This is a genomic window from Paraburkholderia unamae, assembly GCF_003268775.1.
In the GTDB taxonomy this organism is placed as follows: Bacteria; Pseudomonadota; Gammaproteobacteria; order Burkholderiales; family Burkholderiaceae; genus Paraburkholderia; species Paraburkholderia unamae.
The window spans coordinates 343,731-400,113 of sequence record NZ_QLSU01000006.1; the positions used below are offsets into that span (position 1 = coordinate 343,731).

The following is a 56,383-nucleotide window of genomic DNA, read 5'->3' on the forward strand; positions in this document are numbered from 1 at the left end:
ACCGCACGACGCTTATGGGCGACGTGCCCGTCGGCCCCGATGGCAAGCCCTCGGTTGCGATCCAGGGCTCGCCCGTGGGCGCGGCCGCCGCTATTGCGCTCAACTGAGCGGGGCAACGCGCAAACCCGATGACGATTAAAGATCGGGCAACGCCGCTGCGTTGCCCGACTGCGCAAGCTCGGCCTCTTCGCTCGGAGAGCGCCCGAAATGCCTGCGATATTCGCGGCTGAACTGCGACGCACTGTCGTAACCCACGTCGATCCCCACTTCACCTACGCGCGCCGCGCCCGCGAGAATGCGCCGCCGCGCTTCTTCCAGTCTGATTTCGCGCCGGTATTCGAGCGGCGTCATCGCCGTGATCGCCTTGAAATGGCGATGCAGCGAGGTCGCGCTCATGCCGACGCGCGACGCCAGGTCATCGATACGAAACGGCAGGTGGTAATGGTCGCGAAGCCAACGGGTTGCGCGGTCGATCTGCGTCAGGTTGGGATCGCTGGCGAGACCGGCGAGGACAGGACCGAACGCGCCTTGCAGGAGGCGGTAAATGATCTCGCGCTCGATCATGGGCGCGAGCACGGTAGCGTCCTGCGGCCGGTCGAGTATGCCCAGCAAGCGGGTGATCGGGTCGATGAGGTCTTGCTCCAGCGCACCGGTGACGAGCCCGCATGCGCCGCCTTGTGGCGCGGGCCGCGCGGGCATGGTCGACCAGACCTCGGCCACGCGCAGGCGTTCGAGCGTCAACGTCACCGCAAGGTGCGGTTTGTCGGGGCGCGCTTCGGTCACACTGGCCGTGACGGGCAGATCGGCTGTGGCGACGAGGCACTGCGACGGCCCCGCGTCGTGAACCGTGCGCCCGAGCATCACGCGCTTGCGCCCCTGAAGCACCACGCAAAGGCGGGGCTCGTAGAGGCTGCGCACGGGCTTCGTGGGCTGCGCGCAGTTAAAGAGGGTGACGTTGGGTAGCGACGTCGCCTTGCGCGGCTGATGGCAGTGCCGCAGCACTAGCCGCTGAAGCGCCGATTGCGGGTTGGCTGGCATGGCGTATCGGCCTCGAAGTGGGGTTGCGCGCGCGGCGTGCAGCCAGGCGCGTTGGCAGGATCGTGCAAGACATGGATCGTAACGGACTAACGCGCCATCGCGCCGCCGCGCCATCATTGCACCCACATTCTGTGCAAAACGAGGACGCAACGATGGCAGCATTACCTGAAGATTCCGTATGGTTCGTGACCGGCAGTTCATCGGGCCTGGGCCGCGAGATAGCCGCATTGGCGCTCGCGCGCGGCTGGCGCGTTGTGCTGGCGGCACGCAATCCCGAAGATATGGCGAGCCTCGCCGGCGAGTATCCCGATACCGCCATGACGACTCGCCTGGACGTGACCGATGCGGCGTCGATCGCCGAGGCGGTGAGCGCCGCGCAGGCAAGATTCGGCCGCCTGGACGTGCTGGTGAACGCGGCGGGCTATGGCTATCTCGCGGCCATCGAGGAAGGCGAGGAGCATGACATACGCGCGCAGTTCGAAACCAACGTGTTCGGCCTGCTGGCCGTCACACGGGCCGTGCTGCCCGGCATGCGGGCGCGGCGTCGCGGGCATGTCGTGAACTTTTCTTCGCTCGGCGGTATCGTCGCATTCGCGGCCACGGGCTACTATCACGCGACGAAATTCGCCGTCGAAGCGCTGTCCGAATCGCTGGCGCACGAAGTGGGGCCGCTTGGCATCGGCGTCACGATTGTCGAGCCGGGCGCGTTTCGCACGCAATGGGCGGGTCGTTCGATGATCGCCTCCAGAACGGTGATCGACGATTACGCGCCCACGGCCGGCAAGCGCCGCGAGGCGACAAGAGCGGTCTCGGGCCAGCAGCCGGGCGATCCGGCCAGGGCGGCCGCAGCGGTGATCGCCGCGCTGGAATCGGATGCGCCGCCGCTGCGGCTCCTGCTCGGCAAATCGGCGCTCGACGTCGCGCTCAAGCGCCTCGACTCCCTGCGTGCGAATTTCGAGGCGTGGCGCGAACTCACGGAAGGGACCGACTTTCCAGCCGCTTGATTTGGCCACTGAATGGGCCTCTGATTGGGCCTCTGAAGCGCGGGTGTTCACGTCGCCTTGGCCACCCGGCGCGCCGCCGCATCGCGCCGGGGCGGTGCGCTGAATAATCGTCCGTACTCCCGACTGAATTGCGAAGGGCTCTCGTAGCCGACACGAAAGCCCGCTTCGGCCGCGCCGAGTCCTTCGGCCAGCATCAGGCGGCGCGCTTCCTGCAAGCGGATCTGCGTGCGAAAGCGCAGCGGGCTCATGTGCGTCGCCGCCTTGAACTGCGCGTGAAACGTCGAGACGCTCATGTCGGCGATGCCGGCCAGATCGTCGATGGCGAAATCTTCCCGGTAATGGCGCCGGATATAGGCCACGGCTTTCTGTATCCGCCTGATGCGCCCTGTCTGGTACACGATCTGGCGCAGCATGCCGGCTTGCGGCCCGCGCAGCAAACGGTAAAGAATTTCGCGTTCGATCAGTGGCGCGAGCGCGCGCACGTCCTCGGGCGTATCGAGCAGATGGAGGAGGCGCGCGGCCGCGTCGATGAGTGGCGGCGTGGCCGTTCCCACCGCGATGGCGGGCGAAGCGCGCCCGGCGTCGTGCGGCGCGTGCGGCTCGTTGTGAATGAGCACGTCGGCGAGCGTTTCGCGGTTCAGCGGCAAGCGCACGCTGAGATACGGCGCGCCCGCGCTCGCCTCGACCACGGCGCCGATCACCGGCAGGTCGAGCCCGACGACCAGATAGTGCGCGGGATCGTATTGATACTCGCGGCCGCCGACGCTCGCGCGCTTGCGTCCTTGCGCAACGATGCAGCACGAGGGTTCGTAAAGCGTATGAACCGGCTCGGTTGCCGCCGACGCGCGCAACAGGCCCACGCCCTCGATGGCGGTGTCGAGCGAGCCGTCCACGGGGGCATGGCGCGCGATCAGGTTCGCGAGATCGTCGATATTTTCCATGGGGCGAGTGTCGCATGGCAAGGCGCGTTGCGCATGAGTGCTCGCGCGGTTTCAGAGAATCGTGCAAGAAACTCGGAGGACCAGGCTAACGGTCGGACGTGCGCTCGCGCGATCCTGTCGGCTCATCCAGAACGAATCGGGAACCTGAAATGAATAGCGAGAACATCGAATCAAAAGTGGTGCTGATTACCGGCGCGAGCAGCGGCATTGGCGCCGAAACGGCGCGCTATCTGGGCGCGCGCGGCGCGCGGCTGCTGCTGGGCGCTCGCCGCACGCAGCGGCTTGCCGCGCTCTGCGAAGAGATTCGTTCGAGCGGCGGTGCGGCGGCCTGGCGCGCGCTCGACGTGACGCGCCGCGAGGACAACGTCGCGTTCGTGGAAGCGGCGCTGGCGGAGTATGGGCAAGTGGACGTGATCGTCAACAATGCGGGCGTCATGCCGCTTTCGCCCATGAATGCGCTCAAGGTCGACGAGTGGGACCGCATGGTCGACGTCAACATCAAGGGCGTGCTGTACGGCGTGGCGGCGGTGTTGCCGGTGATGAACCGTCAGGGCTTCGGGCAGATCGTGAATGTGTCGTCCATCGGCGGGCTGCGGGTGTCGCCCACGGCGGCCGTCTACTGTGCGACGAAATACGCGGTGCGGGCGATCTCCGACGGTCTGCGCCAGGAGAACGACAAGCTGCGCGTGACGAGCATTTGCCCCGGCGTGGTCACATCCGAGCTTGCCGACACCATCACGGACCCGGCCACCGCCGCGGCGATGGCCGCGTACCGCAGTATCGCGCTGGACCCGCAGGCCATCGCGGCGGCCATCGCCTATGCCATTTCGCAACCGGCCGACGTCGATGTGAACGAGATCGTGGTGCGCCCCACCGCGACGGTGGGCGGCTGAAGCGAGGGGGGGCTGCCGCGGCCTGATCAGTTTCGGTACGACGAATCTCGTCGGTCAAGAAAGCGAAGCATGGCGGGCCACTCCATTTCTCCGTACGGGCGTCGTGTGGATGGCTTGTACAAGTAGTTGGTCTTCTCGATGACCTCGTCGGTTGGAAGATGCAGCTCGGCCTGGCAGGACATGGCGTCGACTTGCGCGCGGCACGCATTCTCGAACCAGTAAGCGGCATTGAACGCCTGAGGAATGGATGCGCTGGCAACGAGCAGTCCGTGGTTGCGCAGCAACATCACTTCGGCGTTGCCGAGGTCCCGGGCAAGCGATTCGCGTTCCTCAAGATCGACAGCGACGCCTTGATAGTCGTGATAGGCAACGGTGCCGAATCGCATGGCCGTTTGCGTGAGAGGCAGCAGGCCGCATTTGAGCGCGCCAATGGCCATGCTCGCGCGGCTATGCGTGTGGATGACACACGTCACGTCCGGCCGGGCCGCGTGCACGGCGCTATGAATGACGTATCCGGCCCGGTTCGCACCATACGTGCCTTCCAGAGGATTGAGCAGCTCGTTGCCTTCCAGGTCGATCGCGATCAGGCTCGATGCCGTGATTTCTTCATACAGGTAGCCATATGGATTGATGAGGAGGCGTTCCTCCTCGCCGGGTACGCGAGCGGTAATGTGGTTGTAGATCAGGTCGCTCAAGCCGAAATGCGGCATCAACCGATAGCATGCGGCAAGGTTCACGCGCGTGGTCCACTCTTCGTCGGATACGAGGTCGCGGACTTTCGAAAGTTTGTCTGTCTTGGTCAACATGGGGGCGTTCCTGAAGCGAAAGAGAAGAATCGGATCTCAAGAAAACTGGTAGAGCTGGGCAGGGTTATCCACCAGCACCTTCTGCTGGATCGCGGGATCGGGCGCCCAGCGCATGAAGGCATCGAGCAATTCGCCGTCGTCGGGAATCGTGCCCTCGAATGAGGGATGCGGCCAGTCCGTGCCCCAGACGCACCGCTGCGGCGCGTACGCGATCAGGTTGGCTGCGATGTCGTCGACGTCTTCGAAGGGATACCCGGCGGCGGACGAACGGTACGCGCATACCTTGAGCCACACGCGGCCGCTGTCCAGGAGGGAGCGCAACGCGTCGTAAGCGGGGTGCTTCACGCCCCAGGTGCAAGGAACGTGGCCGAGGTGGTCGATCACGACTTCGGTTGGAAGTGCCTGGAGCGTCGGCGCGATCTCGGGCAATGCCGCGCCGTTGAGGAACACTTGCGTGTGCCATCCGAGCGGCGCGATCCGTTTGGCGAGCGCACTCAAATGCGCGGCCGGCGGCCCGCCCGGCGTGACCAGGTTGACGCGGACGCCGCGCACGCCCGCGTCGTGCATCCTCTTCAACTCGGCGTCGCTGATCGACGGATCGACGACCGCGACGCCACGGGCCCGCTTTTGCCCGAAGTGTTCGAGCGCGGCAAGCGTGCAGCGGTTGTCCGTGCCATAAACGCTTGCCTGCACGATGACGACCCGCCCTGTACCGAGAATGTCCTGCACGGCCTCGTATTGCGCGATCGACGCTTCGGGCGGCGTATAGGCTCGGCTCGGGCTCAGCGGAAACCGGGCGTGGGGGCCAATGATGTGAATGTGACAGTCGCAGGCGTTCGCGGGTGCCTTTTTCAGCGGATGGCGGATCGACTGCCTTGCGGGCTGGCAGAGTGGTGGAGCAGTTGTTGCGGCATGCATCGCGATAGAACTCCTTGCAATGTGCGAAGGGTGGGCGGAGCACGATCAGGCCGTGTACCCTCTCGTGGCGTCGTTGTCCGTCTCGGGGGAACCGGCGGCTTCGTCCTCGGGCAAACTGCGGCCCAGTGTTTCCGGCAGCGTGAGGATGGCGAGAACCATGACCGCGTAAGCGCCGACGCCAAATATGGCGATGGCGTTCGCCAGCCCGACCTCGCTCGTGAGTTTGCCGACCAGCGCCGGGAATAGCGCGCCGATACCGCGGCCGAAGTTGTAGCAAAACCCTTGCCCCGTGGCGCGGACACGCGTGGGGAAGAGTTCGGTCATGAACGGCCCCATCGGCGAGAACATCATGAAAGCACACAGTCCGAGCGGGAACCCCAGAAACAGCATGGTTTCGTTGCCGAAGGGCACCAGCATGTAGAGGGCGAGCAGAATCGCGGCGCCCACCGCGCTGACGAAGAAGGTCTTCTTGCGGCCAATGAGGTCGGCGAGATAGGCGCCCAGCACAAACCCGACGAATGCGCCGGCGATCATGACGAAGGTATAGCCAGTAGTGCCAATGACCGAGAGGCCGCGCGTTGTTTTAAGGTAAGTCGGCAGCCAGATCAGGAATGTGTACGACCCGCCGATCGAACCTGTTGCCAGCGCCGACACGCGCAACGTGGTTGTCAGGTACTCGGGACGGAAGATCGCGAGCAGACCCGACGATTCAGCATGTTCTTTCCGGTTGCGCTGCTGCCCGAGATAAAGATGCGACTCGGGAACGTGACGCCGAACCCAAAAGACCAGCAAAGCAGGCGCGAGGCCGATCCAGAACAGCGCGCGCCACGCGATCGCTTCGGGCATGATCGAGAAGAACAAGCCGAACAGCAGCGCCGCGAGCCCCCAGCCTACCGCCCAGCCGCTCTGCACGATGCCCACGCTGCGGCCGCGATACTCCTTTCGAACGACTTCGCCAATCAGGACCGCGCCGGTCGCCCATTCGCCGCCAAATCCAAAACCCTGTAGCGCGCGACAGATGAAGAGTTGCTCGTAGTTCTGGGCAAAGCCGCTCAGAAACGTGAACAACGCGTACCAGAAAATCGTCACCTGCAATACGCGGACTCTTCCGAATCGATCAGCGGCGAAGCCCGAAAGCCATCCTCCCACCGCGGAGAGCAGCAGCGTGACGGTACCCAGCACGCCCGCCTGTGACGTATTGATATGCCACGTCAGCATGAGGGTCGGTATGACGAAACTGAAGATCTGGACGTCCAGCGCATCCAGCGTCCAGCCAAGGAAGCAGCCCGTCATCGTGCTTCGCTCAGTCTTGTTGAGATGCTTTATCCACATGCCTGTCTCCATTGCCGTGCGCTTTTGGCAGCGCTTTTTTTAAGGAACCTGGCGCGAACGCGATCAGGCGCGCGCAGGCCGCGCGTACCAGGTGGAGGAAGCTCCGGGTGCAGTCGATTCGTCAGTACACGCTAAATTGATGATACGGATTTTCCTCGGCCGCAACTTTCGCCGCCGAGGAATAGTTCACGGGTTGAAATTCGTTGCCTTACGCCGGCGTTTCGCCGTGGGTGTGCATTGCGCTGCACGATGGGCGATGGCGTGCGGGGGCGATGCGGCGCGTTGAGGTAGCGAGCGTTCTGGCGAGAAGGATTGCTGCGATGCGATCAGCAGGCGCAGTTTCTGCGCCGTGCTTTCATGTTTCGAGAACCGCCGATTCAATCTCCAGCGCGTCGGCGACGCGGCGCAGCTTCAAGCGGAGTTCGTCAACGCTCGACTCCGGAAACTGCTCCGGCTTGCCCGTGATGACGAATGCCGCAAATGTCTCGCCTGCACGATTGCGCACGGGCAGCGCATACGCGAATGAATGGGGCACGAGGTCGCCGAGATTGAGGCCCATGCCATATTGAGCGGAGCGCTCTCTCATTCGCTTGAGGCCGTTGAGCCGGCCGTGGCCATGCCGCTTGATTTCCTGCTCGGTGTTTTCAGCGACGATTCGGCTGGCTTCGCGCTCCGGCAACGTCAGCAGGATGGCAAGGCCGCCGGCCGAGGTGATCAATGGCCTGCGGGTGCCCGGATGCATCATGGTTCCCGTATGAAGCGCGCTGCCCTCGCGCACGGCGCACACGAAATCGTCCCCGCTTCTCAGGAGCAGCATGGCAACGCAATTCATTTCGTGTGCGAACACGCGAAGTATGGTTTCCGCGCTGCGCTGAAACTGGGCGTGCTCGGGCAGGGCGAGTCCGAGTTCGAACAGCAATGGGCCCGGCAAATAGTGACGGTCATCATGGCGCTGCCGCACCAGCCGCTCGTCGACGAGGCGTGTCAATACGCGGTGCACGGTGGCCCGGTCCTCCTCGCATGCGTGGGCCAGGTCGCTGAGGCGCCATCCGATGCCTGGCCGGCTGGCGACCATGCGCATCACCTTGATGCTGCGCGAAAGACTGCGTGTGCCCGGCCGTTCCTGGGGCGCGCGAACCTGCTGCGCTTCGTTAGAGGGCGAGCCGCGAGACTCGGTCACCGCGCTGGCCACGCCGGTGGTGTGTGGATTCGCGACCTCGCGCATGACAGGACTCCAGGTTGGGGCGGGCTGTTGCTCCCCATGGCGCGGAGCGGTACAGCGTTTTATACGGGCTTGCCGGGCTTGTTGATCCGTATATGTATACGAGTCGTGGAAAGTACCAGGAGCGATGTGCGCCCGGAAAGCCCTGTTCCACGCCCTGGCGGGACGTTATTTCGTTCACCCCGATCTTAGGGTTTCCATCAGGTCCCGCACGCAGCCAGGCATGCCATCGAGTTCGCGCACGAGCAGGCTGCGCTCGCGTATCGCCCACGGCTCTTCGAGCGGTACGGTAACGAGCCGCATCGTTTTGCGGTGCCGCACAGCGGCGGACTCCGGAATAATGCCGATGCCGACACCCGATTCGATCATCCGGCAGATTGCCTCATAGCTGGCAAGCTGAATACGCATGGGCAATGTCCGGCCGAGGTTCTCCACGTGTGACGCGACAAGATCGAACAGCGTGCTGCCTTCACGATAGGTGATGTGAGGATAGTCGAGGGTCTCGGCGAGCGTGACGGAGGGCTTTGCCGCGAGCTTGTGGCCCTCGGGCAAGGCCAGCAGAAGCCGGTCGGTGCTGTGGTGAATGACTTCGAGCCCCTGAGCTTCCACTGGACCTGCGATCAGGCCGATGTCCGCCGAGCCATCGAGCACGCCTCTGACGATTTCGCGCGACAGCCGCTCCTGAAGATCCACGGTGACCGCGGGGCGGGTGGCCAGGAATTGCGCCAGCACCTCCGGCAGATGCTCCGTTACCGCGGTGGTGTTGGCAAAGATGCGAACGTGGCCAAAGAAGCCGCTCCCATACTCCGCGAATTCGCTCTTCACATAGTCGACCTGACGCAGGATCACTCTCGCGTGCGTCAAGAGTTTCTCGCCGGCGGGCGTGAGTGTCACGCCCCGGCTGTCGCGATAGAGCAGCCGGGCGCCAAGCTGGTTCTCCAGCGCCTTGATGCGCGCGCTGGTCGCGGCCGGCGACAGGTTGGCGCGCCGGGCGCCCTGGGTGACGCTCGACGACTCCGCTACGTGAATGAATACACGGATATCCGCGAGATCAAAGTGCATGCCGGGTTGTTCCTGTTGCACGACGAGGGGCGCCCGACGGGCCGCTGCCTCGCGCGTCTGTGTCGGGCGGCGAGAGCTTGAGCGACGGCGGCGGTTCGCGAGCGTTCGGCTCAGCCGAATCCGGGTCCCCAAAAAGCAAGATTCGCCGAACGCGCGGCCAATAGTAGCATCATCGAACGCTCAACAACAACGCGATAAACGACAACGGCGGCGGCCAGGGCGTGGGTTGGAGCGGGTATCGCGAGGGACCGGGAGAAGGTGCCGGAACCACCCATCATTACTTCACAGTACTAATGAGTTTGAAACGATCAATGGTGAATTCACGCATGAAAATCATCGATTCGGATGTTCACCCGTGGGTGCCGGGCGATATCGACGGCCTCAAACCTTATATGAGCAAGCACTGGCAGATGAAGTTCGAAGGCAAGCGCGCGACGCTGCCCGACCATCCGCTTCGTCCGCCGCTGGCGGGCGCGACCTCGATCCGCCGTGACGCCACGACACCGGCTGGCGGCATCGGCGGCTCCGACCCGCACTTCCTGCGCGAGGACCACCTGGACAAGCTCGACATCGAATATGCCGTGCTGTCGTCGATCCAGGCGGGCAAGCTCGTCTCGCTGCCGAACGCGGGTGAAGCCGTTGTCCTCGCGCGCGCCTTCAACGATTACTTCATCGACAAATGGCTGGACGTGGACAGCCGCTACCGCCTTGCCATGTGCGTGGCGGCGCATGACCCGCACGAGGCCGCGAAGGAGATTCGCCGCATTGGCGGCAGGGAAGAGATCGTGGCGGTGTACCTGCCGCTTGTGAATATCCTGATGGGCAACACGCACTATTTCCCCATCTACGAGGCCGCCGAAGAACTGGGCCTGCCGATCTTTCTCCACCCCACGGGTACGGAAGGCGCGTTTCAGACCAGCGTGGCGTTCGCGGGCGGCGTGCCCAGCACCTATATCGAGCGGCATTCCTGTTTCCCGCAAATCGCAATGGGAAACATCGCCAGCCTCTTGTTTGAAGGCGTATTCGTGCGCTTTCCAAAGCTGATGATCCTCGCTGCCGAATTCGGCTTCGGATGGGTGCCGCATATGCTTTGGCGCTTCGATCAGAACTGGCGCCAGTTCCGCCGCGAAGTGCCCTGGCTCGAAAAGGAACCGAGTTCTTACGTGCTGGACCACGTTCGCTTCACCAGCCAGCCGCTGGAGGAGCCCGAAAAAGACGAGTACCTGACGCAGATTCTCGAAATGGTGCATGCCGAGCGCACGATCCTCTTCAGCACCGACTACCCGCACTGGGACACGGACTATCCGCAGACCACCTTCCAGCGTTTGCCCGCGACCATGAAGCAGCGCATTTTCCATGACAACGCGGCCGAGTTGTTCAACCTGAAATCGCACTGCGCATTGGGAGCCACACATGGAGCATAACGTCGGCCGTCTGGACGAACTGCCGGAAAACGACGCGTTGACGCTCGACGTGGACGGCAGACCCGTGGGTGTATTCAAGGTCGGTCACAAGGTGTACGCCGTGAGGAACCTGTGCCCGCACAAGCGGGCGCCGCTGGCGCGAGGCACCGTTGAAGGCACGATGCTGCCCACCGCGTGCGCAGGCGAATACCGCTTTGGCATGGAAGGCCAGGTGCTCAAGTGCCCGTGGCATGGCTGGGAATTCGACATCGAAACGGGCCAGTGCCTGTTTGGCGTGAGCGACAGCCGCGTCAAGACCTACCCGGTCTCCGTGCGGGACGGGGACGTGTACGTGGACATTTGAAGTGCCCCTGCAAACCGCTCGAAACCACTGGGAAGCGACATGAACGAAGCAAAGCGAAGCGAGAAATTCGAACGAGGACTGGCAACGCGGCGTGCGGTGCTCGGCGACGAATACGTGGCGAAGGCGCTTGACAGCGCGACGGAATACAACTGGCCGATGCAACAACTCGTCACCGAGTATTGCTGGGACGAAATCTGGAATCGCCCCGGGCTGAGCCGCCGGGATCGTTCGCTGCTCAATCTCGGCATGATCTCGGCGCTCGGCCGCATGACCGAACTGAAGGCGCATGTGCGAGGCGCGATCAATAACGGGTGGACCCGCGAAGAACTGCGAGAGGTGTTCATGCAGGTCATGGTGTATTGCGGTGTGCCGGCGGCGGTCGACAGCTTTCGGATAGTGCAGGAGGTGATCGCAGACATGGAAAGCGCCGGGAAATCATGAGGAACCCGAACGGAGGTGTCGTCATCGTCGGGGCGGGGCAGGCGGGTGTATCTTGTGCGTTCAAGCTGCGGGCGCTTGGCTACGCTGGCGAGATCACCATAGCCGGTGGCGAACCGCATTTGCCCTATCACCGCCCGCCGTTGTCGAAGAAATATCTGAACGGTGACGGGGACGCCGCGCGCCTGCTGATCAAAAGCCGTGACCTTTACGAGAGCGAGCGCATACGGTTGCGGGTGGATTGCCCCGTCGTCGCGATCCACCGCGAGGAGAAACACGTCGAGTTGGCCGACGGCGGGGTGCTCGGCTATGACCATCTGATACTCGCAACGGGTGCGCGCCCTCGGTGCTTGCCCGTGGTTCATGGCGCGAGGGCGCCGAAAGTCCACCTGTTTCGCACGCTTGCCGATGCAGAGGCACTGCGCGAGAGCCTGGTGCGAGACCGGCACCTGCTCGTGGTGGGCGGCGGCTTTATCGGGCTCGAAACGGCGGCGGTGGCGAGGAATCTCGGCATGCGGGTCACCGTCATCGAGCGCGACCAGCGAATTCTCTCGCGCGTGGCTTGCGCGGAAACCGCCGCATATTTCAGGGCGCTGCATGAGGCCAATGGTGTGCGTATGCACGAAGGCGTGGCGTTGACGCGGCTGGAGCAGGGCGAGAACGGGATGATTGCCGCGCGCCTGTCCAATGGCGTTTCGATCGAGCCGGACGTCGTGGTGGCGGGCATCGGCGTGGTGCCCGAAACGGGTCTCGCCGGGCAGGCGCACTTGCTGGTGGACAACGGCATCGTGGTTGACGGATCGGGACGCACGATCGACCCCTTCATCTATGCGGCTGGCGACTGCGCGCGCTTTCCGTATCGGGGCCAGCGGGTACGGCTCGAGTCCGTTCAAAACGCGGTTGATATGGCCGAAGCCGTGGCGCGTGCGATCGTTGGCGAGAGCGTCGAATATCGGCCGGTTCCGTGGTTCTGGTCCGATCAGTATTCGACCCGGCTGCAAATCGCCGGCCTGAATCTCGGCTACACGCACGTTGCCGTGCGCAAGGCACAGGGGGCGGCGCGCTCCGTCTGGTACTACGAGGGCCCTCGCTTGCTGGCGGTGGACGCCATCAACGACACGAAAGCCTTCATGAGCGCAAAGCGGTGGCTGGAAGCCGGGTGTAGCCCCGTTGCGCACGAAATCGAAAATCCGAACGTGGCGTTGGCCGATGTTTCGTTGTCGGGACAAAGCGCATTGATCAATTGAAGCGGGAGCACCGTGATGCCCACCATCATTTTTATCGAGCCAGGCGGCAAGCAACGCGAAGTGAGCGCGGAGGCGGGCCAATCCGTCATGGAGGCCGCGGTCCAGAACGGCGTGAGAGGCATAGACGCGGATTGCGGCGGCGCATGCACTTGCGCCACCTGCCACGGGTATGTCGACGAAGCGTGGCGTGATCGGATCGCGCCTGCCGAAGCAGTCGAAGTCGACCTGCTCGACTTCGCGTACATGCGCGCCGAGGGATCGCGGCTCACCTGTCAACTCAAGGTCTGCGACGGCATGGACGGTCTGTTGATCCGGCTGCCGGAATCGCAGGGCTGAAAAGCGGATTCATACAACGTGTCAGGGGCAATCATGAAACAGCGTATTGCAGTTGTGGGGCTGGGGCAAATGGGCGGGCGCATCGCCGGAAGGCTGCTGGATACGGGCCACCGTATCGGCGTTTTCGACACCGATGGGAGCCGGGCACAAGCGCTGGCGGCACGCGGCGCGACGCCCTACGCCAACCTTCGAAGTCTCGGTTCGGAACATGACGTCGTCCTCACTGTTCTTCCCGATGCCGACATCGTCAGGCGTGTCGTGCTGGACGAAGGCGGGCTGGCCAGTGGCATGACCCGCAGCAGCCTCCTGATCGACGTGACGACTTCGGTGCCGTCGGTCACGAAAGAGATCGCCGGTGCGCTCGGGCAGCGCGGCATCCTGATGCTCGATGCGCCGGTGAGCGGCGGCGTGCAAAAGGCCGAGACCGGCGCCCTCACGATCATGGCCGGAGGCGACGCGGCAGTGCTGCGGCAGGCCATGCCGGTCTTGCAGGCGATTGGCGCGCAGGTGTTTCACATGGGCGCCATTGGGGCGGGCCACACCGCCAAGGCGCTGAATAATCTCATCACGGCGACGACGCTCGCCATCACGTCCGAGGCGATGGCGCTGGGCGTGAAGCTGGGCGTAGACGCGCAAACGCTGCTCGATGTCATTAACGCAGGTAGCGGGCGCAGCGCCGCGAGCGAAACCAAGTTCCCCCAGCAGATTCTTTCCAGAAAGTTCGAACCAGGCTTTTCGATGGCGCTCATGCTCAAGGACGTGGGCATCGCGCTTGCCATGGCGCGCGACGCGCACGCGCCCGCGCATGTCGGGGCGGCCGTTCATGCGCTTTGGAAGCACGGGGTCGATCAAGGTCGTGGCGGAATGGATCATTCAGCGATCGCCCTGGTCGTCGAAGAGATGGCCGGCGTGCAGATCGGCGCCGATTCGGCTCGCGCAAGCGCATGAGCAACCGGTCACTGCCTTTGGAGGGCGCGGACGCTGCTGTACGTGCGCCGTGCAACAACGCTCGCGCCAGCGCGTGGCTACGCCGCTCGCTACGCGCGCGCACGCGCTGGTTCTCCTTGCGCGGCGCGGGCGCCCTGGTCGCGGTTGGCTATATGGACCCCGGGAACTGGGCCACGGCGCTGGGAGGCGGGGCGAAATACGGTTATCAATTGCTGAGCGTCGTATTCGCGTCGAGTTTGATGGGCCTGCTGCTGCAATGGCTGGCTTCGAAAGTCGGCGTGGTAACCGGGAAAGATCTCGCGCAGTTGTGCCGCGAGCGCTACAGTCCGCGCTTAACGATCATGCTTTGGCTCGGCTGCGAGATTGCGATCATCGCGTGCGACGTTGCGGAGGTCGTCGGCAGCGCGGTCGCGTTGCAGCTATTGCTGGGCGTATCGCTTTCGGCTGGCGTAATGCTTTCCGCCATCGGGACCTTTGCGATGCTCTCACTTCAGCGTCGTGGCCGCGCGCCATTGCAAACCGCCGTCACCGCGCTGATTTTCTTTGTGGCGTGCTGCTTCGTGATCGAACTGGCGCTGGCGAGCCCGTCATGGCATCGCGCGGTGGCCGGGCTCGTGCCGCCGGCCGCGCTGCTGCGCGACCCCGGCATGCTGTGGCTGGCCGCCGGCATGTTGGGCGCGACGGTGATGCCGCACAACCTCTACCTCCACTCCGCGCTCGTGAAAAATCACGCCCTCGGGCGCGATGACCGCTTGGTCTCGAAGGCCATCAAAGCCGTCAATGCCGACACGCTGATTTCCCTCAGCCTCGCCTTTCTCGTGAATGCCGCGCTGTTGATCGTGGCCGCGGCCGTGTTCCACGCGAGCGGCCATGACGAAGTCAGCGACCTGGCCGAGGCCCATCGCCTGATTGCGCCGCTTGTCGGCAGCCACTGGGCAAGCCTTGTTTTCGCGGCCGCGCTGCTGGCGTGCGGACTGAACGCGACGGTCACCGGCACGCTGGCCGGACAGGCGGTGATGGAAGGCTTCCTGCAATTGAGAAGCGCGCCGTGGGCGCGTGCGCTGCTGACCCGAACGCTCGCGATCGGTCCCGCACTGCTCGCCGTGAGCGCGTTTGGCGAGCACGGGTCGAATCAACTGCTCATTGCCAGTCAGGTCGTGTTGAGTATTCAGCTGCCGTTTGCCGTCGTTCCGCTCGTGCGCTTTGCCGCCGACGCGGGCCTCATGGGGGCATTCCGCATCAAGCGCATTCCGCTTGCCCTTGCGTGGGCGTGCGTTGCGATCGTCGTCGCATTGAATCTGCTGCTGGTTTGGCAGGTCGTGACGGACAGCCCGGCGCAAAGCCTGTTTTGATGCGGGGTTGAGAAGACCGCTCGCACGCGTGTCGCGCTGCAACATGCAATTGCAGCGCATTGACCAGGTAATCCACCAGGTATCGAAACTTTGGGACTTCCAGCGAGTTGTGCCTATACTGAATTCGAAATAGCAAATTACTTTTCGCCATTTCGAAAAATGAAGCCTACCGACCGAGCATTGGGAATTTTCGAAGCCTTCGAGGCCGAGGGGCGGCCCATGACATTGAGCGAGCTCTCGCAGGCAGCGGGGCTGCCGGTCAGCACCAGTCACGGCATCGTGCGTGTGCTGATGGAGCGCGGCTACCTCTACCTCACGAGCCGCCGAAAGGACCTCTTTCCCACGCGCCGCCTGTATGACATGGCGGAAAAGATCATGGCGCACGATCCCTATCTGGAGCGGCTGGAGCCCTTTCTGGAAACGCTGCGCGACGCGACTCAGGAAACCGTTATCGTCGGCAAGCGCCAGCACGACGAGATTGTTTATCTGCGCGTGCTCGAAGGGCCGCAAACCATTCGCTACAGCTCGGCGGCGGGCGCGCTGAAGCCATTGCATTCGACATCGATAGGCAAAGCCATGCTGGGCCGTGTGGCGCCCGAGGAACTGCGCCGCCAGCTCGCGCAAGCGCCGTTGCCCGCCGTCACGGATCACACCGTGACTTCGCATGAGGCCTTGTTCGAGGAAATCGCTCAGGCGCGCGAGCACGGCTACTTCGTGACGCGCGGCGAAAGTGTGAGCGACGTCTACGCGGTTGCGGTTCCCGTGAACGTGAATCGCGACGTGCTCGGCATTGCGGTGGCCGGGCCGCGCCATCGCATGGAAGCGGTCATCGAGCGCGTTGCGGGGCTTCTGCTCGACGTACAGCGCGATATCGAGCGAGGCAACCCATGAGTGGGGCGCTTCATGGTGAGCACGCAATCAGGGAGCAACGCCGATGAGCGATGCCGAACGCCTGGTTGTCAGCCACATGCGCGACGGCGTCCTGTACGTGACGATCAATCGCGCGGAGAAGCGCAACGCGTTGAGCCGGGCGACACTGGCGGCATTGCGTGAAACGTTTGCGCACGCGGCGCGCGACGAAGCGCTGCACGCGGTGGTGCTCTCGGGCGCGGGCGATCGTTCGTTCGCGGCGGGCGGCGACTTGCGCGAATTCGACACGCTGCGCAGCGAGGCCGATGCGATCGCGCTGTTCGACCACGCCGCCGCCACGCTCGACGCCATTCGCGCCACGCCCGTGCCGGTGATCGCCGCGCTCAACGGCAGCGCGCTCGGCGGCGGGGCGGAACTGGCCATGGCTTGCGACTACCGCGTGGCCGCGCCGCACGCCGCGATCGGTTTTATCCAGGCAACGCTTGCGATCACCACGGGTTTCAGCGGCGCGGCCGATCTTTTCGCACTGCTTGGCGCTTCGCGCGCCATGCGCGTGCTGGCCGCCGCGCAGGCGATGGAGCCACGCGAGGCGCAAGCGCTCGGGCTGATCGACGAGGTCTGCGGCGACACACAGCCGCTCGACGCGCTCGTGGCGAGCTTCGTCGCGCCCTTCACCGCGCGCCCGCCGCACGTCTTGCGCGCCATCAAGCAACTGGCGAACGCGCATCGGCGCGTTGCGTGGCAGGCGATGCGCGATGCCGAGCGCGACGCGTTCGCCGCGACCTGGATTGCGCCGGAGCACTGGGCGCGGGCGCAGCAGTTCCTGGAGCGACGGCGCGCACCAGCGCACGGCGCGAGCACATAGGACCGCGAGAGCGGCTTCGAGGCGAGCAAGCCCGGCCACGATGCGGCTGGCGAGTTCTTGGGGAGTGCATGAAGTGAAGTCAAGTACAGCGGAACTCGACGAAGCGATGAGCGTGCCATACCCGGATCGCACGCCCTCCGGGCTGCGCGTGCCGGTGGTCGCGGGGCCGGCACAGGAAGACCCGCATGCGCGCATCGGCGAGCCTGGCCGTTTCCCGTTCACGCGCGGCATTTTTCCCGACGGCTATCGCGGCCGGCTCTGGACGATGCGCCAGTACTCGGGTTTCGGCACGGCGGAAGAGTCGAATGAGCGCTATCGATTTTTGCTCCAGCAAGGGCAGACAGGACTTTCCGTCGCGCTCGACTTGCCCACTCAATGCGGCCTCGATCCCGAGGACGCCATGGCGCGTTCGGAAATCGGCAAGGTGGGGGTGTCGCTTTCGAACCTCTCCGAAATGGAGTTACTGTTCAAGGGCATCGACCTGAGCCGCATTTCGACGTCGTTCACGATCAACGGCACCGCCGCGATGATCTACGCCATGTACGTGGCCTGCGCCGACAAGCAGGGCGTGCCGCGAGAGAAGCTCACCGGAACGATACAGAACGACATCCTCAAGGAATATGTCGCACGCGGAACGTGGATCTTCCCGGTGCGCCCCTCGATGCGCCTGATCGCCGACTCGATCCTCTACTCGAACGACGTGTCGCCGCGCTTCAACCCTATCTCCATCGCGGGCGCGCACATGCGCGACGCGGGCTGCACGGCAGTGGAAGAAATGGCCTATACGCTCGCCAACGGGCTCGCCTATGTCGATGCCGTCGTGGCGCGCGGCGGCGATGTGGCGAAATTCGCGCGGCGATTGAGCTTTTTCTTCTACGTCCACATGGACCTGTTCGAGGAAGTGGCGAAGTTCCGGGCAGGGCGGCGCGTGTGGGCGCGGCTGATCAAGGAGCGCTACGGCGTGGACGACGAAAAGGCACAGATGTTCCGCTTCGGCGTGGTGTGCGGCGGTTCTTCGCTGACTTCCGCGCAGCCCTATAACAACATCGTGCGGGTAGCCATCGAAACCTGTGCGGCGGTGATGGGCGGGGCGCAGTCGGTGTTCACCTGCGCGTATGACGAAGCGTTCCAGATCCCTACCGAGTTTTCGGCCGAAATAGCGTTGCGCACGCAACAGATCATCGGCTACGAAAGCGGCATTGCCCGTTCGGTGGACCCGCTCGGCGGTTCGTACTTCGTTGAGGAGCTGACCGACCGCAGCGAGGCGCGCGTGCGCGAGCTGATGTCCGAGATTGATGACTACGGTGGCGCGGTGAAGGCGATCGAAGACGGCTGGCTGCAATTGCGCATCGCGCAGAGCGCGTTGCAGCGCAAGCGCGACACGGACGCGCAGGAGCGGATCGTGGTGGGCCAGAACTGCTTCAGGCGCGAGGACCAGGCCGAGCAGCCGGGCGAACTCTTTCACCTCAATCCGCAGGCGAGCGCGACGGTTCTCGAGCGCTTCGAGCGCCTGCGCGACACGCGCAACGAGGCCGAGGCGCGCAAAACGCTCGCGGCGCTTGGCGAGGTGGCGGCGCGCGAGGAAGGCAACCTGATGCCGTATCTCGTCGACTGCTGCCATGCCTATGCAACGGTCGGCGAGATGGTCGCGCAACTGAAGGCGCAGTGGGGCGAATTCGAGGAGCCGGTACATCTATGAACGCACTGGATCAAGCAGCACCCGCGGCGGGCGCCGCGCAGCGGGCGGGCACCAGCGCCACCCCGCTCAAGGGCAAGCGCATCCTGGTTGCGAAGCCGGGTCTCGACGGTCATGACATCGGTGCCAAGGTGATCGCCCTCGCGCTGCGCGACGCCGGCGCAAGCGTGATCTACACGGGATTGCGAAAGAGTCCTGACTATATCGTGCGGGTCGCCGTGGACGAAGACGTCGACGCCGTCGGCCTCTCCATTCTATCGGGCAGCCACAACGAACTCGTCGCGCGTACCGTGGCGTTGCTCGCGCAAAGCGGTGCGGGCGATATTCCCGTGTTCGTGGGCGGCACGATTCCGGCCGATGACCGTGCGGCCTTCCTGCGCGCGGGCATTCGCGGCGTGTTCACGAGCGACATGCCGCTCGACGACGTGATCGACGCCGTGGCGAAGGTGCTGCGATGAACGCGCATTCGCGCGCGGCGCAAGGCGGCCCGCTCGCGGGCATCCGCGTGATCGAAGTCGGGCACATGCTGATGGGCCCTTACTGCGCGATGCTGCTGGCCGACCTCGGCGCGCAGGTCATCAAGATCGAACCGCCCGAGGGCGATATCGGCCGCGCGATCAGCCCGCATTCGATTGGCCCGCACAACGCGTATTTCGCAAGCTTGAACCGCAGCAAGGAAAGCGTCGTGCTCGATCTCGCGAGCGAAAGCGGACGGCGCTCGCTGGCGGCGCTCGCGCGCGACGCGCACGCGCTCGTGACCAACCTGCGGCCTCAGGCCATACGCAGGCTGGGCCTTACCTACGAGCATCTGCGCGCGTTCAACGAGCGCATCGTGTGCGTGGCGCTCACCGGCTTCGGGCTCGACAGCCCGCATGCGGACCTGCCCGCGTATGACTATGTGATTCAGGCGCTCACCGGCATCATGAATCTCACGGGCGATCCGGGCGGGCCGCCCACCAAGGCGGGCTACTCGGCCGTGGACAATTCGACCGGCATCATGGGCGCCGTGGGACTGCTGGCGAAAATCGTGGAAGGACGCGGCGGCCAGGTGGACATCGCGATGTTCGACGTCATGGTTTCGCAACTGAACTACCTCGCAGGCGCGGTGCTCAATGGCGGCGAGACGCCCATGCGCCACCCGCTGTCCTCGCATCCGTATATCGTTCCGGCGCAACTCTTCAAGACCCGCGACGACTGGCTCATGGTCTTCATCACCCACGACAACTTCTGGCGCATTTTCGCGCAGCGCGTGGGGCGCCCCGAGTGGGTCACGCAACCGGGGTTCGCGACCATGGCCGAGCGGCGCGCGCACCGCCCGGAAGTGCTGGCGGCCTTGTCGGCGCTGTTCGAGCGTGAAACCACCCAGCACTGGCTCGATTGCCTCGCTTCGTCGGGCGTGGTCGTTTCGCGGCTCGCGAGCATCGCGGAGGCGCTCGCGAGCGTGCAGAGCGAGGCGCGCGAGATGGTGGTCGAGATCGAGTCGGAAGCGGGGCCGCTCAAGGTCGTCGGCAATCCCGTGCGCATCGACGGCGTGCGCACGCGCTATGGGTTGCCGCCGCTGCTCGGCGAGCATACGGCCGCCTGGGCGGCCGAGGTGCCGACATGAGCACGGCGCAGACGCGGGTGCAGCCAGACGAAGCCGGGTTGGCCGCGCGGCGCAGGCTCGCGCGCGACCTCTCGCGTCTCGCCGATGCTTCGGTAACCGAAGCATTGGCGGCGTTGCGCGACGAGCCGCAAGCGGCGGCCCGCCGCGTCGGCTTCACGGGGCCGCCCGGCGCGGGCAAGAGCACGCTGATCGGCCGCCTCGCCAGGCTGCGCGCCGCGCGCGGCGAGGCGCTCGCGATCGTCGCCATCGACCCGAGCAGCCCGAAGTCTTCCGGTGCGTTGCTGGGCGACCGCGTGCGCATGGACGCGCTGCTGGCGGGCACCGACGTGTATATCCGCTCGCTCCCTAGCGGCCGCTGCGCAGACGGTCTGAGCGATAACCTGGCCGACGTGCTGGCCGCCATCGCGGCCGCGGGCTTCGGCGAGATCCTGATCGAGACGGTTGGCGTCGGCCAGATCGAAGCGGGTGCACGCTCGCTCGTCGATACGCTCGTGCTGATGATGGGTCCGCAATCGGGCGACCAGATCCAGGCGATGAAGGCGGGCGTGCTCGAAACCGCGGACATCGTGGTTGTCAACAAGGCCGACCTGCCGGGCGCCGAGCGCATGGCGCAGGATATTCGCAACGTGCTCGAACGCCAGCGCGGCGCGGGGCGGCGCGTGCCGCCGGTGCTGCTCACGCAGGCGAGCGAGGGTGCGTCGATCGAAGGCCTGTCACACGCAATCGACGAGCATGAAGCGTGGCGCGCGGCCCATGCCGACCTCGCGCAGGCAGCCGAAACCCGCAGGCTCTGGCACGCGCGCAGCCTGCTCAACCGCCGTGTGGCGGAACTGCTCGATGCGCTTCCGGCTGGCGTTCGCGAAGCGGGCGTCGTGCAGATTTACGGACATGTGGCGCGCATGCTGAGCGAGCCACGCTGATCCGGCCGCGCCAGTCCGCTGGTTCGTTAGTCGGTCAACAACGCCATGTGATTGCAGGAGACACGGATGAGACGGTTTCGTAACCTGATGTTCGCCCTTTCTTGCGCCGCGCTGTGCCTGTGCGCGACCTTGCCCGCCGCCCGCGCGGACGACACGATCACCCTGAAAATGGCCCACCAGTGGCCCGACGATCCGAACGACTACGTGGTTGCCACGGGCAAGAAGTTCGCCGAGGAGGTGACGCAGCGCTCGGGCGGCAAAATCCACATCAACATCTTCCCTGCGGAATCGCTCGTCAAGGCGCTCAACATGCACACGGCGCTGCGCAACGGTAGCGTGGATCTTGCTATCTACCCGTATATCTACGCGGCCGGCGCGATTCCCCAGCTCAATCTGATCCTGCTGCCGGGTCTCTGGAAGACGCCCGAGGACGTCTACCGGTTCCGCACTTCCGCGCCTTGGAAGGAACTGGAGGCGAAGATCGAGGCATACGGCTTCAAGACGCTCTGCTGGATTCAGATCTCGGGCGGCATGGCCTCACGCTCGAAGCCCATCAACGTGCCCGGCGACCTGAAGCAGCAGAAGGTGCGCGGCGCGGGCAAGATGATGGAGGCCGCCTTGCAGAGCGCGGGCGCGAGCACCGTGTCGATGGCTTCGTCCGAAACCTATAGCGCGATGCAACTGGGCTTGCTCGACGGCTTGTGGACGTCGTCGGGCACGTTCGGCTCTTACCGGCTCTATGAAGTGGCGAAGTATTACAACTCGCCCGAGCAGTACAGCATCTACTACACGATCGAGCCCATCGCGATCAGCATGAAAACGTGGAACCGCCTCACGCCCGCGCAGCAGAAGATCATGACCGATGTGGGACAGAGCCTGGAGCAGGGCGCATTCGAAGGCGCCAAAGCTGACGACCGGCGCGTGGCGCAGCTATTCGCGAGCCACGGGGTGCAGATCCACAAGATGATGCTCGACGAGTGGAACCAGTGGGAGAAGCTGTTCCAGCAGGTGAGCTTCCCGAAGTTTCGAAGCGAAGTGCCGGATGGGGCGCGTCTGCTCGACGAGAGCCTGGCGCTCTACAAGTAGGGGCAAGGGCATGCAGCGTCCATTCGAGCGGTGGGAGCGGCGGCTCGATGCGCTTTACAAAGGCATCGAGCTTTCGGTTGGCATGGCCGTGATCGCCACGGTCGCGGTGATCTCATACGGCGTGCTTGCGCGCGAGGTACTGCATTTCTCCGATGTCTGGGTGACCGAGGTGACGACGTATCTCATGGCGTACATGACGTTCGTCGGCACGGCGGCGCTCGCCTGGCAGTCGCGCCACCTCCAGGTGGATGTGCTCGGGCATTGCGTGGGCGAGGGCGCGCGGCGCGCTCTTGCGTTCGCCGCGGCGCTGGTCGCGACCGCCGTGGCGTTGGTGGTCGCCGTGCTCGCGCTCGAATTCTGGTGGGATGCGTGGACGAGCGGCGAACGGTCGTGGGGCATGTTCTCGCTGCCGCTGTGGATTCCCTATCTATGTCTCGTAGCCGGCTCGGCCATGCTCGTGCTGGCTCAGGTCGCGCGCGTCGCTTCGCTCGCCTTCACGGCCAAAGGCGCGCGGCAAGCGCCGGGCGCACACGACAAGCTCGACGAGCTCGCGCTGGGGAGGGAGAAGTGACGCAGATCTTCATCGGTGCGGGCATGTTCGGCGGCCTGCTCGCGGTGCTCTCGTTTGGCGTGCCGATTGCGTTTGCACTGCTGTTCGTCGCGCTCGTCTCGCTCTTTGTGACTGGCGGCGGGTGGGACGCACTGAACCTGATCGCGAGCACGTATTGGGGATCGGTCGCGACGTTCACGCTCACTTCGGTGCCTATGTTCATGTTCATGGGCGCGATCGTTTCCGCCTCGGGCATGGGCGCGCGGCTCTACGGCGCGATGGCGACGATACTCGACGGCGTGCCGGGCGGTCTTGCCGTGGCGACCACTTTGGCCTGCGGCGTGATGGCCGCCGTGTCGGGTTCGAGCGTGGCGACGGCGGCTGCCGTGGGCGGCTTCGCGGTGTCGGAAATGCGCCGGCACGGGGTGCCTTCCGGGCAGGCTTGCGGGTCGGTGGCGGCCGGCGGCACGCTCGGCATTCTCCTGCCGCCCAGCATTCCGCTGATCGTCTACAGCGTGATTGCCGAGCAGTCCATCGGGCGGCTCTTCGTGGCGACACTGGTGCCGGGCGCCATCATGGCGGCCGCGTTCGGCGTGTATCAGATCGCGCTTGCGCTGCGCCGGCGCGAGCAGGGCGGCGCGGGTCGCACCCGGCCGCTCGCGCCGCTCAAGGCGCGTGTTCTCGCACTCAAGGACATCGGTCCATTCGCACTGCTCATTCTCATCATTCTCGGTTCGCTCTACCGCGGTCTCGCGACGCCGCAAGAGGCGGCCTCGCTCGGCATCGTGGCGAGCCTTGTTCTGGCCGGTGTCGTGTACCGCGAGCTGACCTGGCGGAAATTCCGCGAGATTCTCGTGAACGCCGCGCAAAGCAGCGTGATGATTCTCGCCGTGATTTCCTCGGCCATCGTATTCGGCTACGTGATGACCACGAGCCAGGTGGCGATTTCGCTTACGCAGGCCGTGGCGGGGGCGCATGTCGCGCCGTGGGTGCTGTTCGTGAGCATCAATCTGCTGCTGATCTTTCTGGGCTGCTTCATGGAGACGATCGCGATCATCGTCGTGACGATGCCCGTGCTCGTGCCGGTGGTGCAGGCTTACCACTGGAATCTCATCTGGTTCGGCGTGGTGGTCGTCATCAACATGGAAATGGCGCTGATCCATCCGCCGGTGGGGCTCAATCTCTTCGTCGTGCGCAGCGTCGCGCCCGACGTGCCGCTGCGCCGCATCGTGCTCGGCACGCTGCCCTATGTGTTCATCATGGCAGCGGTGCTCGCGCTGATCGGCGTGTTCCCGCAGTTGACCATGCTGATCACGCCGGCGACTTGAGACCGGGGGCATCCGCGTCCTCCGGCCGCGGAGCGTGTGCAAGACCGCGCAACAGCGCGAGTACGGTTGTGATGGCCGGACAGGGCACGCCGGCTTGCTCGCCGAGTTGCCGGACCTGGCCGACGATGGCTTCCACTTCGAGCGAGGCGCCGCGCAGGACGTCTTGCAGCATGGAAGGCTTCACGCCCTGCCATGGCGGCGTGCCCGCAGGCGCGCCGCCGCTCGCGAGCGCGGCCTCGATGCGCGCGGGCGCGTCCGCGATCTCCGCGCCGCATGCGTGGGCAATGGCCGCGACCTCGCGGGCAAGCTGGAGGCAAAGGTCGGGGAGGCCGGGTACGCCGCGAAGCGCATCGATGGGCAGCCGCGTGAGTGCACACACGACATTGAGCGGGACGTTGCGCGCCACCTTCGTCCAAATCTCGCGGCGCAGGTCGGTGCACGCCTCGGCGGCGAGCCCCGCTCGCGCGAGAAGTTCGGCTGTGGTTTGCAGACGCCCGCTGAGCCTGGCATCCGGCTCGCCGAACAGCCAGCGGTTCTGGCCGCTGTGGCGAATCACGCCGGGGGCGACGATTTCGTTGGCCGAGTAGACGACGCAACCCAGTGCGTGCTCGGGCCGCACGACGCTCCAGAGGCGCGCGTGCGGATCGACGAGCGGCAACGCAGCGGGCTGGCCGGTGCCATGCCGCCACCACCAGGGGATGCCGTTCGCGACGAACACGACCCAGCCCGAGGCCGCGCGCAGGCGCGCTATCGGCTCGGCGGCGCCGCTCTGCGCAAACGCCTTCAGGGTGACGAACACGATGTCCTGCTCGGGCAACGCGTCAGGGGCATGCGTGGCGGCAGCCGGGTGCGCGACATATCGTTCGGTACCCGAAACGATGGTGAGGCCGTTGGCGCGTATGGCGGCCAGATGCGCGCCGCGCGCGACGATCGAGATCTCATGGCCGCCGCTCGCGATCAGGCGGCCGGCGAGATAGCCGCCTACCGCGCCCGCGCCGAAAACGGCGATTTTCATGGGGCGGGCTCAGGCGCCGCGCGGGCAGGGTGCGTCGATTTCCTCGACGTCGAGTTGCGCATAGGCGCTCGCGGCGCCGCTCGTGTGCCATGGGTGCGCGCCTTCGGCCACGGCGCGGATCGCGGCTTCGTCGCGCGCCATGCGCTGGAACGCGGCGTCGATGACCGTCTGCGCTTCGCCATGCGCGACGACGACGACGCCGTCACCGTCCGCGATCACGAGGTCGCCGGGGTGGACGAGCACGCCGTCGCAGGACACGGACGTATTGACCGCACCGTGCCCGGACTTGAGCGGACGCGCGGGCGAGATCAACGTGGACCACACCGGAAATCGCATGTTTTCAAGCGTATTCGTATCGCGGATGCAGCCTTGGACCACCACGCCGGCAAGCCCCTTGGCGGCGGCGTAATGAGCGGCTACGTCGCCCCATTGCGCGCCCGAGCTTTGCGCGTGCGTGACGACCACCAGCACGTCGCCGCGCTGCGCGAGATAGAGCGCGCGGTGCATCATCAGGTTGTCGCCTGGCGCGCAGACGGCGGTGACAGCAGGCCCGGCGATCGTGAGTCCCCGGTTCAGGGGGCGCATGCGCGGCGTCATGAGGCCGCTACGGGCGTTCGGGCCCATGGCTTCGTGAACGTCCGCGGTGCTCAACTGAACGGCGCGCTCGCAAAGGGCTGCCGGTACGCGCTCGACTTGTGTGTAGACCTTCGAAATGCCCATGGTGTCCTCCGTGAAGATGGACTCCGATATTGAATGGCGCGATCGAGGCGGACAAGCACGCAGGCCGCGCGTGTTTTGCAATGTGAACCGTTGCCTGTTCATCCGGTGCTTGCGGGATTTCTCTAGCGGTACTAAAGAGCGCATCGCGCTAGTATCGAAAGGCGCGCCCGCCGGCAGGGGGCTTTGCTTATTCCGGCAATGAGCGACCACGCGAGGACATGCGATGCGACTCGATACCTTTGACACTGCCGCGATAGCCGCCACGTCGATCCAGCGGATCGTGGCGGGCGGTTTGGCCGCGGCTTGCGCGCCAATGGACGAAACGTCTGCGCCCGATGAGGCGGGGCGCCCTCGCTCGGGCACGCAGAGCCTGGAGCGCGCCGTTTGCCTGCTGCGCGAGCTGGCCTCGCGCAATCGCGCCGGCTGGCGGCTCGGCGAACTGGCGGCGCGCTGCGGCATCGACAAGGGCTCGGCGCACCGGTTGCTCGCCTGCCTGGTGCGCGAGCGCCTCGTCGAGCAGCGATCGTCCGACCGGCGCTATCAGCTCGGCCCGCTGTTGTGGGAGCTCGCGCTTTCCGCGCCGGCCCGCGCCGCATCGCCCGACGTTTGCCGCGAGCATCTCGCGGGCGTGGCGAAGCGCTTTGGCGGACTCGCCTTCCTGATGGTCAAGAGCGGCAACGAGTACGTGTGCGCAATGCGCACGGGCCACGCGGAACTTCGCGCGGTGTCGGTCGAAGCGGGCACGCGCCGTCCGCTCATTACCTCGGCGGGTGGCGTTTCCATTCTGCTGGCGCTGCCGGAAGCCGAAGCGAATTGCATTCGCCAAAACAATATCCGTCAGGAGCTCTCGCGCTGCGGCGACGTGCGCATGCGCAGTCTGGACCAGATGTACCGGCGCTCCCAGGCCTTCGGCTACGGCGTGAATCTCGGCGACGTGGTGCCCGGCATTCATGCCGTGGGCGTGCCCGTGTTCAGCCGCCCCGGCAAGCCGGTCGCCTCGCTTTGCCTCATGACGTGGTCTGACAGTCTGCCCGAGGCGCGGGTGGACGAAGCCTGTGAGGCGCTCATGGCGCAAGCGCCCGCCGCCGCGGCGTGTTGCACAGCTGAAGCCGCGCCCTGACTTTGCTCCCTGAAGTGTGGCGCCGCAAGGGCCCCACGCCGTCTCCCTTCCCTGCGCTGCATAGTCCATAAGCCGCGCGGCGATGCCTCGCGCGCTTCTCCCTTTGCGCAGCGCAAAAAAGTTCACACTGCAAAACGCCGCGCCGCCGCTCGATTGCCGCTGTCCTGAACGCCCGACACAATGAATCAACAGGACAACGTAAGAGGACGGGAATGGACATCGAGAAGGCAATCAATCTCGACGATCTGCGGCGGTTGGCGAAGAAGCGGCTACCGCGCATAGCGTTCGACTTCATCGAAGGCGGTGCGGACGACGAGCACTGCCTCACGCGCAATCGCGAGGCGTTTCAGCGCTATCAGCTCGTGCCGCGCTACCTCGTGGATGTTTCGCGCCGCGACCAGTCCTGCACGCTGCTCGGGCGCACCTACGCAAGTCCCTTTGGCATCTCGCCCACCGGGCTCGCAGGCCTCTTTCGGCCGAACGCGGACCTGATGCTCGCGGCCGAAGCGGCAGCCGCGAACATTCCTTACCTGATGTCGAGTGCGAGCACGGATTCGATCGAGGAAGCGGCAAAAGTCGCGCCGCACAATACGTGGTTTCAGATTTACGGCACGCGCAACGACACGATCAATGACGATCTCGTTCGCCGCGCCCGCGACGCCGCGCTTGAAACCCTGGTGTTGACCGTGGACGTGCCCGTCAATTCGAATCGTGAGCGCAACCGCCGCAATGGCTTTACGCGACCGCTCAAGCTTTCGCCGGCCATCGTGTTCGAGGCGATGGGCCACCCGTTCTGGGTGCTGCGCTACCTGCGCAGCGGCGGCATGCCGATGATGAAGAACTGGGCGAACTACGCGCCGCCGGGCGCGCGGGCGGGCGACGTGGCCGACCTGTACGGCACGCTCACGCCCGCGCCCGCCACGACGTGGCGCACGCTCGAGCGTGTGCGCAACCTGTGGCCTGGCAAGCTCGTCGTGAAGGGCGTCTTGCACCATCGCGACGCGGCGCTTGCCATGAACGCAGGCGTGGATGGAATCATCGTTTCGAATCACGGCGGGCGGCAACTCGACGGCGCGCCATCGCCGCTCGAGATGCTGCCTGCGATCAAGGCGGCCGTGGACGGGCGCGTGGAACTGATGCTCGACAGCGGCGTGCGCCGAGGCTCGGACGTGATCGTGGCGTTGTGCCTCGGCGCGCGCGCCGTGACCTTCGGGAGACCCACGCTGTACGGGGCGGCCGCAGGCGGCCAGTCCGGCGTACGCAAGGCCATCGAGATCATGCGCCGCGAGGTGGATGTCGTGATGGCGCAAATCGGTTGCGCGAGTTTGAAGGAGCTGGGTGCTGCGAATCTTCACGGCTGGCCTCAAGCCGGCGAATCGCGGCGCGACGCCCTGCTGCGGCGCGAAGGCGACGCGGTACTCAACGTTGATTAGGGGCCGCGCAGCGGTCTTGATACCAAAACAGGAGACACCCAGTGAAAAAGCCTATGCCTTTCGCGACCACGCCGTGGGTTCGCGGCGCGCTCGCCGTGTGCGTGCTGTGCACCGCAGTCTATGCGCACGCGGCCATCATGTGGCGCGCCTACACCTATAACGCGGCGGCCACCGTCACCGCCGTGAAGGGACTCAACGCGCTATTCGAGCAAATCCGCGCCGACACGGACAACGCGCTTTCCATCCGGCTCAATCTCGGCGGCACGCTCGCCATCAGCGCGACCAATATCACGGAGGCGGTGGCGGGCAACGTCGTGCAGATGGGCGACGACGCCTTCTTCGTGGGCAGCGTGCCGGTGGGCGGCACCGTGCGCCTGCCCATGCTGATTGGCGACCGCGCGGCGTTCGACCGCGGCTGGGCGGCAGAGGCGCCGTTTCTCAAGGCGGCCTACGACAAGAAGGGCATTGTGCTGCTGGGTCACTATACGTTCCCGATCAACGTGATCTGGTCGCGCAAGAAGCTCACCTCGCTTGCCGATATCGCAGGCCAGAAGATTCGCGTGATTTCGCCGGAGCAGGCCGAATTCATCCAGCGCCTTGGCGGCATTCCCGTGACGCTCGGCACCTCGGAAGTCGCGGCGGCGCTCGATCGCGGCGTGATCGACGGCGTGACGACCGCGAGTTCGGGCTACGGCTATATCTGGCGAGACCTCCTCAAGTACCGCTACAACCTCAACATCAGCTTTATCGATTCGCTGATCCTGGTGAACAAGCAGGCGTGGACCGCCTTGCCGCCGCAAACCCAGGCGAAGGTGCAGCACGACGTGGATGCGGCCACGGCCCGCATTTCCGACGCCATGGCGCAGGAAGAGGACCAGTTGACGAGCCAGCTCGGCAGCAGCGGCATTACGGTCACCACGCCCACGCCCGCCGACATGGCGCAGGCGCGGCGCCTCATCGCGCCATATTGGGACTCGTGGGCCACCGCACGCGGCGACACGGCGGAGCAGGCACTGACGAAGGTTCGTGCCGCAATCGAGAGGTGAGACCATGAAAGCAGGCATTGTCATGAGCAAGCCCGCCGATGCGCCCGAGATTGCGGCGAGTGCATCGGCCGGGAGCGAAACGCCGGACGAGCAGGCCGATGAAAGCCGCATCGACTGGCTGTGCCGGTGGATCACGCAGCTCGCCGTGATCGCGCTGATCCTGATGATCGCGACCGAAGTGATCGCGCGCAGCGTGTTCCACCTCTCCCTCGAAGTGACCGACGAACTGGGCGGCTATGCGCTGATCGTCATCACGTTCGTGAGCTTGCCCACCTGCCAGGCGCAGGGGGCGTTCCATCACGTGCATTTTCTCGACGCAAAGCTCGGGCCGCTCGCACGCGCCGTGCTGCGTGCCGTGTTCAGTGCCGTTAGCCTTGCCGCCATCGCTGTCCTGTTCTGGCAGTTCGTGCTGTTCGCCATCACGAGCTGGCAGTCGGGCGACGTGGCGGCAACCACGCTGCTCACGCCGCTGTGGATGCCGCGCGCGATCATGTGCTTCGGCTCCGCGTGTCTGTGTCTTTCGCTGTGCCGCACGCTGCATCGTGACTGGCTTTGCATCGCGGCCCTCTTGCAAAGGAGAAACGGATGATCGCGCATCTCCAACTCGTCGTGACGTTTCTGCTGTTTCTCGGCCTGCTCGGCGCGGGCATGGCGGTGCCGTTCGCCATTCTCGTGCCCGCGCTCGCCTATCTGTACATGCAAGGCGGCGTTGCCGCGTTCAGCGGTATCGGGCTCACGAGCTGGGGCAGCATGAACAGCTATACGCTCACGGCCATTCCGCTCTTCATCCTGATGGCCGAGTGTATTCAGGCGAGCGGCCTGGGTTTTCGCGTGTACGGGGGCCTCGCGCGCCTCTTCCGGCGTATGCCCGGCGGCCTCATTCAGACCAACCTGATCGGCTGCGCGCTGTTCGCCGCGGTAAGCGGTTCGAGCATCGCCACGGCGGCGGCGGTGGGCAACGTGGCGCTGCCGCAGCTTGGCGCGCGCCGTTACGACCGCAAGCTCTCCACCGGCTCGCTTGCCGCCGGGGGCACGCTCGGCATCCTGTTTCCGCCGAGCATTGCGCTCATCGTGTACGGCACCTTCACCGAGACTTCGGTCGCCAAGCTCTTCATGGCGGGCGTCGTGCCCGGCATCATGCTCACGACGCTGTTCGTCATTTACGTGGCCATTCGCGCGCTCATGCGTCCGGACCTCGTGGAGCGGCCCGACGAAACGCCTACGCGCCTCGCCATCCTGATTCGAGCGCTCTGCGACGTGCTGCCGCTCGGGCTGCTCGTGGGCGGCGTGCTGGGCGCGATCTACGCGGGCATTGCCACGCCGACCGAAGCGGCGGCGGTGGGCTGTGTCGCAGCCATTGTCATCTGCCGGCTATTCGCGACCTTCACATGGCGAACACTCACGACGTCGCTGCGCAAAGCCACGCTCATCGTCGGCAACATCATCTTCATCACCTACGCCGCGTACATTTTTTCCTATGCCATGACCTATGCGGGCGTTGGCGAAGAGATCACCTCGTTCATCGTGGGCCTGCATTTGACGAAGCCGCAGTTCTTCATCGCGCTGCTCATCCTGTACACGGTGCTCGGCGCGTTGATCGAGAGCCTTGGCATGATCGTCATTACCGTGCCGCTGCTCGCCCCGGTGCTGGCGAGCTACGGCATCGATCCGGTCTGGTTTGGCGTGGTGGTCGTGATGTTCATCGAAATGGGGCAAATCACGCCGCCCATCGGCATCAATCTATTCGTTATCCAGAGCATTTCGAAGGGATCGATTACGGAAGTCGTGCAAGGCACGATACCTTTTCACCTCATCATGTTCGTGCTGCTCGCGCTGCTGATGGCGTTTCCACAAATCGCCCTGTGGCTGCCCACGCGCATGATTGGCTAATGACAATACCGGAGACGCATTCATGTTCGACCCGCCGAAGAGACTGAAGCCGGAACTGTTCGCGAAGATTCCCGAGCGCCTGCACGCGCGCGAGCGCACCTCACAATGGGTCAACGTGCAGCAGCACGGCAGCCCGACGCCCGTGTTTCTGGAGGGGCCGTCGTTCGATCGGGAAGGCAACCTGTGGGTCGTCGACATTCCGTGGGGGCGCCTCTTCAAGATCACGCCGCGTGGTGACGTGACGCTCGAACTGGAGTACGACGGCGAGCCGAACGGGCTCAAGTTTCATCCGGACGGGCGCGCGTTCATCGCCGACTACCGGCACGGCATCATGGTGTTCGACCCGCAAACGGGTGTGATCGAGCCATATTTCGTGCGGCCCACACTCGAACGCTTCAAGGGGTGCAACGACCTGTTCTTCGCGTCGAATGGCGATCTCTACTTCACCGATCAGGGGCAGACCGGCCTGCACGACCCGACGGGCCGGCTCTACCGGCTGCGCGTCAACGGCCGGCTCGAATGCGTGCTGAACAATGTGCCGAGCCCCAACGGGTTGGCGCTCAATCTGGACGAAACGGCGGTGTATCTGGCGGTGACGCGCGACAACGCGATCTGGCGCGTGCCGCTGCTCGAAGACGGCACCGCAACGAAGGTCGGTGTTTATCTCCAGATGTCGGGAGGCGGTGGCCCGGACGGGATCGCGCTTGACGAGCAGGGTGGTCTCGCGGTCTGCCATGTGGGCTTCGGGGCAGTGTGGATTTTCAGTCCGAAGGGAGAGCCACTTTACCGCATCGACTCGCCGTATTCGTTGACCACGACGAACTGCGCCTATGGCGGCCCCGAGAATCGCGATCTTTATATCGTCGACTCGCGCGCGGGCTGCATCTTGAAGGCCGAGGTGCCGGTGGCCGGCAAGCTCATGTATTCCCATGCCGGGTGAGGCAACGAGCCCGGTTGAACATTCATCATGGAGCGATGGAATGGATACGTTGGACAGGTTGAACGGTACGCCGCTCAAGGAAGGCATGGCGGTGGAGGTGCATGCGGACGTGAACGACTTTCTGCGCGGCACAAGGTCGGTCGATGAACTGGAGGCGCTCTGGCGCGCGTACCCCGTGCTGATCTTCCGGCGTCAGGCGGTGCTGGAGGAGGAACTGGTGGGCTTCTCGTCGCTGCTGGGCGAGTGCGAGGTCGTGAGCCGGAAAGACATTCTGTCTCCGTACTCCGACAAGGTCATTTACTTCAGCACGCTGCGCTATGCGGACGGCCGCAACCTGGGCGGCTTCGCGGGCGGCGAGGACGTGGACTGGCATTCGGATCAGACCTTCAGACCCGCGCCCTCCACTGGCGCGATACTTTATGGCGTCGAAGTGCCGCGCGACGGTGGCGACATTTACTGGGCGGACCAGTATCACGCGTGGTCGCTGCTGCCCGAGGAGGTGCGCAGCAAGATCGACGGACGGATCGGCACGTATCGCTACGCGAAGCGTCTGGCGATCATGAACGCCACCGAGCTGAAGGGAAAATTCGACGAGCTTTCCCGCGCGCCGGACGTGCGCCACCCCGTGGTGCTGGAGCACCCGCTTACGGGCCGCAAGGCGCTTTATGCCGACCCGACCACGCTTGTTTCCATCGACGGGCTGACCGAAGCGGAGAACGCGCGCATCCTGCCACTGCTTTTCGCGGCCGGCGGCGACCCCTCGGCGGTCTATCGGCACAAGGTGCTGTCCGGCGACCTCATGATGTGGGATAACGGCTGCACGATGCACCGCCGCGACGTGATGACGCTCGAACAGCCGCGTCTGATGAAGCGCACGACCTTCCGGCTGCCGGCCGCGAAGTACTGCGTGCCGCACTGAGCCCCACGGGACATGCCGCGCTTGCTGCGCTAGTCGCGGCACTCCGCGCGGTCGTCGCTGGAAGCGCACAGCAGTTCGTCCAACCCGATGAGCGCGCCTAGCCGCTTCGCGAACAACTCGACAGCGTCGCGGCAATCCGAGCCCACCCGCAGCCAGGCGTGGCAGTGAACGCCGCGCCTCATCACGCGTAGCGACAGCAGTTCAACGCCACTTCGTCTCGCACATCCCGTCACGCGCTCAATCGATGCATAGGCATCGTCATTGTCGCTCGTGAACGTCACCTGCAACTGGTGGTGATAGCAGTTGGTGTCGGACATGGTGATCTCGGGCGGGGCGTGAGTCAACTCGGTTCCTGGCAGTTTAGCGGGGCACGGCTGGCCCCGTGGCCCGTGTCCGAGACGAAGTTCACATTGCAACATTTTCGTGCGCAGGCAATTTGTCACGCCGCGCAAAAGAGAAAATTCAACATGTGAAATACGCCATGTGAGCGGGGCTTCTGCCCGGTGAAGTCCCACGATATCGTTGACGGGTTCGCAACTGGCGAGTGGCTCCTCAATCGCCAGCGTGGTACGAAAGCTAACTGGGTAGTAAGTGATCCTCATAAATAATCACAAGGAGACTTTCATGGCATCACGTTCCGTCGCCCGTGTGGTGGCGGCCAGCTCGTTGCTGGCCGCCGCTTCGGCTCATGCGCAGAGCAGCGTCACGTTATACGGCGTGATCGACGCTGGCCTGAACTACATCAGCAACGTGCAGACCGGGCGCACCGCGTCCGGCTTGCAGGGCGAGCACCAGTATTCATTTCAGGACGGCGCGACCGGCGGCATTCGCGGCAGCCGCTGGGGGTTGCGCGGCACCGAGGATCTGGGCGGCGGTCTCAATGCGATCTTCGTGCTGGAGAACGGCTTTTCGATCAACAACGGCACGCTCGCGCAAGGCGGCGCGGAGTTCGGCCGCCAGGCTTACGTCGGCCTGCAAAGTCCCTACGGCAACGCAACGGCTGGGCGCCAGTACGACTCGGTGGTCGATTTCATTCAGCCGTTCCTTTCGGGCGCTGCATGGGCGGGCTATTTCGGCGCGCATGCGGGAGACGTCGACAATACGCTGAACACCCGCCGGATCAATAATTCCGTCAAGTTCATGAGCGTCGACTACGCGGGGTTCCGCTTCGGCGGCCTTTATAGTTTTGGCGGCGTGCCGGGCAGCGTGGGGCACAACCAGGTCTGGTCGGCGGGCGCGAGCTATCGCAACGGCTCGCTTGCGCTGGCGGCGGCATACCTCAACGCGCGCAATCCGAACCTGTCGTTCTACGGCACGAATCCAAACGCGGGTACGACGGCGGCGAGCAATAACCTCGGAAGCGTGGGTTCGGCAACCTCGCCGCAGTCCAATCCGATCTATGCCGGTTATGCGTCGGCTTCGACCACGCAAATCGTCAGCGCGGCGGGCTCGTACCAACTGGGGCCGGCCTCCGTCGGCCTCATTTACTCGAACGTGCAGTTCAGGGGGCTCGGCTCGTCGTCCGGTCCCAACCCGTTTGGCTACTCCGGAACGGCGACGTTCAACAACGCGGAAGTCAACCTGCGCTACCAGATCAATTCCGCGTTGCTCGCGGGCGTGGCCTATATGTACACGCACAACTCGGGCGCGGACAACACGGGCAGCGCGAGCTACAACCAGGTGCAGGCGGGTACCGACTACTTCCTCTCCAAGCGCACCGACGTGTATCTCATCGTGGCGTATCAGCATGCATCGGGGCACGATTCGCTCAATCAGCCCGCGGTTGCCTATATCACGGGTCAAACGCCTTCGGCGAACAATCATCAGGTTGGCGTTCGCATCGGCATGAGCCATCGCTTCTGACGCACGCTGCACGCCGGGTTCAACATGTGAAACTGTCGAGGGCGGCACGGCTTCACAGGTTTTCCCGGTGCACATAAGGTAAGGACTCGTCCCATCGGATTTCGAGCATGAAGAATCAAACAGCCATCAATCTCGAAGACCTGCGCCAGCAGGCCCGGCGCAAGCTGCCGCGCATTGCGTTCGACTTCATCGACGGCGGCGCGGACGACGAGCGCTGCTTGCAGCGCAACCGCGACGCGTTCTCGCGCCACTGTCTCGTGCCGCGCTATCTGCGCAACGTCAGCCGCCGCGATCAGAGCGTCGTGCTGTTCGGGCAGACCTACGCGAGCCCGATTGGCATTTCGCCCACGGGCCTCGCGGGGCTTTGGCGCCCCGACGCGGATCTCATGCAGGCGGCGGCCGCGCGCGAAGCGAACGTGCCGTTCCTGCTGTCGAGTTCGAGCAACGCCTCGCTCGAAGAAACGGCGGCGCTCGCGCCCGGCAACGTGTGGTTCCAGATGTATTGCACGAGCGACACGCACATCAATGCCGATTTCGTGCGCCGCGCCGCACGGGCGAACGTGCGCGTGCTGGTCGTGACGATCGACGTGCCCGTCAACGCCAATCGCGAGCGCAATCGCCGCAACGGTTTTTCGCGGCCGTTTCGCATGACGCCCGGCGTCGTGCTGGAGGCGCTCGGCCACCCGGCCTGGGTGCTGCGCTACCTGCGCACCGGCGGCATTCCGATGATGCGCAACTGGCAACCCTATGCACCCGAAGGCGCCAGCGCGGCGCAGGTCGCCGACATGTTCGGCACGCTGACGCCGGCGCCCATGGTCTGCTGGGACCATCTGCACCGCATTCGCGAGGCCTGGAGCGGCCCGCTCGTGATCAAGGGCCTGCTCCACCCCGAAGACGCGCTCGAGGCCGTGCGCATCGGCGCGGACGGCCTCGTGGTGTCGAACCACGGCGGCCGCCAGCTCGACGCCGCGCCGTCGCCGCTGGAGATGCTGCCCGCGATCCGCGCCGCCGTGGGCGAGCGTGTGGAGCTGATTCTCGACAGCGGCGTGAGGCGCGGCTCCGACGTGGTGATTGCGCGCTGCCTCGGTGCAAGTTCCGCGGTATTCGGCCGGCCTTCGCTCTATGGCGTCGCGGCGGCTGGCGAGGCGGGCGTGGCGCGCGCGCTGCATATCATGCGCAGCGAGATCGACATGGTGATGGCGCAGATCGGCTGCGCGGCGTTCAGTGAGCTCGACGCGCGCTATTTGTGGCAAGCCGGGCGCGATGGCGCCGCGCCGGAGAGGCAGGCGATCGAGCCCGCCATGCTGGCTGCGAGGTTGGGCGCGGCGGCCTGAACGCAGCGCGATGCCTGCACGTAAAAGGCGCGTGCCGATCGAAATAAATTCGGCATGCTAACGAAAGTGTTGAATTCCACTGGAGAGAGTGACATGAACGAGGTCATTGGATTTGTTGGCGTGGGCAGCATGGGCGGGCCGATCGCTTCGCGGCTGCTCGATACCGGGCACGAACTGGTGATTTACGACACGCGGCCGGAGGCGCTTGCTCGCTTTGCGGACCGCAAGGTGACGGTGGCTCAGTCGCCGCGCGAGGTGGCGGAGCGCGCGCGCATCGTGCTCGTGAGCCTGCCCACGCCCGACGTGGTGAGGAAGGTGGCGACGGGGCCGGACGGCTTGTGCGAAGGCGAGACGATGCGGATTTATGTCGACCTCTCCACCACCGGCCCGCAAACGTCGGAGGAAGTGGCGGAGCGGCTCGCACGCGGCGGCGTGGGCGTGGTCGATGCGCCCGTGACGGGCGGCGTGACGGGCGCGGCTACCGGCAAGCTGGTGTTCATCGCCGCCGGGGCCGAGGCGGTGCTCGCGCAGGTCATGCCGCTGCTTGCGCATCTGGGGCAAGTTGAAGTCGTCGGTGCGAGGCCCGGTATGGGGCAGAGTCTGAAGCTCATCAACAACGTGCTGGCGGCCACGCATATGGCGATCACCGCCGAGGCCATGGTGCTGGGCGTGAAGGCAGGGCTCGATCCGGACACCATGCTCAAGGTGCTCAACAAGGGCTCCGGGCGCAACCCCTCCACGGAGGAGCGCTTTCCGAAGTTCGTGCTCACGCGCAAGTTCGACAACGGCTTTGCGAATGCCCTGATGCGCAAGGACCTCAAGCTCTGCATGGAGATGGCGGAAACGCTTCAGGTGCCGCTCTGGGTGGCCACGGCGGTGGACCGGCTGTGGATGCAGACCGTGGTCCAGGTCGGGCCGCACGAGAACACCACCACGATCGTCAAGACCATCGAGCAGTGGGCTGGCGTGGAAGTGCGCGGCCAGGCGGCATCGGCAGCGTGAACACCGGTTTCGCGGCGACGCGAGGCATACCTATGAGGGACCTGACATGAAGCTCAAAGACCCCGGACTGTTGCGCGAGGCCGCGTTCGTTGCCGGCGCGTGGCGGCCGGTTCGCAACGACGGCGCAACGGTAAGCAACCCCACCAACGGCGAACGCGTGGGCGAGCAACCCATGCTCGCGCTCGCCGAAGTGGACCAGGCAATCGAGTCGGCGCACGCCGCGTTTGGCGCCTGGCGCGAGCATACCGGCAAGGAGCGCGCGGCGGTGCTGCGCCGCTGGGCCGATCTCGTCATGGCCAACGCGGACGATCTCGCCTGGATCATGACCGCCGAGCAGGGCAAGCCGCTGGCGGAAGCGCGCGGCGAGATCGCCTATGCGGCCAGCTTTCTCGAATGGTTCGGCGAGGAGGCAAAGCGCGGCTACGGCCACACGATTCCCGAGCCGAGGCGCGGCCAGCGCATCAAGGTCATCAAGGAACCGCTGGGCGTGTGTGCGGCCATCACGCCCTGGAACTTCCCTTCGGCGATGGTCACGCGCAAGGTCGCGCCCGCCATAGCCGCGGGCTGCACCGTCCTGCTCAAGCCGGCGCCGCAAACGCCGTTTTCCGCGCTGGCGCTATGCGTGCTGGCCGAGCGCGCGGGCTTGCCGCAGGGCGTGTTGTCGGTGCTGACGGGCGAAGCGCGGATGATCGGCGAGGCGTTCTGCGAGAGTCATCTGATCCGCAAGATTTCGTTTACGGGGTCGACGGCGGTGGGCAAGTCGCTGATGGCAAACGCCGCCGGCACGCTCAAAAAGCTCTCGCTGGAACTTGGCGGCAATGCGCCGTTCATCGTTTTCGACGACGCCGACGTCGAAGCGGCGGTGGCGGGGGCGATGGCCTCGAAGTTCAGGAACGCCGGGCAAACCTGCGTGTGCGTCAATCGCTTCTTTGTGCAGCGGGGTATTCACGACGCGTTCGTCGCACGCCTGAAGGCGGCCGTGGCGGACCTGCGGGTAGGCGACGGCTACGCCGAGGGCACGACGATCGGGCCGCTCGTCAACCACGCCGCGGTCGAGAAGGTGGAGCGGCTCGTCATGCAGGCGATCGATGCGGGCGCAACGGCCGATCTCGTCGTGCGGGCGCCGGCGGGCGGATCGTTCTATGCGCCCACGGTTCTCACCGGGGTACAGCCGTCGATGCAGATCTCGCGCGAAGAGATCTTCGGGCCGGTGGCCGCGATCACGCGCTTCGATACGGAAGACGAGGTCATCCGGCTCGCAAACGCCACGCGCTATGGTCTGGCCGCCTACGTCTACACGCAGAACATGCGCCGCGGCCACCGCATCGAGCGTGAGCTCGAGTACGGAATCATTGGCGTGAATGAAGGGCTGGTCTCGACCGAAGTTGCGCCGTTCGGCGGCGTAAAGGAATCGGGTTTCGGCAAGGAAGGCTCGTTTTACGGGCTCGATGAGTATCTCGACAGCAAATACATCTGTCACGGCGGCGTTGCCTGAGCGCGAGGGCAACGCACGACACTACCGGAGTTCGTCATGAATCAAGCAGGAAGTCCATCGTTCGACGTCGAGGTTCGCGACGTCGATTATCTCAACAAGGCCGGCACGCCGCTGAAGGCCCGGCTCTATCTGCCCCAGGGGGCGGGCCCGTTTCCCATGGTCGTCGAAATTCACGGCGGCGCCTGGTGCAGGGGCAGCCGGCTCGACGAGCACAATCTGAACGAGACGCTTGCACGGCGCGGCATCGCGGTTGCCGCCATCGATTTCACGATGCCGCCGGAGGGCAGCTTTCCCGCGTCGCTGCGCGATATCAATCACGCGGTGCGCTGGGTGAAGGCGGCAGCCTCGCAATGGCGCACGCGGCCCGAGCTGGTGGGCTTGCTCGGCGTTTCGAGCGGCGGCCATCAGGCCGTCGTGACGGCCATGCGGCCGCGCGATCCGCTATTCGCGGCCGAGCTGCCCGAGCCGTCTGCGCCGCCGGCGAACGTCGACGCGGACGTGGCCTTCGTCGTCGCGTGCTGGCCGGTCATCGACCCGCTTGGCCGCTATCGCTACGCCAAGGCGTTGCAGGCGAGCGGCAAGCCGTATCCCGAAGCGATCGATCGCGTGATCCCGGACCAGGAGAAGTACTGGCTAACCGAAGAGGCAATGGGCGAGGGCAGCCCGGCGGCCGCACTGGAGCGCGGCGAGGGGTTCGAAATGCCCCCTCTGCTCTATATCCAGGGTGAAGAGGACATCGTGCATCCGCGCGCCCATCTCGACCGGTTCGTGGCCGCCTGGCGCCGTGCGGGCGGTACCGTGACGTTGCAGCTCTACGCCGGCGAAGCGGAGAGTTTCATCACGCGCCGCCCCGGCTCCGCGGGAACCGCCGCCGCCATTGCCGATATCGGCGACTTCGTGCTGAAGCAGGGGCAAGCCATCCTGGCGGATTCCTTCTCCTGATCACACCCACGCGCATGCGCCCCGGGACGTTGTCGGCACAAGGTTCAACATGTGAAACAACGGCCCGTGGCGGCGGTCCTTGCCAGAAAGGGAAAGGGCTAACATGAATCCACGCCGGCCCGCGCGACAAGCGGCAAGCCAGGCATCCACATAACCCATCGATCCCGCGCCGAGGCACCCATCACATGAAGGTATTAGCAGAAGGTTTGAAATTTCCCGAAGGTCCGGTCGCAATGGCCGATGGCTCCGTCTGCTTCGTCGAGATCGCCGCGGGGCGCGTATCGCGGGTGAGCCGCACCGGCGTCGTCACGGAAGTCGCGAAAACCGGTGGCGGCCCCAACGGTCTCGCCGTGGGCCCCGATGGCGCGCTGTACGTCTGCAACAACGGTGGTTTCCTCACCCGCGAGGTCGACGGTGAAACCCACGTCATTCACGGCGAGTTGCCCGCCGACTACGTGAGCGGCTCCATCCAGCGCGTCGATCCGCATACGGGGGAGGTCACGACGCTCTATACCCGCTGCGGCGACGTGGCGCTGAGCGCCCCGAACGATCTCGTGTTCGACGCCTACGGCGGCTTTTATTTCACGGATTTCGGCAAGATCCGCAAGCGCAGCCGCGACACGGGCAGCGTGTATTACGCCTTGCCCGATGGGCGCTCGATCCGGGAGGTCGTGCATCCCATCGCGAATCCGAATGGCATTGGTCTCTCGCCCGACCAGCGCACGCTCTATGTGGCAGAAACCGAAACGTCGCGGCTGTGGGCGTTCTCGATCCGCGAGCCGGGCAGCGTGGAGAGGCACGGCTTTCCCTCGCCGAACGGCGGCCGGCTGGTGTGCGGCTTGCCGGGCTACCAGCGCTTCGACAGCCTCGCGCTGGAGGCGGGCGGCAACCTCTGCGTGGGCACGCTGATCGCCGGGCAGGTGACGGTGATCAGCCCCGAAGGGCAGGTCGTGCGCCAGGTGGCCATGCCCGAAGCGTATCCCACGAACATCTGCTTTGGCGGGCACGGCATGCGCAAGGCTTATGTGACGCTCTCGCATACCGGCCGGCTGGTCGAGCTCGACTGGGATGCGCCGGGACTCGAACTGAACTTCAACGCCTGAGCGGTTCTGCACGCCGGGGCTCTCCCGGCGCAATACCGGGCAACCGGACAAGCAACCGGACAACCAACAAGACAAGCGGCTCGCACCGGATCGGCGTCGTATGGAAGCGAGCGCGAGGAGACATGATGAACATGACGAACGACGGGAGCGCGCGGCCAGCGCTCTGGCGAGTGTGCGTGGCCGCCGTGGCCGGGTCGACCATTGAAGGTTTCGATTTTCTCGCCTACGGCACGGCCTCGGCACTGGTCTTCGGGAAGGTATTTTTCGCGAATCTCGATCCGACCACGGCCACCATCGCCTCGTTTGCGACGTTTGCCACCGGCTTGCTCGCGAGGCCCGTGGGTGGCGTGATCTTCGGCCACTACGGCGACCGCGTCGGCCGCAAGGCCATGCTTTCCATCAGCCTCATCCTCATGGGCATTTCCACGCTGGGCATCGGGCTCGTTCCGGGTTATGCGGCGATCGGCGCGCTCGCGCCCATTTTGCTTGTGCTCTTGCGCATGATGCAGGGCGTGGCGTTCGGCGGCGAATTCGGCGGCGCGATTCTGATGGCCGTGGAGCATGCGCCGCCGCGCTGGAAGGGCGTACTCGGCGCGCTGCCGCTCGCGGGCGTGCCCATGGGGCTGGTCCTTTCGGCGCTGTCGTTTTCATTCGTCACGCGATTGCCCGAGGCCGACTTCCTGAGCTGGGGATGGCGCTTGCCGTTCATCGCCAGCATCGTGCTCGTGGCGGGCGGCTACTATATCCGCTCGTCGATTCCGGAAACGCCCGACTTCGTCGAAGTGCAAAAGCAGCGCCGCACCGCGAACGTGCCGTCGCTGGAGGTCCTGCGCGCGCACGGCAAGCTGCTGCTGCTCACCATCGGCAACAAGCTGGGTGAAGTGACGCTCTATTACACCGTTACGGTCTTCCTGATCGCCTATGCGGCGAAACTCGGCTTCAGCAAGGCCGACACGCTGCACGCGCTGCTGGTTGGCGCGTGCTGCCAGGTGGCGGGCATGATCGTGGTGGGCTGGCTGTGCTCGAAAGTCGGCGGCCGCAGCGTCGCGCGCATTGGCGGCGTGGCCATGGCGCTGTCGATTTCCGCGTTGATCGCGATGATCGAAACGCATGATCCGTTCTACCTCACGCTTGCGCTCGCCCTCGCGCTGGGCGTGGTTCATCCGCTCGTTTATGCGCCGCAAGCGGCGTTCTACAGCGCGCAGTTTCCCGCCGAACTGCGTTACTCGGGCCTTTCGCTCGCCATTCAGCTCGGTGCCGCCATCGGGGGCGGCATGGCGCCGATCATCGCCACCCAGTTGAGCGCCCAATACGCGAGCCTGACGCCGATTGCGTTCTATGTCGGTGGCGTCGGCTTGCTCGGTACGCTGTGCGCCTGCTTCATGCGCGCGGGCGATGCGCACGAAAGCGAGGAACCCGCGCTCGGCGCCGCTCGCACCCATTGAGCCGGGGCGAGCGTGACGGCCTGGAGCGTGCCCGCCGTGACAGCCGGCATGACGCTGTCCATCCTCCTCGCGTTCGTGACTTCCAGCATCGACGACTTCGTGCTGCTGGTTTGTCTCTATGCGGAGCGCCGCGTGCCGGCTCGCGAGGTCACCGTTGCGAAACTGGCTTGCGCCGCGCTCTCGCTCGGTCTGGCGCTCGCTTGCGCGCGTGCGTGCCTGGCGTTGCCGCTGCCCGTCTCGCGGGCCGTGGGGCTCGTGCCGCTCGCCCTCGGCATCAAGCGCCTCGCCGAACGGCGCTCGGCGCCGCAGGGCGTCCGCGCCGAACCGGAACCCGAACGATCGGGCGCGCACGCGGAGCGTGCCGTGCGGCGCTTCGCACGGTGCCTCTTCATTCTCCTTGCGGCAAGCCTCGACAATATCGCGCTCTACATTCCGCTGTTCGCGCAGGGAAGTCACGGCGAAGCGGCGCTCGCATGGGCCGTCGTCATGCCGATGACCTTGCTGCTGTGCACGGCTGCGCTGGTGTCGAGCCGCCTGCGCGTGCCGCTTCGAGCACGCCGTCTGCGCCTTGACGCCGTCGTGCCGTACCTGATGATTTATATCGGTATCAAGGCGCTCGCAGCCTCGCTGCTCTGAAGTGCACTCGTACCCGTACCGGCGCCACGCCTGAATGCCTGCCGCCTCGCGCACAGTTTCAGCATTCGAAACTTCGGCCGCGCGCGGTGTTATCGGGCGTACGTGAAGCGGCTATCGTTATCTGGTGCCGCCGACATGAACCGGCGGCCCAACAAACACCAAACGGAGACAATGATGACGATCACAACGCGCGGCCGCCGAAGCCGCTGGCTCATGCATGCCTGCACCGTCGCGCTTGCGGCCTGTAGCGTGAGCGCCGCGAGCGCCGCTGAGAACTGGCGGGCCTACACGTATAACGCGGTCGCGACCGTCACCCCGGTCAAGGGCATGCAGGCCATGCTGGACGAGATTCGCGCCGAAACCGGAGGACAACTGAATATCCGCCTCAACGTCGGCGGCACGCTTCCGATTACCGAGAGCAATATCACCCAGGCCGTTGCCGACAACATGGTGCAGATGGGCGACGACGCGGGCTTCGTCGGCAACCTGCCGGTGGGCGGGCTCGTGCGTCTGCCGCTGCTGCTGGGCACCCGCGCGGATTTCGACAAGGCGTGGCGCATCGAGGCGCCGTACCTGCGCGACGAACTGCGGGCCAAGCATATCGTGCTGCTCGGCCGCTATATCTACCCTGAGAACGTGATGTGGTCCAAGCGCAAGCTGACATCGCTCGCGGACCTGCAAGGCCAGAAGGTGCGCGTGATATCGCCGGAACAGGCGCAGTTCATCAAGGTGCTCGGCGGCATTCCGATTACGCTCGGCCCGGCGGAAGTGGCGCCGGCGCTCGACCGTGGCGTGATCGACGGCGTGCTCACGGCAACCTCGGGATACGGCTATGTCTGGCGCGATCTTCTTAAATATAGCTACCGATTGAATGTCAGTTATATCGACTCGCTCATTCTCGTCAACGAGGACGCCTGGAACACGCTGTCTCCCGAGGTGCAGGCCAAGGTGCAGGCATCGGTCGACAAATACACGTCGCTCATCACGACGCAGATGGTGACGGAAGACGACCAGCTCACGAAGAAGCTGGCCGCTTCCGGCATGGTGATCACCGAGCCGAGCGCGGCGGATCTCGCAGAGGCCGAGCGGCGCATCAGTCCGTACTGGAAGGCATGGGGCGAGCGGCGGCCGGACCTGCAAAGCGCCTTGCAGAAAGTGCGTACTGCGGTAGGGAGGTGAGATGAGCGAGATCGGCAAACCCCTGCCCGTTGCTGGCGGGATGAACGTTGCCTCAGCCGCGTGTGAGCTCGACGCCGGACACGACGCCGGACACGCCGCGCCCGCCACGGAAGGCATGGTGGAGACGCTGGCGCGCTGGGTCGTGCACGCCGTCGTGATTGGCCTGCTGGCGATGATGGGCGTCGAAATGTTCGTGCGCGCGGCGCTCGGCATGTCGATGCAGATCAGCAACGAGGTGGGCGGCTATGCGCTGGTGGCGATCTGCTTTCTGTCGCTGGCGTCCGGCCAGTCGCTTCATGCGTATCACCGCGTGCAGTTCGTGGACCGCTGGCTGGGAGGCGCGGCGCAGGCGTGGCTGAAGCTCGTGTTCGACGCGCTTTCGCTGTTGGTTGCGTGCGTGCTGCTCGGCGAAATGGTGCGCTTCGAAATGCTCACATGGCAATCGGGTGACGTGGCGGCGACTTCCCTGATGACGCCGCTCTGGCTGCCGCGCGCCGCCATGCTGCTGGGCGTGGCCGGGCTCGCCTGCGCGTTGGTCCGCACGCTGGCCGCCGACGCGCGCCGTATCCGTGGCGGCCAGTCCGTCGAACCGCGGCGCGCTTGAAGGAGAATGAATATGGATGGTGCAGTGCTGATCGTGACGATCTTTGTTCTCTTCATCGGGTTGCTGGCGGCGGGCATGGCCGTGCCGTTCGCCATTCTTCTGCCCGCCGTGCTCTACCTGTTCCTGCAAGGCGGCTGGGCGGCGCTGCACGGTCTTGGCATGGCGAGCTGGGGCAGCATGGACAGCTATACGCTCACGGCCATTCCGCTGTTCGTGCTGATGGCCGAGATCCTCCAGGGCAGCGGGCTTGGCGTGCGCGTGTACAACGGTCTCGCGCGTCTCGTGCGGCGCGTGCCGGGCGGTCTCTTGCAGACGAATATCGCGGGCTGTGCGGTGTTCGCGGCCGTCAGCGGTTCGAGCATCGCGACGGCGGCGTCGATCGGGCAAGTGGCGCTGCCGCAGCTCAAGGCGCGCAAGTACGATATGCGTGTGGCCACAGGCTCGCTGGCCGCGGGCGGCACGCTCGGCATTCTCGTGCCGCCATCGATCGGCATGATCGTGTATGCGTCGTTCACGGACACATCCGTGGTCAAGCTGTTCATGGCCGGTGTCGTGCCCGGCGTGGCGCTCACGCTCATGTTCATGGCCTACGTGGTGGTGGCCGCGCTGCTGCGTCCGCATATCGCGCCCGACAATAGCGGCGACGCACCGCCCATGAGCGCACTGCGGGCGATTTTCGACATCGTGCCCTTCATGCTGTTGATTGCGGGCATCATGGGCGCGATCTATAGCGGCATTGCCACGCCCACCGAGGCCGCGGCCGCCGGTTGTCTCTTCGCGCTCGTCATCGCACGCGTGTTTGGCACGCTGACGTGGCGCGTGCTGTATGAAGCGCTCAAGCGCTCGATGCTCACCGTCAGCAATATTCTCTTCATCACGTATGCCGCTTTCATCTTCTCGTATGCCATGGCTTTTGCAGGCGTTGGAGAGGAAATCACCCGCTTCATCATTTCGATGCAGTTGAGCAAGGCGGGCTTCTTCGTCGCGCTCTTCGTGCTGTTCACGTTGCTGGGCGCATTGGTGGAAAGCCTCGGCATGATCGTGATTACCGTGCCCTTGCTCTACCCGCTGCTGTCGAGCTATGGCATCGACCCGGTGTGGTTCGGCGTGGTCGTCGTGGTGTTCATCGAAATGGGGCAGATCACGCCGCCTATCGGTATCAACCTGTTCGTGATTCAGGGCATCTCACGCGGGAATCTCGCCGACGTGGTGGCCGGCACCGTGCCCTTTCACGCGCTGATGTTCGTGCTCCTCGCACTGCTCATGGTGTGGCCGGAGCTCGCGCTGTGGCTGCCCAATCATCTGGCCGCCGGTTGAGCCGGGGCCTCTGGAGATCATCATGTTCGCAACACCCGAGAAGTTGAAGGCCGAGATTTTCGCGCGCATTCCCGAGAAGTTTCATATGCGGGACCGGCATTGCGACTGGACGAGAACGCAGTTGCACGGCGCGCAGGCGCAACTCTTCATTGAAGGGCCGTCGTTCGACCGCGACGGCAACCTCTGGGTCACGGATATTCCGTGGGGCCGTATTTTTCGCATCGACAAGACGGGCCATGTCGAGCTCGTGGTCGAGTACGACGGCGAGCCGAACGGGCTGAAGTTCCATCCCGACGGGCGCGCGTTCATTGCCGACTACCGGCGCGGCATCATGGTGCTGGACCCGCTGCGCGGCACGGTCGAGCCGTTGCTCGAGCGCGCGCGGCTCGAACGCTTCAAGGGCTGCAATGATCTGTTCTTCGCCTCGAACGGCGACCTGTATTTCACCGACCAGGGGCAAACGGGGCTGCACGACCCGAGCGGCAGACTGTTCCGCCTGCGTGCTTCAGGGCAACTCGACCTCGTGCTGGAGGGCATTCCCAGCCCGAACGGTCTCGTCCTCAATCTCGACGAAACCGCGGTCTATCTGGCTGTCACGCGCGACAACGCGATCTGGCGCGTGCCCTTGATGGCCGATGGCACCGCCACGAAGGTGGGCGTCTACATCCAGATGTCGGGCGGCGGCGGCCCCGACGGCATTGCGCTCGATGCGGCTGGCGGCCTCGCGGTCTGCCACGTCGGCTTCGGCGCGGTGTGGCTCTTTAGCCCGCGCGGCGAGCCGCTGTACCGCATCGATGCGCCGGAAGGGCTCGCAACTACCAATTGCGCCTACGGTGGAGACGGCAATCATACGCTCTACATGCTCGAATCGCGGACCGGCACGGTTTTCACCGCGCGCGTGCCCGTAGCCGGGCAGCCGATGTATTCGCATCGGCGTTGAGCGCGCGGAGCCAGTGAGAGCGCCGCGCGGTCGGGCTGCTTGCGCGAAACAAGTAGAAGGGCAGATGGACCTCGCAGACATGGTTGCCGTAGCGCCCGGCGCGCCCGGTGTGTCCTCGCGTTTCGGCACGCAGAGCCTCGCGCGCGGCATCAGGCTGATGCGGGTGATCGCGACGAGACCGCTGGTTGGCTGGAGACTGACCGACCTCGCCATTGCCTGCGATCAGGACAAGGCGACCGTGCGCCGCATGCTGGCCTGCCTCGTGGAGGAGCGGCTCGTCGAGCAGCGCGAGAGCGACCGCCGCTATCTGCCCGGACCGCTGATGTATGAGCTTGGGCTTGCGTTGCCGCAGCATGGCGCTTTCCAGCGGCGCGCGGAGGTCATTGTCGAGGACTTCGCTTCGCGCATGGGCGGCATTGCCCTGTTCCAGTTGCGCAGCGGCAGCGACTTCGTATGCAGCATTCGTGCGGGCACTGTGCAGATGACGGGGGCCATGGTCTATCCGGGCGGCCGCCGGCCGTTGTTCACTTCGGCCGGCGGCGTTGCGATCCTGCAAACCTTGCCGCCCGAAGAAGCCACGGCCGTTCTCATGGATAACGTGAATCAGGAGATCAAGCGGCACGGCCCGGTGCGCCTCGCCTCGCTACAGAAAATGCGCGATCGCTCGGAGCGGCACGGGTTCGGCGTCAACTTCGGCTATGTCGTGCCGAACTCCTATGCCTTTGCGGTTCCGGTACGCGGTTCGGATGGCCATGCATTTGGCGCGGTCTGCATCATTGGCACGCCCGAGGCTTACGGCGAAGAACGGCTCGACGACGTGCACGAGGCGTTGGTGGCCGTGCAGGCGCGCCTCGAAGCCGCGGCGCGCGAGTGCGGTCTGTGAGCGCACTGGGCGGAACGCCCCGGCACGAAAAATACCCGTTATTTTGATGAAAGCAAGGAGAAGGTGATGCTTTATTACGTAGCAATGCAAATTAATATTCCGGAGACGCTCGATGCCGAACGGGTCGAGACGATCAAGGCCGCGGAGCGCTCACGGGCGATCGAGATTCAGGAAACGGGCAAGTGGCCGCATCTATGGCGCGTAGTCGGCCAATACGCCAATGTCAGCATCTTTGATGTCGAAAGCAACGACGAGCTGCATCAACTGCTGTCGTCGCTGCCGCTTTTTCCGTATATGTCGATTCAGGTCACACCGCTCTCGCGTCATCCCGCGGCCATCTGACGTTCCCGCCGCCGCACGCACGCATTTCCGGTGCACAGCGGCTGCGCTGTGGCGCTTGCCTTGACTGGCGCCTCCGCGTTTCGTAGTGGTGGAGGGATTCGCCTCTACACGAGCGCGATGCAAGGCGGGTGTGCTGGACGGTGTGGCGGCCATTCTGGCACCGAAAGCTGAGCCATCCTTTGCCCACCTCGATCTGGATCTGTGATGGCCTCCAGATTTCAAAACTGCAATCTCCGGCGTCAAATTTGAAATATCCAGGTGCTGTGGCGGAACGTTCAGGCTGCCTGGAATGAAGCTTTTCCTTGTGTGGCATGGATTGGCGCGCGTCTTGCTTAAAGGACCGCCACCGCACCACGCGGAAAGTCGCGAAATCGTCGCCTGTCTTCAACGGAGCGGTTGCCGACACAGAACCATCAGTGAGGAGACAAACATGAACGATAGCGAAGCAGCCGTGCGATTGGCGCGCGCAAGCCGAACGGCGCCATCAGCGCTGGAGAGCAGCCCGGGCGGTGATTGCCGCCGCAGTTGCACGCGCCACCCCGCGAACTGGGCGTGGGCAACCTTGTACAACCAATACGACTGGATGGATGTGCACACGCTCTCCGGCGAGTTAGACCCGCTCTGAGACGCCGCGCGTCGCCTCGACACGTCCAACGCCCGGCGCGCTCCACACCGGCCATCTCCTTCGACAGCACTGCGGAGTGCGGCCGGGCCCGCCAATCCATCGTCATCACCTCGCTCGCCCGGCTCGGCGCGAGCCATACACCATGACTTACGCCCCTATCAAATCGCTGCTCATTGCCAACCGCTCCGAGATCGCCATCCGTGTGATGCGTGCCGCAGCGGAGCTGGACATTCGCACGGTCGCCATCTATTCGAAGGAAGACCGTCTCGCGCTGCATCGCTTCAAGTCCGACGAAAGCTACCTGGTCGGAGAGGGCAAGAAGCCCCTTGCGGCTTATCTCGACATTGACGACGTGCTGCGCATCGCGAGGCAGGCAAACGTTGACGCGATCCATCCCGGCTATGGCTTTCTCTCCGAGAATCCGGAGTTCGCCCAGGCGGTGATCGATGCGGGCATGCGCTGGGTCGGCCCGGCTCCCGAGGTGATGCGCATGCTCGGCAACAAGGTCGCGGCGCGTAACGCGGCGGTGGCGGCCGGCGTACCGGTGATGCCGGCTTCCGATCCCTTGCCGCACGACCTTGAACAATGCAAGCGCCTCGCCGCGCAAATCGGCTACCCGTTGATGCTCAAGGCGAGCTGGGGCGGCGGCGGCCGCGGCATGCGCGTGCTGGAAAGCGAGCAGGATCTCGCCACGTCGATTGCCGCCGCGCGCCGCGAAGCGCTTGCCGCATTCGGCAATGACGAAGTCTATGTCGAGAAACTGGTGCGCAACGCACGCCATGTGGAAGTGCAGGTGCTCGGCGACGCGCACGGCAATCTCGTGCATCTCCACGAACGCGACTGCACGGTGCAGCGGCGCAACCAGAAAGTCGTCGAACGGGCGCCCGCGCCCTACCTCGATCCCGCGGGCCGCGCCGAACTCTGCGAAGCGGCACTGCGCCTGATGCGCGCGGTCGGCTACACGCATGCGGGCACGGTGGAGTTCCTCATGGACGCCGACACCGGCCGGTTCTATTTCATCGAGGTGAATCCACGGATTCAGGTCGAGCACACGGTGACGGAAATGATCACCGGCGTCGATATCGTCAAGGCGCAGATCCGCATCACGGAGGGCGGCCGCATCGGCCTCATCGAAGACAGCGTGCATGAAACCGGTGCCGTTGCCGAGCGCGCGGCGGGCGTGCCCGCACAGGCCGACATTCCGCTGAACGGCCATGCGCTGCAATGCCGGATCACGACCGAAGATCCCGACAATGGCTTCCTGCCCGACTATGGGCGCTTGTCCGCATACCGCAGCGCATCGGGTTTCGGCGTGCGTCTCGACGCAGGCACGGCCTATGGCGGCGCGGAAATCACCCCTTACTACGATTCACTGCTGGTCAAGGTGACAACGTGGGCGCCGACGGCCGTCGAATCGATTCGACGCATGGATCGTGCGCTGCGCGAGTTCCGCATTCGCGGCGTGGCGTCGAACCTGCAATTCCTCGAAAACGTCATCAACCATCCGGCCTTCGGGCGGGCAGAGGTGACCACCCGATTCATCGATCGCACGCCCGAGCTGCTCGCCTTTGCGAAACGGCGCGACCGCGCCACCAAGCTGCTGCGCTATCTCGGCGAGACCAGTGTCAACGGTCATCCGGAGATGGCGGGCCGCTCGCTGCCCGCGCTGCCGCTGTCGAAGCCGGTGCTGCCTTGCGTGAACACGGGCGTGCCGTTGCCAAAGGGCACGCGTGACCGTCTGCGCGAGCTTGGCGCGGACCGTTTTGCGAAGTGGATGCTGGATCAGAAACAAGTGCTTCTGACCGACACCACGATGCGCGACGCACACCAGTCGCTGTTCGCAACCCGCATGCGAACTGCCGACATGCTGCCGATCGCGCCGTTCTACGCGCGCGAACTTCCGCAGCTATTTTCAATGGAGTGCTGGGGCGGGGCGACGTTCGATGTGGCGCTGCGCTTTCTCAAGGAAGACCCGTGGCAACGCCTCGCGCAATTGCGCGAACGGGTGCCCAATATCCTCTTCCAGATGCTGCTGCGCGGCTCGAATGCTGTCGGCTACACGAACTACGCGGACAACGTTGTGCGCTTTTTCGTGCAGCAGGCGGCGGTTGCGGGCGTAGACGTGTTCCGCGTATTCGATTCGCTGAACTGGGTGCGCAACATGCGCGTAGCGATCGACGCGGTACGCGAGAGCGGCGCGCTGTGCGAAGGTGCGATCTGCTATACCGGCGATGTGTTTGACCAAGCCCGTCCGAAGTATGACCTGAAATACTACGTGGGGATCGCACGCGAACTCCAGCAAGCCGGGGTGCACATTCTCGGCATCAAGGACATGGCGGGCATTTGCCGACCGCAGGCCGCCGCGGCGCTCGTGAAAGCGCTCAAGGAGGAGACCGGCTTGCCGGTGCATTTCCATACGCATGACACGAGCGGCATTTCGGCGGCTTCGGCGCTCGCCGCGATCGAGGCAGGCTGCGACGCAGTCGATGGCGCGCTCGACGCCATGAGCGGGCTGACGTCGCAGCCCAATCTTTCCAGTATCGCGGCCGCGCTGAGCGGCAGCGAGCGCGATCCGGGGCTCAGCCTCGAACGGCTGCATGAAGCGTCGATGTACTGGGAAGGCGTGCGCCGCTACTACGCACCGTTCGAATCGGACATCCGCAGCGGCACCGCCGACGTGTACCGTCACGAGATGCCGGGCGGGCAGTACACGAATTTGCGCGAGCAGGCGCGCTCGCTTGGCATCGAGCATCGCTGGACCGAAGTGTCGCGCGCTTACGCCGATGTAAACCGGATGTTCGGCGATATCGTGAAGGTGACGCCCACCTCCAAGGTGGTGGGCGACATGGCGCTCATGATGGTGGCGAACGACCTGAGTGCTGCCGACGTGCGCGACGCGGCGAAGGACATTGCGTTTCCGGAGTCGGTCGTGTCTCTCTTCAAGGGCGAGCTTGGCTTCCCGCCCGACGGCTTCCCCGCGGACTTGTCGCGCAAGGTCCTGCGCGGTGAACCCCCCGCGCCTTACCGGCCTGGCGACCAGCTTGCCGCGGTCGATCTGGCCGCGGCGCGCGCGCAGGGCGAGGCGGCCTGCGAGCATCCGCTCGACGACCGGCAACTGGCTTCGTACCTGATGTACCCGAAGCAGACGGCTGACTACCATGCGCACCTGCGGACGTATAGCGACACGTCGGTCCTGCCGACGCCGGCGTTCCTCTATGGCCTGCAACAGCAGGAGGAGATCGCCGTCGACATCGACGCGGGCAAGACGCTGCTCGTCTCGCTCCAGGGCCAGCACGCGGACGGTGACGAGGGCATGGTGAAGGTCCAGTTCGAACTGAATGGCCAATCGCGCACGACGACCGTCGAGCAGCGCCGCGCCGCGCAGGCGTCCGCGGTACGCAATGGCCGGGCAGTCGCCGATCCGGAGAACCCGCTGCATGTCGCCGCGCCGATGCCTGGCTCCGTGGTGACCGTGGCGGTTCAGCCCGGGCAACGCGTTGCCGCCGGCAGCACGCTGATCGCGCTGGAGGCCATGAAGATGGAGACGCATATCGCGGCTGAGCGCGACTGCGTGATCGCCGCCGTGCACGTCCAGGCAGGGGATCGTGTTGCCGCGAAGGATCTGCTCATCGAACTACGGGAAGCGGGCGGTTGAGAGAACACTTTTCGTGTGTGGGGTGGTGGCTCGTGATCAGGGCGGTGTTTTCATAACGCCCGGCACCAACGTGCCCGATTTCGGGATGCCGCCACCGCTCCCGTCGATCTGGAACCGGACTGTCGTGGCGTCCACGCTCCGACAGTCCAGCGTTCACCTCAATGATCGTGCCTAACCTGGCTGATAAGAGGTTGCTGACTTGCCTTTCGGCTCAGCAGCAGCGTCATGACGGCGGAAACCGCGAGCGTCGCCGCGACGACATAGAGCCCAAGCGTGTAGCTGCCCGTCATGCCTTTCAGCCACCCAATCACGGCCGGGCCCACAAAGCCGCCGAGATTGCCGATGGAGTTGATCGACGCGATGCCCGCCGCGGCGCCCGCACCCGAAAGAAATAGGCTCGGCATGGCCCAAAGCGGAGCCTTTGCGGCACTGATGCCAACGTTCACGACAGTCAGTGCGAGCACGATCATCAGCGCCGTATTGGCTTGGCCTGCAAGAACGAATGCCAGGCATGCAAGCACGCAAGGGATGACCACGTGCCAGGTGCGTTCACCCGTGCGGTCGGAGTGTCGCGCCCAAAGAACCATGACGACGATGGCGATGAGGCTGGGAATGGCGTTGATGAGCCCCGTTTGCAGTGAGTTGAAGCCGAACTGGCCGATCATCAGCGGGGCCCAGAGACCGAGCGTGTAGAGCCCGGCAGACGTGCCGAAATAGATCAGCGCAAGCGCGAGCACACGAGGATCGAGCAGCGCCTTGAGCGCGCCAGTCGTGTGGCCCGCGTGACTTTCACGGAGATCCGCTTCCTCCTTTAACCTGGCGATGAGCCAGTCACGTTCTTCCGCGTGCAGCCAGGTCGCTTGCCTTGGCGAGTCGATCAGACGCTTGAGGACCACGAAGCCGAGCACCACGGCCGGAACGGCCTCGATGATGTAAAGAAGCTGCCAGTCAGCAAGACCGAACATCGGCGGCAGTTGCATGATGGCGCCCGAGACCGGCGAGCCGAGCGCGGTGGACAGCGGCGCCGCTGCCATGAACCAGGCTGCCGCTACGGCGCGTTGCTTCGTCGGAAACCAGAGGCTCAGATAGAGAATGATGCCGGGGAAGAAGCCGGCTTCCGCCACGCCGAGCAGGAAACGCAGGACATAAAAGCTGGTCGGGCCGGATACGAAGGCCGAGGCGGCCGACACGATGCCCCACGTGATCATGACTCGCGCAATCCATATCCGCGCGCCCACGCGATGCAGGATGAGATTGGACGGCACCTCGAACAGGAAGTAGCCGACGAAGAACAAACCACCGCCTAGTCCGAACGCAGCCGGCGAAAGTCCGATGTCCTTGTTCATCGTCATCGCCGCGAAGCCGACATTGACGCGGTCGAGAAAGCTGACGAAGTAGAGCAGCATCACGAACGGAATGATGCGCCACATGAGCTTGCGGGATACCCGGGATTCGAGATCCTGATCTGAGTGCATTGTCTCCTCCTTGAAAGGAAGTCGCACCGGTTGTTTGAACGCGTTGTGGCGGTGCGGTGGTGGAATGGCGAGAAAACCGTGGTTATTGATGCGCGCTGAAACGGCTGAACACGTCGCCGGGCTTCCATGCTGCGGCGTCGCCGAGTTCCGCCTCGATCATGAGCAGGCGGTTGTACTTCGCCACACGGTCGGAGCGGCACAGCGAGCCCGTCTTGATCTGTGAAGCGGCCGTACACACGCTGAGATCCGCAATGGTGGTGTCTTCGCTGTCGCCGGAGCGATGCGAGACGACTGACGCATAGCCGGCTGCCGTCGCGGTTGCAATCGCATCGAGCGTTTCTGTGAGCGTGCCGATCTGGTTGGGCTTGATGAGAATGGCGTTGGCGATTTGCTGGCCAATGCCCTCCTGAAGCGTGCATGCGTCGGTGACAAACAGGTCGTCGCCTACGAGTTGCACGCGCTGGCCAAGCCGTTGGGTCAGCAAGCGCCAACCGTTCCAGTCGTTCTCCGCCATGCCGTCTTCGATGGAGACAATCGGATAGTGGTTGACGAGCGCTTCGAGATACGCCGCGAAGCCATCGGCGTCGAAGCTGCGTTGTTCCGAGGCGAGCGTATAGCGGTCTTCGGCATAAAACTCGGAGCTGGCGACGTCGAGGGCGAGCGCTATGTCACGGCCGGCCCTGAAGCCGGCCAGCGCAATCGCGTCCATGATCGTGTCGAGCGCGGCGGCGCTGGAAGGCAGGTCGGGCGCGAAGCCGCCTTCGTCGCCCACGCCGGTGCTTAGCCCCTGCTTGCGCAGCGTGCTGCGCAACGCGTGGAAAACCTCCACGCCCCAGCGGATCGCCTCCGTGAAGCTCGGCGCGCCAACCGGCAATATCATGAACTCCTGAATATCGACGCTGTTGTCCGCGTGGGCGCCGCCGTTGAGGATGTTCATCATCGGCAACGGCAACGTGGGCGAGGTGTTCATCGAGAGGAAGCGGTAGAGTGGGGCGCCCGCGGCTTGCGCCGCCGCTCTTGCGCTCGCCAGCGAGACAGCGAGCAGCGCATTCGCGCCGAGCCGCTGTTTCCCCGGCGACCCGTCCAGGTCGATCATGATGCGGTCGATGCGTTCCTGCGCCGTGGCGTCCTGATCGAGCAGCGCGTTGCGCAACGCGCCATTCACATGCGCCACGGCCTGACGCACGCCTTTGCCGCCGTAGCGCTGCGGGTCCTTGTCGCGCAGCTCGACGGCTTCGCGCTCACCCGTCGACGCGCCGGACGGAACGATGGCGAAGCCCTGCGAGCCGTCATGCAGACTCACACGCGCGGCGACGGTGGGGTTGCCGCGCGAATCGAGCAGTTCGAATCCTTCGATGTGTTGGATACGTGCCATGTCGACGCTCACTGGATTTGTGCGATGCGCATGAGGTTGGTCGTGCCGGCGGTGCCGAACGGCATGCCGGCGGAGATGACGACGGTTTGCCCGCTCACGCCGATGCCCGCGCTACGCACGGTCTCGCACGCCAGTTCGCTGACCGCCGCGACATCTCCGGCTTCCTCGCTCACGACCGGGTGCACGCCCCAGGCGAGCGTGAGCCGGCGCGCGACCGCGAGATGCGGCGTCATGCCGACAATCGGCACGCAGGGCCGCTCGCGCGCCATACGCAGCGCGGAGTAGCCCGAACTCGTGTAGGCAACCGTTGCCACCGCGTCGAGCAACTGTGTGACGTGGCGCACTGCGAATCCGATTGCATCGGGCACCACGGCGCGCGGCGCCGCATGCGAGGCGGCGATGACCTCGCGGTAGTACGGGTCGCTTTCGGTGCGCGCGATGATGCGATCCATCGTGCGCACGGCTTCGACGGGATACTGGCCGCTCGCGGATTCGGCGGAGAGCATCACGGCGTCGGCGCCGTCGTAGATCGCCGTGGCGACGTCGGAGGCCTCCGCGCGCGTGGGCACCGGCGCGCTGACCATCGATTCGAGCATCTGCGTCGCGACGATCACAGGCTTGCCGAGCTTGCGGCAGGTCCGCAGGATGCGCTTCTGGATGGCCGGAACCTGTTCGGCGGGCACCTCGACGCCCAGGTCGCCGCGCGCGACCATGATCGCGTCGGCCTCCTCGACAATCGCTTCGAGGCTGCCGATGGCGGCGGGCTTTTCCAGCTTGGCGAGCAGGGCCGCGCGACCCTGCACGATCTCGCGGACTTCGCGCAGGTCTGCCACGCGTTGCACGAACGACAGCGCGACCCA

General features: G+C 65.1%; 55 protein-coding genes (2 of these 55 only partly in view). 42 read left to right on the forward strand and 13 right to left on the reverse strand.

All coding sequences use genetic code 11. From position 1 onward, the window contains the following. Positions 1-107, forward strand: the 3' portion of a protein-coding gene (locus C7401_RS12945; RefSeq protein WP_112171772.1) for a TauD/TfdA dioxygenase family protein. It extends 841 nt beyond the left edge of the window; 107 of the gene's 948 nt are visible here — the last part of the coding sequence; the start codon falls outside the window, past its left edge; the stop codon is at positions 105-107. Between the two features lie 28 nt (positions 108-135). Here C7401_RS12945 and C7401_RS12950 read toward each other — a convergent pair whose 3' ends face one another. Next, the gene (locus C7401_RS12950; RefSeq protein WP_181565569.1) at positions 136-1,038 is read right to left on the reverse strand and encodes an AraC family transcriptional regulator; all 903 of its coding nucleotides are present in this window, start codon (positions 1,036-1,038) and stop codon (positions 136-138) included. 152 nt (positions 1,039-1,190) lie between these two features. Here C7401_RS12950 and C7401_RS12955 point away from each other — a divergent pair, with 152 nt between their 5' ends. Continuing rightward, on the forward strand, positions 1,191-2,042 hold the full coding sequence (locus C7401_RS12955; protein WP_112171774.1) for an oxidoreductase: 852 nt from the start codon (positions 1,191-1,193) through the stop codon (positions 2,040-2,042). Positions 2,043-2,089: 47 nt separating this feature from the next. On the opposite strand, the gene C7401_RS12960 is transcribed toward C7401_RS12955, so the two are convergent. Then, positions 2,090-2,983 carry an AraC family transcriptional regulator gene (locus C7401_RS12960; RefSeq protein WP_112171775.1) on the reverse strand — a complete coding sequence of 298 codons (894 nt, stop codon included), beginning with the start codon at positions 2,981-2,983 and terminating at the stop codon, positions 2,090-2,092. Between the two features lie 149 nt (positions 2,984-3,132). Here C7401_RS12960 and C7401_RS12965 point away from each other — a divergent pair, with 149 nt between their 5' ends. Beyond that, entirely contained in the window at positions 3,133-3,876 is a 744-nt protein-coding gene (locus C7401_RS12965; protein WP_112171776.1) for an SDR family oxidoreductase, read from the forward strand. 26 nt (positions 3,877-3,902) lie between these two features. Here C7401_RS12965 and C7401_RS12970 read toward each other — a convergent pair whose 3' ends face one another. The 5 genes from C7401_RS12970 to C7401_RS12990 all read right to left on the reverse strand — a co-directional run bounded on the left by C7401_RS12970 (position 3,903) and on the right by C7401_RS12990 (position 9,216). Continuing rightward, complete coding sequence (locus C7401_RS12970; RefSeq protein ID WP_112171777.1) at positions 3,903-4,682, reverse strand: class II aldolase/adducin family protein; 780 nt, start codon at positions 4,680-4,682, stop codon at positions 3,903-3,905. A gap of 36 nt (positions 4,683-4,718) precedes the next feature. Continuing rightward, the gene (locus tag C7401_RS12975; protein ID WP_112171778.1) at positions 4,719-5,600 is read right to left on the reverse strand and encodes an amidohydrolase family protein; all 882 of its coding nucleotides are present in this window, start codon (positions 5,598-5,600) and stop codon (positions 4,719-4,721) included. A 45-nt stretch (positions 5,601-5,645) separates the two neighbouring features. Next, entirely contained in the window at positions 5,646-6,932 is a 1,287-nt protein-coding gene (locus C7401_RS12980) for an MFS transporter (RefSeq protein WP_112171779.1), read from the reverse strand. Positions 6,933-7,287: 355 nt separating this feature from the next. Next, positions 7,288-8,157 carry an IclR family transcriptional regulator gene (locus C7401_RS12985; protein WP_112171780.1) on the reverse strand — a complete coding sequence of 290 codons (870 nt, stop codon included), beginning with the start codon at positions 8,155-8,157 and terminating at the stop codon, positions 7,288-7,290. Positions 8,158-8,331: 174 nt separating this feature from the next. Next, positions 8,332-9,216, reverse strand: a complete 885-nt coding sequence (locus tag C7401_RS12990; protein ID WP_112171781.1) for a LysR substrate-binding domain-containing protein — start codon at positions 9,214-9,216, stop codon at positions 8,332-8,334. A 326-nt stretch (positions 9,217-9,542) separates the two neighbouring features. On the opposite strand from C7401_RS12990, the gene C7401_RS12995 reads away from it, so the two are divergent. The 16 genes from C7401_RS12995 (at position 9,543) to C7401_RS13070 (ending at position 24,225) form a co-directional block, all read left to right on the forward strand. Beyond that, entirely contained in the window at positions 9,543-10,640 is a 1,098-nt protein-coding gene (locus C7401_RS12995) for an amidohydrolase family protein (protein WP_181565571.1), read from the forward strand. After that, positions 10,630-10,983, forward strand: a complete 354-nt coding sequence (locus C7401_RS13000) for a Rieske (2Fe-2S) protein (RefSeq protein WP_112171783.1) — start codon at positions 10,630-10,632, stop codon at positions 10,981-10,983. Before C7401_RS12995 ends, C7401_RS13000 begins: the two co-directional genes overlap by 11 nt. A gap of 39 nt (positions 10,984-11,022) precedes the next feature. Further along, positions 11,023-11,424 (forward strand): carboxymuconolactone decarboxylase family protein, encoded by a 402-nt coding sequence (locus C7401_RS13005; protein WP_112171784.1) that lies wholly within the window; start codon positions 11,023-11,025, stop codon positions 11,422-11,424. After that, positions 11,343-12,668 carry an NAD(P)/FAD-dependent oxidoreductase gene (locus tag C7401_RS13010; RefSeq protein WP_220092819.1) on the forward strand — a complete coding sequence of 442 codons (1,326 nt, stop codon included), beginning with the start codon at positions 11,343-11,345 and terminating at the stop codon, positions 12,666-12,668. Before C7401_RS13005 ends, C7401_RS13010 begins: the two co-directional genes overlap by 82 nt. Before the next feature lie 15 nt (positions 12,669-12,683). Continuing rightward, the gene (locus C7401_RS13015; protein WP_112171786.1) at positions 12,684-13,004 is read left to right on the forward strand and encodes a 2Fe-2S iron-sulfur cluster-binding protein; all 321 of its coding nucleotides are present in this window, start codon (positions 12,684-12,686) and stop codon (positions 13,002-13,004) included. A 33-nt stretch (positions 13,005-13,037) separates the two neighbouring features. Then, positions 13,038-13,952: an NAD(P)-dependent oxidoreductase gene (locus tag C7401_RS13020; RefSeq protein WP_112171787.1), complete on the forward strand. Its 915-nt coding sequence runs from the start codon at positions 13,038-13,040 to the stop codon at positions 13,950-13,952. Further along, on the forward strand, positions 13,949-15,304 hold the full coding sequence (locus C7401_RS13025; protein WP_112171788.1) for an Nramp family divalent metal transporter: 1,356 nt from the start codon (positions 13,949-13,951) through the stop codon (positions 15,302-15,304). The genes C7401_RS13020 and C7401_RS13025 overlap by 4 nt, the downstream gene beginning before the upstream one ends. A 159-nt stretch (positions 15,305-15,463) precedes the next feature. Then, on the forward strand, positions 15,464-16,195 hold the full coding sequence (locus tag C7401_RS13030; protein WP_112171789.1) for an IclR family transcriptional regulator: 732 nt from the start codon (positions 15,464-15,466) through the stop codon (positions 16,193-16,195). Between the two features lie 43 nt (positions 16,196-16,238). Next, positions 16,239-17,039 (forward strand): enoyl-CoA hydratase/isomerase family protein, encoded by an 801-nt coding sequence (locus C7401_RS13035; protein WP_112171790.1) that lies wholly within the window; start codon positions 16,239-16,241, stop codon positions 17,037-17,039. A 73-nt stretch (positions 17,040-17,112) separates the two neighbouring features. Continuing rightward, on the forward strand, positions 17,113-18,738 hold the full coding sequence (locus tag C7401_RS13040) for an acyl-CoA mutase large subunit family protein (protein WP_112171847.1): 1,626 nt from the start codon (positions 17,113-17,115) through the stop codon (positions 18,736-18,738). Next, positions 18,735-19,193 carry a cobalamin B12-binding domain-containing protein gene (locus C7401_RS13045; RefSeq protein ID WP_224045232.1) on the forward strand — a complete coding sequence of 153 codons (459 nt, stop codon included), beginning with the start codon at positions 18,735-18,737 and terminating at the stop codon, positions 19,191-19,193. The genes C7401_RS13040 and C7401_RS13045 overlap by 4 nt, the downstream gene beginning before the upstream one ends. Then, a complete protein-coding gene (locus C7401_RS13050; protein ID WP_112171791.1) occupies positions 19,190-20,341 on the forward strand; it encodes a CaiB/BaiF CoA transferase family protein in 1,152 nt (383 codons plus the stop codon). The genes C7401_RS13045 and C7401_RS13050 overlap by 4 nt, the downstream gene beginning before the upstream one ends. Further along, positions 20,338-21,261: a GTP-binding protein gene (locus tag C7401_RS13055; RefSeq protein ID WP_112171792.1), complete on the forward strand. Its 924-nt coding sequence runs from the start codon at positions 20,338-20,340 to the stop codon at positions 21,259-21,261. The genes C7401_RS13050 and C7401_RS13055 overlap by 4 nt, the downstream gene beginning before the upstream one ends. A 66-nt stretch (positions 21,262-21,327) precedes the next feature. Next, positions 21,328-22,347 (forward strand): TRAP transporter substrate-binding protein DctP, encoded by a 1,020-nt coding sequence (gene dctP / locus C7401_RS13060; protein WP_112171793.1) that lies wholly within the window; start codon positions 21,328-21,330, stop codon positions 22,345-22,347. Between the two features lie 10 nt (positions 22,348-22,357). Beyond that, entirely contained in the window at positions 22,358-22,918 is a 561-nt protein-coding gene (locus tag C7401_RS13065; RefSeq protein ID WP_112171794.1) for a TRAP transporter small permease, read from the forward strand. Beyond that, on the forward strand, positions 22,915-24,225 hold the full coding sequence (locus tag C7401_RS13070) for a TRAP transporter large permease (protein ID WP_112171795.1): 1,311 nt from the start codon (positions 22,915-22,917) through the stop codon (positions 24,223-24,225). Before C7401_RS13065 ends, C7401_RS13070 begins: the two co-directional genes overlap by 4 nt. Here C7401_RS13070 and C7401_RS13075 read toward each other — a convergent pair. Both C7401_RS13075 and C7401_RS44945 read right to left on the reverse strand, forming a co-directional pair. Next, the gene (locus C7401_RS13075; RefSeq protein ID WP_112171796.1) at positions 24,209-25,240 is read right to left on the reverse strand and encodes a ketopantoate reductase family protein; all 1,032 of its coding nucleotides are present in this window, start codon (positions 25,238-25,240) and stop codon (positions 24,209-24,211) included. The genes C7401_RS13070 and C7401_RS13075 overlap by 17 nt on opposite strands. 9 nt (positions 25,241-25,249) lie before the next feature. Further along, a complete protein-coding gene (locus C7401_RS44945) occupies positions 25,250-25,960 on the reverse strand; it encodes a 4-carboxy-4-hydroxy-2-oxoadipate aldolase/oxaloacetate decarboxylase (protein ID WP_181565575.1) in 711 nt (236 codons plus the stop codon). A gap of 223 nt (positions 25,961-26,183) precedes the next feature. On the opposite strand from C7401_RS44945, the gene C7401_RS13085 reads away from it, so the two are divergent. From C7401_RS13085 to C7401_RS13115, 7 genes are all read left to right on the forward strand, one after another. Further along, on the forward strand, positions 26,184-27,080 hold the full coding sequence (locus tag C7401_RS13085) for an IclR family transcriptional regulator (RefSeq protein ID WP_112171797.1): 897 nt from the start codon (positions 26,184-26,186) through the stop codon (positions 27,078-27,080). A 212-nt stretch (positions 27,081-27,292) separates the two neighbouring features. Beyond that, positions 27,293-28,513, forward strand: coding sequence for an alpha-hydroxy acid oxidase (locus C7401_RS13090; protein ID WP_112171798.1), 1,221 nt, complete (start codon positions 27,293-27,295; stop codon positions 28,511-28,513). A gap of 41 nt (positions 28,514-28,554) precedes the next feature. After that, positions 28,555-29,559, forward strand: a complete 1,005-nt coding sequence (gene dctP, locus C7401_RS13095) for a TRAP transporter substrate-binding protein DctP (protein ID WP_220092820.1) — start codon at positions 28,555-28,557, stop codon at positions 29,557-29,559. Between the two features lie 4 nt (positions 29,560-29,563). Next, the gene (locus tag C7401_RS13100; protein ID WP_112171799.1) at positions 29,564-30,148 is read left to right on the forward strand and encodes a TRAP transporter small permease; all 585 of its coding nucleotides are present in this window, start codon (positions 29,564-29,566) and stop codon (positions 30,146-30,148) included. After that, positions 30,145-31,449, forward strand: a complete 1,305-nt coding sequence (locus C7401_RS13105; protein ID WP_112171800.1) for a TRAP transporter large permease — start codon at positions 30,145-30,147, stop codon at positions 31,447-31,449. The genes C7401_RS13100 and C7401_RS13105 overlap by 4 nt, the downstream gene beginning before the upstream one ends. A 22-nt stretch (positions 31,450-31,471) precedes the next feature. Next, positions 31,472-32,389 carry an SMP-30/gluconolactonase/LRE family protein gene (locus C7401_RS13110; RefSeq protein WP_112171801.1) on the forward strand — a complete coding sequence of 306 codons (918 nt, stop codon included), beginning with the start codon at positions 31,472-31,474 and terminating at the stop codon, positions 32,387-32,389. A gap of 40 nt (positions 32,390-32,429) precedes the next feature. Then, entirely contained in the window at positions 32,430-33,308 is an 879-nt protein-coding gene (locus C7401_RS13115; protein WP_165841941.1) for a TauD/TfdA dioxygenase family protein, read from the forward strand. 29 nt (positions 33,309-33,337) lie between these two features. Here C7401_RS13115 and C7401_RS13120 read toward each other — a convergent pair whose 3' ends face one another. After that, positions 33,338-33,625 carry a hypothetical protein gene (locus tag C7401_RS13120; RefSeq protein WP_112171803.1) on the reverse strand — a complete coding sequence of 96 codons (288 nt, stop codon included), beginning with the start codon at positions 33,623-33,625 and terminating at the stop codon, positions 33,338-33,340. 307 nt (positions 33,626-33,932) lie between these two features. Between C7401_RS13120 and C7401_RS13125 the strand changes: the two genes are divergently transcribed. The 16 genes from C7401_RS13125 to C7401_RS13195 all read left to right on the forward strand — a co-directional run bounded on the left by C7401_RS13125 (position 33,933) and on the right by C7401_RS13195 (position 52,673). Then, complete coding sequence (locus tag C7401_RS13125; RefSeq protein ID WP_112171804.1) at positions 33,933-35,171, forward strand: porin; 1,239 nt, start codon at positions 33,933-33,935, stop codon at positions 35,169-35,171. A 107-nt stretch (positions 35,172-35,278) separates the two neighbouring features. Next, positions 35,279-36,505 (forward strand): alpha-hydroxy acid oxidase, encoded by a 1,227-nt coding sequence (locus C7401_RS13130; RefSeq protein ID WP_112171805.1) that lies wholly within the window; start codon positions 35,279-35,281, stop codon positions 36,503-36,505. A 93-nt stretch (positions 36,506-36,598) separates the two neighbouring features. Continuing rightward, the gene (locus C7401_RS13135; protein ID WP_112171806.1) at positions 36,599-37,507 is read left to right on the forward strand and encodes an NAD(P)-dependent oxidoreductase; all 909 of its coding nucleotides are present in this window, start codon (positions 36,599-36,601) and stop codon (positions 37,505-37,507) included. Positions 37,508-37,553: 46 nt separating this feature from the next. Then, positions 37,554-39,002, forward strand: coding sequence for an NAD-dependent succinate-semialdehyde dehydrogenase (locus tag C7401_RS13140; RefSeq protein ID WP_112171807.1), 1,449 nt, complete (start codon positions 37,554-37,556; stop codon positions 39,000-39,002). A gap of 36 nt (positions 39,003-39,038) precedes the next feature. Then, positions 39,039-39,944 (forward strand): alpha/beta hydrolase, encoded by a 906-nt coding sequence (locus C7401_RS13145; protein ID WP_112171808.1) that lies wholly within the window; start codon positions 39,039-39,041, stop codon positions 39,942-39,944. Positions 39,945-40,129: 185 nt separating this feature from the next. Continuing rightward, entirely contained in the window at positions 40,130-41,047 is a 918-nt protein-coding gene (locus tag C7401_RS13150; protein ID WP_112171809.1) for an SMP-30/gluconolactonase/LRE family protein, read from the forward strand. A 131-nt stretch (positions 41,048-41,178) separates the two neighbouring features. Beyond that, positions 41,179-42,492 carry an MFS transporter gene (locus tag C7401_RS13155; protein WP_258397029.1) on the forward strand — a complete coding sequence of 438 codons (1,314 nt, stop codon included), beginning with the start codon at positions 41,179-41,181 and terminating at the stop codon, positions 42,490-42,492. 12 nt (positions 42,493-42,504) lie between these two features. Further along, the gene (locus C7401_RS13160) at positions 42,505-43,128 is read left to right on the forward strand and encodes a cadmium resistance transporter (protein ID WP_146757915.1); all 624 of its coding nucleotides are present in this window, start codon (positions 42,505-42,507) and stop codon (positions 43,126-43,128) included. Positions 43,129-43,299: 171 nt separating this feature from the next. Beyond that, positions 43,300-44,307, forward strand: coding sequence for a TRAP transporter substrate-binding protein DctP (gene dctP / locus C7401_RS13165; protein ID WP_220092821.1), 1,008 nt, complete (start codon positions 43,300-43,302; stop codon positions 44,305-44,307). Position 44,308: 1 nt separating this feature from the next. Next, positions 44,309-44,911 (forward strand): TRAP transporter small permease subunit, encoded by a 603-nt coding sequence (locus C7401_RS13170; RefSeq protein ID WP_112171812.1) that lies wholly within the window; start codon positions 44,309-44,311, stop codon positions 44,909-44,911. A gap of 12 nt (positions 44,912-44,923) precedes the next feature. Beyond that, the gene (locus C7401_RS13175; protein ID WP_112171813.1) at positions 44,924-46,228 is read left to right on the forward strand and encodes a TRAP transporter large permease; all 1,305 of its coding nucleotides are present in this window, start codon (positions 44,924-44,926) and stop codon (positions 46,226-46,228) included. Between the two features lie 22 nt (positions 46,229-46,250). Beyond that, positions 46,251-47,168, forward strand: a complete 918-nt coding sequence (locus C7401_RS13180; RefSeq protein WP_112171814.1) for an SMP-30/gluconolactonase/LRE family protein — start codon at positions 46,251-46,253, stop codon at positions 47,166-47,168. Between the two features lie 64 nt (positions 47,169-47,232). Beyond that, complete coding sequence (locus C7401_RS13185) at positions 47,233-48,051, forward strand: IclR family transcriptional regulator (RefSeq protein WP_112171815.1); 819 nt, start codon at positions 47,233-47,235, stop codon at positions 48,049-48,051. 66 nt (positions 48,052-48,117) lie between these two features. After that, on the forward strand, positions 48,118-48,393 hold the full coding sequence (gene catC, locus C7401_RS13190) for a muconolactone Delta-isomerase (protein WP_112171816.1): 276 nt from the start codon (positions 48,118-48,120) through the stop codon (positions 48,391-48,393). A gap of 430 nt (positions 48,394-48,823) precedes the next feature. Next, on the forward strand, positions 48,824-49,018 hold the full coding sequence (locus tag C7401_RS44360; protein WP_146757916.1) for a hypothetical protein: 195 nt from the start codon (positions 48,824-48,826) through the stop codon (positions 49,016-49,018). A 142-nt stretch (positions 49,019-49,160) separates the two neighbouring features. Next, positions 49,161-52,673 (forward strand): pyruvate carboxylase, encoded by a 3,513-nt coding sequence (locus C7401_RS13195; RefSeq protein ID WP_112171817.1) that lies wholly within the window; start codon positions 49,161-49,163, stop codon positions 52,671-52,673. A 158-nt stretch (positions 52,674-52,831) separates the two neighbouring features. Here the strand turns inward: C7401_RS13195 and C7401_RS13200 are convergent, their stop codons facing one another. The 3 genes from C7401_RS13200 to pyk all read right to left on the reverse strand — a co-directional run. Further along, complete coding sequence (locus C7401_RS13200) at positions 52,832-54,148, reverse strand: MFS transporter (protein WP_112171818.1); 1,317 nt, start codon at positions 54,146-54,148, stop codon at positions 52,832-52,834. Between the two features lie 82 nt (positions 54,149-54,230). Next, positions 54,231-55,523: a phosphopyruvate hydratase gene (gene eno, locus C7401_RS13205; protein ID WP_112171852.1), complete on the reverse strand. Its 1,293-nt coding sequence runs from the start codon at positions 55,521-55,523 to the stop codon at positions 54,231-54,233. A gap of 8 nt (positions 55,524-55,531) precedes the next feature. Then, a protein-coding gene (gene pyk, locus C7401_RS13210; protein ID WP_112171819.1) for a pyruvate kinase crosses the window boundary here: on the reverse strand, positions 55,532-56,383 show its 3' portion. Its footprint extends 567 nt past the window's final position; the window shows 852 of its 1,419 coding nt (coding positions 568-1,419); its start codon lies off the right edge, out of view; its stop codon occupies positions 55,532-55,534.

What these genes read in the sequence shown, in the direction of transcription:
- C7401_RS13025 (WP_112171788.1), top strand. Translation starts at nt 13,949, where the DNA reads ATGAGCAACCGGTCACTGCCTTTGGAGGGCGCGGACGCTGCTGTACGT.
- C7401_RS13005 (WP_112171784.1), top strand. Translation starts at nt 11,023, where the DNA reads ATGAACGAAGCAAAGCGAAGCGAGAAATTCGAACGAGGACTGGCAACG.
- C7401_RS13105 (WP_112171800.1), top strand. Translation starts at nt 30,145, where the DNA reads ATGATCGCGCATCTCCAACTCGTCGTGACGTTTCTGCTGTTTCTCGGC.
- C7401_RS13125 (WP_112171804.1), top strand. Translation starts at nt 33,933, where the DNA reads ATGGCATCACGTTCCGTCGCCCGTGTGGTGGCGGCCAGCTCGTTGCTG.
- C7401_RS13090 (WP_112171798.1), top strand. Translation starts at nt 27,293, where the DNA reads ATGGACATCGAGAAGGCAATCAATCTCGACGATCTGCGGCGGTTGGCG.
- C7401_RS13135 (WP_112171806.1), top strand. Translation starts at nt 36,599, where the DNA reads ATGAACGAGGTCATTGGATTTGTTGGCGTGGGCAGCATGGGCGGGCCG.
- C7401_RS13020 (WP_112171787.1), top strand. Translation starts at nt 13,038, where the DNA reads ATGAAACAGCGTATTGCAGTTGTGGGGCTGGGGCAAATGGGCGGGCGC.
- C7401_RS13145 (WP_112171808.1), top strand. Translation starts at nt 39,039, where the DNA reads ATGAATCAAGCAGGAAGTCCATCGTTCGACGTCGAGGTTCGCGACGTC.
- C7401_RS13065 (WP_112171794.1), top strand. Translation starts at nt 22,358, where the DNA reads ATGCAGCGTCCATTCGAGCGGTGGGAGCGGCGGCTCGATGCGCTTTAC.
- C7401_RS13170 (WP_112171812.1), top strand. Translation starts at nt 44,309, where the DNA reads ATGAGCGAGATCGGCAAACCCCTGCCCGTTGCTGGCGGGATGAACGTT.
- C7401_RS13115 (WP_165841941.1), top strand. Translation starts at nt 32,430, where the DNA reads ATGGATACGTTGGACAGGTTGAACGGTACGCCGCTCAAGGAAGGCATG.
- catC (WP_112171816.1), top strand. Translation starts at nt 48,118, where the DNA reads ATGCTTTATTACGTAGCAATGCAAATTAATATTCCGGAGACGCTCGAT.
- eno (WP_112171852.1), bottom strand. Translation starts at nt 55,523, where the DNA reads ATGGCACGTATCCAACACATCGAAGGATTCGAACTGCTCGATTCGCGC.
- C7401_RS13185 (WP_112171815.1), top strand. Translation starts at nt 47,233, where the DNA reads ATGGACCTCGCAGACATGGTTGCCGTAGCGCCCGGCGCGCCCGGTGTG.
- C7401_RS13035 (WP_112171790.1), top strand. Translation starts at nt 16,239, where the DNA reads ATGAGCGATGCCGAACGCCTGGTTGTCAGCCACATGCGCGACGGCGTC.
- C7401_RS13030 (WP_112171789.1), top strand. Translation starts at nt 15,464, where the DNA reads ATGAAGCCTACCGACCGAGCATTGGGAATTTTCGAAGCCTTCGAGGCC.
- C7401_RS13155 (WP_258397029.1), top strand. Translation starts at nt 41,179, where the DNA reads ATGACGAACGACGGGAGCGCGCGGCCAGCGCTCTGGCGAGTGTGCGTG.
- C7401_RS12950 (WP_181565569.1), bottom strand. Translation starts at nt 1,038, where the DNA reads ATGCCAGCCAACCCGCAATCGGCGCTTCAGCGGCTAGTGCTGCGGCAC.
- C7401_RS13195 (WP_112171817.1), top strand. Translation starts at nt 49,161, where the DNA reads ATGACTTACGCCCCTATCAAATCGCTGCTCATTGCCAACCGCTCCGAG.
- C7401_RS13175 (WP_112171813.1), top strand. Translation starts at nt 44,924, where the DNA reads ATGGATGGTGCAGTGCTGATCGTGACGATCTTTGTTCTCTTCATCGGG.
- C7401_RS13140 (WP_112171807.1), top strand. Translation starts at nt 37,554, where the DNA reads ATGAAGCTCAAAGACCCCGGACTGTTGCGCGAGGCCGCGTTCGTTGCC.
- C7401_RS13200 (WP_112171818.1), bottom strand. Translation starts at nt 54,148, where the DNA reads ATGCACTCAGATCAGGATCTCGAATCCCGGGTATCCCGCAAGCTCATG.
- dctP (WP_112171793.1), top strand. Translation starts at nt 21,328, where the DNA reads ATGAGACGGTTTCGTAACCTGATGTTCGCCCTTTCTTGCGCCGCGCTG.
- C7401_RS13100 (WP_112171799.1), top strand. Translation starts at nt 29,564, where the DNA reads ATGAAAGCAGGCATTGTCATGAGCAAGCCCGCCGATGCGCCCGAGATT.
- dctP (WP_220092821.1), top strand. Translation starts at nt 43,300, where the DNA reads ATGATGACGATCACAACGCGCGGCCGCCGAAGCCGCTGGCTCATGCAT.
- C7401_RS13000 (WP_112171783.1), top strand. Translation starts at nt 10,630, where the DNA reads ATGGAGCATAACGTCGGCCGTCTGGACGAACTGCCGGAAAACGACGCG.
- C7401_RS44360 (WP_146757916.1), top strand. Translation starts at nt 48,824, where the DNA reads ATGAACGATAGCGAAGCAGCCGTGCGATTGGCGCGCGCAAGCCGAACG.
- C7401_RS12975 (WP_112171778.1), bottom strand. Translation starts at nt 5,600, where the DNA reads ATGCATGCCGCAACAACTGCTCCACCACTCTGCCAGCCCGCAAGGCAG.
- C7401_RS13055 (WP_112171792.1), top strand. Translation starts at nt 20,338, where the DNA reads ATGAGCACGGCGCAGACGCGGGTGCAGCCAGACGAAGCCGGGTTGGCC.
- C7401_RS13045 (WP_224045232.1), top strand. Translation starts at nt 18,735, where the DNA reads ATGAACGCACTGGATCAAGCAGCACCCGCGGCGGGCGCCGCGCAGCGG.
- C7401_RS12990 (WP_112171781.1), bottom strand. Translation starts at nt 9,216, where the DNA reads ATGCACTTTGATCTCGCGGATATCCGTGTATTCATTCACGTAGCGGAG.
- C7401_RS13180 (WP_112171814.1), top strand. Translation starts at nt 46,251, where the DNA reads ATGTTCGCAACACCCGAGAAGTTGAAGGCCGAGATTTTCGCGCGCATT.
- C7401_RS44945 (WP_181565575.1), bottom strand. Translation starts at nt 25,960, where the DNA reads ATGGGCATTTCGAAGGTCTACACACAAGTCGAGCGCGTACCGGCAGCC.
- C7401_RS12980 (WP_112171779.1), bottom strand. Translation starts at nt 6,932, where the DNA reads ATGTGGATAAAGCATCTCAACAAGACTGAGCGAAGCACGATGACGGGC.
- C7401_RS13050 (WP_112171791.1), top strand. Translation starts at nt 19,190, where the DNA reads ATGAACGCGCATTCGCGCGCGGCGCAAGGCGGCCCGCTCGCGGGCATC.
- C7401_RS12955 (WP_112171774.1), top strand. Translation starts at nt 1,191, where the DNA reads ATGGCAGCATTACCTGAAGATTCCGTATGGTTCGTGACCGGCAGTTCA.
- C7401_RS13120 (WP_112171803.1), bottom strand. Translation starts at nt 33,625, where the DNA reads ATGTCCGACACCAACTGCTATCACCACCAGTTGCAGGTGACGTTCACG.
- C7401_RS13085 (WP_112171797.1), top strand. Translation starts at nt 26,184, where the DNA reads ATGCGACTCGATACCTTTGACACTGCCGCGATAGCCGCCACGTCGATC.
- C7401_RS12960 (WP_112171775.1), bottom strand. Translation starts at nt 2,983, where the DNA reads ATGGAAAATATCGACGATCTCGCGAACCTGATCGCGCGCCATGCCCCC.
- C7401_RS13075 (WP_112171796.1), bottom strand. Translation starts at nt 25,240, where the DNA reads ATGAAAATCGCCGTTTTCGGCGCGGGCGCGGTAGGCGGCTATCTCGCC.
- C7401_RS12970 (WP_112171777.1), bottom strand. Translation starts at nt 4,682, where the DNA reads ATGTTGACCAAGACAGACAAACTTTCGAAAGTCCGCGACCTCGTATCC.
- C7401_RS13110 (WP_112171801.1), top strand. Translation starts at nt 31,472, where the DNA reads ATGTTCGACCCGCCGAAGAGACTGAAGCCGGAACTGTTCGCGAAGATT.
- C7401_RS13015 (WP_112171786.1), top strand. Translation starts at nt 12,684, where the DNA reads ATGCCCACCATCATTTTTATCGAGCCAGGCGGCAAGCAACGCGAAGTG.
- C7401_RS12985 (WP_112171780.1), bottom strand. Translation starts at nt 8,157, where the DNA reads ATGCGCGAGGTCGCGAATCCACACACCACCGGCGTGGCCAGCGCGGTG.
- C7401_RS13150 (WP_112171809.1), top strand. Translation starts at nt 40,130, where the DNA reads ATGAAGGTATTAGCAGAAGGTTTGAAATTTCCCGAAGGTCCGGTCGCA.
- C7401_RS12965 (WP_112171776.1), top strand. Translation starts at nt 3,133, where the DNA reads ATGAATAGCGAGAACATCGAATCAAAAGTGGTGCTGATTACCGGCGCG.
- C7401_RS12995 (WP_181565571.1), top strand. Translation starts at nt 9,543, where the DNA reads ATGAAAATCATCGATTCGGATGTTCACCCGTGGGTGCCGGGCGATATC.
- C7401_RS13130 (WP_112171805.1), top strand. Translation starts at nt 35,279, where the DNA reads ATGAAGAATCAAACAGCCATCAATCTCGAAGACCTGCGCCAGCAGGCC.